53 protein-coding genes (1 of these 53 only partly in view) are annotated in these 57671 nt (G+C 46.9%); 5 read left to right on the top strand and 48 right to left on the bottom strand.

All coding sequences use genetic code 11. The features are described from left to right. From ACWPAB_RS03480 to ACWPAB_RS03395, 18 genes are all read right to left on the bottom strand, one after another. Positions 1-704, bottom strand: the 5' portion of a protein-coding gene (locus ACWPAB_RS03480; protein WP_003579352.1) for a TerC family protein. The gene continues 88 nt to the left of window position 1, outside the view; only the first 704 of its 792 coding nucleotides appear in the window; it begins with the start codon at positions 702-704; its stop codon lies off the left edge, out of view. A 463-nt stretch (positions 705-1167) separates the two neighbouring features. Then, positions 1168-1521: a 30S ribosome-binding factor RbfA gene (gene rbfA / locus ACWPAB_RS03475; RefSeq protein ID WP_003565780.1), complete on the bottom strand. Its 354-nt coding sequence runs from the start codon at positions 1519-1521 to the stop codon at positions 1168-1170. Positions 1522-1581: 60 nt separating this feature from the next. Further along, positions 1582-4413 carry a translation initiation factor IF-2 gene (gene infB, locus ACWPAB_RS03470; protein ID WP_003579355.1) on the bottom strand — a complete coding sequence of 944 codons (2832 nt, stop codon included), beginning with the start codon at positions 4411-4413 and terminating at the stop codon, positions 1582-1584. A 20-nt stretch (positions 4414-4433) separates the two neighbouring features. Further along, complete coding sequence (locus ACWPAB_RS03465; RefSeq protein ID WP_003565784.1) at positions 4434-4733, bottom strand: YlxQ-related RNA-binding protein; 300 nt, start codon at positions 4731-4733, stop codon at positions 4434-4436. A 2-nt stretch (positions 4734-4735) separates the two neighbouring features. After that, positions 4736-5029, bottom strand: a complete 294-nt coding sequence (rnpM, locus tag ACWPAB_RS03460; RefSeq protein WP_003565786.1) for an RNase P modulator RnpM — start codon at positions 5027-5029, stop codon at positions 4736-4738. A gap of 11 nt (positions 5030-5040) precedes the next feature. After that, on the bottom strand, positions 5041-6294 hold the full coding sequence (gene nusA / locus ACWPAB_RS03455) for a transcription termination factor NusA (RefSeq protein ID WP_003584562.1): 1254 nt from the start codon (positions 6292-6294) through the stop codon (positions 5041-5043). 16 nt (positions 6295-6310) lie between these two features. Next, the gene (gene rimP / locus ACWPAB_RS03450) at positions 6311-6790 is read right to left on the bottom strand and encodes a ribosome maturation factor RimP (protein ID WP_003565790.1); all 480 of its coding nucleotides are present in this window, start codon (positions 6788-6790) and stop codon (positions 6311-6313) included. Positions 6791-7044: 254 nt separating this feature from the next. Continuing rightward, complete coding sequence (locus ACWPAB_RS03445; RefSeq protein WP_003584565.1) at positions 7045-11379, bottom strand: PolC-type DNA polymerase III; 4335 nt, start codon at positions 11377-11379, stop codon at positions 7045-7047. Positions 11380-11445: 66 nt separating this feature from the next. After that, entirely contained in the window at positions 11446-13173 is a 1728-nt protein-coding gene (locus ACWPAB_RS03440; RefSeq protein ID WP_003575285.1) for a proline--tRNA ligase, read from the bottom strand. A 24-nt stretch (positions 13174-13197) separates the two neighbouring features. Then, the gene (rseP, locus tag ACWPAB_RS03435; RefSeq protein ID WP_003565798.1) at positions 13198-14439 is read right to left on the bottom strand and encodes an RIP metalloprotease RseP; all 1242 of its coding nucleotides are present in this window, start codon (positions 14437-14439) and stop codon (positions 13198-13200) included. A 16-nt stretch (positions 14440-14455) separates the two neighbouring features. After that, positions 14456-15244, bottom strand: coding sequence for a phosphatidate cytidylyltransferase (locus tag ACWPAB_RS03430; RefSeq protein ID WP_003565800.1), 789 nt, complete (start codon positions 15242-15244; stop codon positions 14456-14458). A 35-nt stretch (positions 15245-15279) separates the two neighbouring features. Beyond that, positions 15280-16032: an isoprenyl transferase gene (locus ACWPAB_RS03425; RefSeq protein ID WP_003588020.1), complete on the bottom strand. Its 753-nt coding sequence runs from the start codon at positions 16030-16032 to the stop codon at positions 15280-15282. 552 nt (positions 16033-16584) lie between these two features. Next, the gene (gene frr / locus ACWPAB_RS03420; RefSeq protein WP_003565804.1) at positions 16585-17142 is read right to left on the bottom strand and encodes a ribosome recycling factor; all 558 of its coding nucleotides are present in this window, start codon (positions 17140-17142) and stop codon (positions 16585-16587) included. Then, entirely contained in the window at positions 17142-17861 is a 720-nt protein-coding gene (gene pyrH / locus ACWPAB_RS03415; RefSeq protein WP_003565806.1) for a UMP kinase, read from the bottom strand. The genes frr and pyrH overlap by 1 nt, the downstream gene beginning before the upstream one ends. A gap of 235 nt (positions 17862-18096) precedes the next feature. Then, positions 18097-18978 carry a translation elongation factor Ts gene (gene tsf, locus ACWPAB_RS03410; protein WP_003565808.1) on the bottom strand — a complete coding sequence of 294 codons (882 nt, stop codon included), beginning with the start codon at positions 18976-18978 and terminating at the stop codon, positions 18097-18099. 84 nt (positions 18979-19062) lie between these two features. Continuing rightward, on the bottom strand, positions 19063-19851 hold the full coding sequence (gene rpsB, locus ACWPAB_RS03405) for a 30S ribosomal protein S2 (RefSeq protein WP_003565810.1): 789 nt from the start codon (positions 19849-19851) through the stop codon (positions 19063-19065). A 528-nt stretch (positions 19852-20379) separates the two neighbouring features. Beyond that, positions 20380-20649, bottom strand: a complete 270-nt coding sequence (locus tag ACWPAB_RS03400) for a GIY-YIG nuclease family protein (protein WP_003575291.1) — start codon at positions 20647-20649, stop codon at positions 20380-20382. Beyond that, the gene (locus tag ACWPAB_RS03395) at positions 20639-21373 is read right to left on the bottom strand and encodes a tRNA1(Val) (adenine(37)-N6)-methyltransferase (RefSeq protein WP_003588024.1); all 735 of its coding nucleotides are present in this window, start codon (positions 21371-21373) and stop codon (positions 20639-20641) included. Before ACWPAB_RS03395 ends, ACWPAB_RS03400 begins: the two co-directional genes overlap by 11 nt. 81 nt (positions 21374-21454) lie before the next feature. On the opposite strand from ACWPAB_RS03395, the gene ACWPAB_RS03390 reads away from it, so the two are divergent. Genes ACWPAB_RS03390 through ACWPAB_RS03380 form a run of 3 tightly spaced genes read left to right on the top strand, consistent with a single transcriptional unit; the run spans position 21455 to position 24378 of the window. After that, on the top strand, positions 21455-22105 hold the full coding sequence (locus tag ACWPAB_RS03390) for a lysophospholipid acyltransferase family protein (RefSeq protein WP_003575293.1): 651 nt from the start codon (positions 21455-21457) through the stop codon (positions 22103-22105). 56 nt (positions 22106-22161) lie between these two features. Next, complete coding sequence (locus ACWPAB_RS03385) at positions 22162-23556, top strand: amino acid permease (protein ID WP_003579435.1); 1395 nt, start codon at positions 22162-22164, stop codon at positions 23554-23556. 30 nt (positions 23557-23586) lie between these two features. Further along, positions 23587-24378: a DUF1003 domain-containing protein gene (locus tag ACWPAB_RS03380; protein WP_003564777.1), complete on the top strand. Its 792-nt coding sequence runs from the start codon at positions 23587-23589 to the stop codon at positions 24376-24378. Between the two features lie 97 nt (positions 24379-24475). Here the strand turns inward: ACWPAB_RS03380 and ACWPAB_RS03375 are convergent, their stop codons facing one another. The 12 genes from ACWPAB_RS03375 to ACWPAB_RS03320 form a co-directional block, all read right to left on the bottom strand. Then, positions 24476-26269 (bottom strand): ABC transporter ATP-binding protein, encoded by a 1794-nt coding sequence (locus ACWPAB_RS03375; RefSeq protein WP_076665376.1) that lies wholly within the window; start codon positions 26267-26269, stop codon positions 24476-24478. After that, a complete protein-coding gene (locus ACWPAB_RS03370; RefSeq protein WP_003575296.1) occupies positions 26259-28016 on the bottom strand; it encodes an ABC transporter ATP-binding protein in 1758 nt (585 codons plus the stop codon). Before ACWPAB_RS03370 ends, ACWPAB_RS03375 begins: the two co-directional genes overlap by 11 nt. Before the next feature lie 141 nt (positions 28017-28157). Continuing rightward, on the bottom strand, positions 28158-28379 hold the full coding sequence (locus ACWPAB_RS03365) for a YneF family protein (protein WP_003564771.1): 222 nt from the start codon (positions 28377-28379) through the stop codon (positions 28158-28160). A 60-nt stretch (positions 28380-28439) separates the two neighbouring features. After that, positions 28440-28685 carry a DUF896 domain-containing protein gene (locus ACWPAB_RS03360; protein WP_003658561.1) on the bottom strand — a complete coding sequence of 82 codons (246 nt, stop codon included), beginning with the start codon at positions 28683-28685 and terminating at the stop codon, positions 28440-28442. A 32-nt stretch (positions 28686-28717) separates the two neighbouring features. Beyond that, the gene (locus ACWPAB_RS03355; RefSeq protein ID WP_003564766.1) at positions 28718-28894 is read right to left on the bottom strand and encodes a hypothetical protein; all 177 of its coding nucleotides are present in this window, start codon (positions 28892-28894) and stop codon (positions 28718-28720) included. Between the two features lie 229 nt (positions 28895-29123). Then, the gene (rplS, locus tag ACWPAB_RS03350; RefSeq protein ID WP_003564764.1) at positions 29124-29471 is read right to left on the bottom strand and encodes a 50S ribosomal protein L19; all 348 of its coding nucleotides are present in this window, start codon (positions 29469-29471) and stop codon (positions 29124-29126) included. Between the two features lie 136 nt (positions 29472-29607). Continuing rightward, the gene (trmD, locus tag ACWPAB_RS03345; protein ID WP_003564762.1) at positions 29608-30375 is read right to left on the bottom strand and encodes a tRNA (guanosine(37)-N1)-methyltransferase TrmD; all 768 of its coding nucleotides are present in this window, start codon (positions 30373-30375) and stop codon (positions 29608-29610) included. Continuing rightward, on the bottom strand, positions 30365-30883 hold the full coding sequence (gene rimM / locus ACWPAB_RS03340; RefSeq protein ID WP_003575298.1) for a ribosome maturation factor RimM: 519 nt from the start codon (positions 30881-30883) through the stop codon (positions 30365-30367). The genes trmD and rimM overlap by 11 nt, the downstream gene beginning before the upstream one ends. Before the next feature lie 147 nt (positions 30884-31030). Further along, complete coding sequence (locus ACWPAB_RS03335; protein WP_003570439.1) at positions 31031-31285, bottom strand: KH domain-containing protein; 255 nt, start codon at positions 31283-31285, stop codon at positions 31031-31033. A 12-nt stretch (positions 31286-31297) separates the two neighbouring features. Further along, on the bottom strand, positions 31298-31573 hold the full coding sequence (gene rpsP / locus ACWPAB_RS03330) for a 30S ribosomal protein S16 (RefSeq protein WP_003564756.1): 276 nt from the start codon (positions 31571-31573) through the stop codon (positions 31298-31300). A gap of 144 nt (positions 31574-31717) precedes the next feature. Further along, positions 31718-33154, bottom strand: coding sequence for a signal recognition particle protein (gene ffh / locus ACWPAB_RS03325; protein ID WP_003564751.1), 1437 nt, complete (start codon positions 33152-33154; stop codon positions 31718-31720). A gap of 12 nt (positions 33155-33166) precedes the next feature. Beyond that, the gene (locus ACWPAB_RS03320; protein ID WP_003564749.1) at positions 33167-33508 is read right to left on the bottom strand and encodes a putative DNA-binding protein; all 342 of its coding nucleotides are present in this window, start codon (positions 33506-33508) and stop codon (positions 33167-33169) included. Between the two features lie 406 nt (positions 33509-33914). Between ACWPAB_RS03320 and ACWPAB_RS03315 the strand changes: the two genes are divergently transcribed. After that, positions 33915-34229, top strand: coding sequence for a hypothetical protein (locus ACWPAB_RS03315; protein ID WP_003564747.1), 315 nt, complete (start codon positions 33915-33917; stop codon positions 34227-34229). Between the two features lie 67 nt (positions 34230-34296). Here ACWPAB_RS03315 and ftsY read toward each other — a convergent pair whose 3' ends face one another. The 13 genes from ftsY to ACWPAB_RS03250 form a co-directional block, all read right to left on the bottom strand. Continuing rightward, positions 34297-35292 (bottom strand): signal recognition particle-docking protein FtsY, encoded by a 996-nt coding sequence (gene ftsY / locus ACWPAB_RS03310; protein ID WP_003579445.1) that lies wholly within the window; start codon positions 35290-35292, stop codon positions 34297-34299. After that, on the bottom strand, positions 35292-38846 hold the full coding sequence (gene smc, locus ACWPAB_RS03305; RefSeq protein WP_003579447.1) for a chromosome segregation protein SMC: 3555 nt from the start codon (positions 38844-38846) through the stop codon (positions 35292-35294). The genes ftsY and smc overlap by 1 nt, the downstream gene beginning before the upstream one ends. A 17-nt stretch (positions 38847-38863) precedes the next feature. Then, positions 38864-39559 carry a ribonuclease III gene (rnc, locus tag ACWPAB_RS03300; RefSeq protein WP_003575305.1) on the bottom strand — a complete coding sequence of 232 codons (696 nt, stop codon included), beginning with the start codon at positions 39557-39559 and terminating at the stop codon, positions 38864-38866. Between the two features lie 219 nt (positions 39560-39778). Then, entirely contained in the window at positions 39779-41572 is a 1794-nt protein-coding gene (locus tag ACWPAB_RS03295) for an oligopeptide ABC transporter substrate-binding protein (RefSeq protein ID WP_003579449.1), read from the bottom strand. A 193-nt stretch (positions 41573-41765) separates the two neighbouring features. After that, complete coding sequence (locus ACWPAB_RS03290; protein ID WP_003579451.1) at positions 41766-42674, bottom strand: ABC transporter permease; 909 nt, start codon at positions 42672-42674, stop codon at positions 41766-41768. Between the two features lie 16 nt (positions 42675-42690). After that, positions 42691-43653, bottom strand: a complete 963-nt coding sequence (gene opp4B / locus ACWPAB_RS03285) for an oligopeptide ABC transporter permease (protein WP_003564732.1) — start codon at positions 43651-43653, stop codon at positions 42691-42693. Next, the gene (locus ACWPAB_RS03280; protein WP_003564730.1) at positions 43653-44606 is read right to left on the bottom strand and encodes an ABC transporter ATP-binding protein; all 954 of its coding nucleotides are present in this window, start codon (positions 44604-44606) and stop codon (positions 43653-43655) included. Before ACWPAB_RS03280 ends, opp4B begins: the two co-directional genes overlap by 1 nt. Positions 44607-44609: 3 nt before the next feature. After that, positions 44610-45632 (bottom strand): ABC transporter ATP-binding protein, encoded by a 1023-nt coding sequence (locus ACWPAB_RS03275; RefSeq protein WP_003564728.1) that lies wholly within the window; start codon positions 45630-45632, stop codon positions 44610-44612. 449 nt (positions 45633-46081) lie between these two features. Then, complete coding sequence (gene acpP, locus ACWPAB_RS03270; protein ID WP_003564726.1) at positions 46082-46324, bottom strand: acyl carrier protein; 243 nt, start codon at positions 46322-46324, stop codon at positions 46082-46084. A gap of 53 nt (positions 46325-46377) precedes the next feature. Then, positions 46378-47403, bottom strand: coding sequence for a phosphate acyltransferase PlsX (gene plsX, locus ACWPAB_RS03265; protein ID WP_003584588.1), 1026 nt, complete (start codon positions 47401-47403; stop codon positions 46378-46380). Positions 47404-47424: 21 nt separating this feature from the next. Next, positions 47425-49464, bottom strand: a complete 2040-nt coding sequence (recG, locus tag ACWPAB_RS03260) for an ATP-dependent DNA helicase RecG (protein WP_003584589.1) — start codon at positions 49462-49464, stop codon at positions 47425-47427. 149 nt (positions 49465-49613) lie between these two features. Beyond that, complete coding sequence (locus tag ACWPAB_RS03255) at positions 49614-51290, bottom strand: DAK2 domain-containing protein (protein ID WP_003579466.1); 1677 nt, start codon at positions 51288-51290, stop codon at positions 49614-49616. Positions 51291-51349: 59 nt separating this feature from the next. Next, complete coding sequence (locus tag ACWPAB_RS03250; protein ID WP_003564719.1) at positions 51350-51712, bottom strand: Asp23/Gls24 family envelope stress response protein; 363 nt, start codon at positions 51710-51712, stop codon at positions 51350-51352. Between the two features lie 416 nt (positions 51713-52128). Between ACWPAB_RS03250 and rpmB the strand changes: the two genes are divergently transcribed. Next, positions 52129-52314: a 50S ribosomal protein L28 gene (gene rpmB, locus ACWPAB_RS03245; protein WP_003564715.1), complete on the top strand. Its 186-nt coding sequence runs from the start codon at positions 52129-52131 to the stop codon at positions 52312-52314. A gap of 320 nt (positions 52315-52634) precedes the next feature. Here rpmB and ACWPAB_RS03240 read toward each other — a convergent pair whose 3' ends face one another. The 5 genes from ACWPAB_RS03240 to ACWPAB_RS03220 all read right to left on the bottom strand — a co-directional run bounded on the left by ACWPAB_RS03240 (position 52635) and on the right by ACWPAB_RS03220 (position 57665). Further along, positions 52635-53303 (bottom strand): thiamine diphosphokinase, encoded by a 669-nt coding sequence (locus tag ACWPAB_RS03240; RefSeq protein ID WP_003584595.1) that lies wholly within the window; start codon positions 53301-53303, stop codon positions 52635-52637. Continuing rightward, positions 53300-53950, bottom strand: a complete 651-nt coding sequence (gene rpe / locus ACWPAB_RS03235; protein ID WP_003564711.1) for a ribulose-phosphate 3-epimerase — start codon at positions 53948-53950, stop codon at positions 53300-53302. Before rpe ends, ACWPAB_RS03240 begins: the two co-directional genes overlap by 4 nt. A 72-nt stretch (positions 53951-54022) precedes the next feature. Beyond that, on the bottom strand, positions 54023-54928 hold the full coding sequence (rsgA, locus tag ACWPAB_RS03230; RefSeq protein ID WP_003575313.1) for a ribosome small subunit-dependent GTPase A: 906 nt from the start codon (positions 54926-54928) through the stop codon (positions 54023-54025). Then, positions 54925-56925, bottom strand: a complete 2001-nt coding sequence (pknB, locus tag ACWPAB_RS03225; RefSeq protein WP_052916026.1) for a Stk1 family PASTA domain-containing Ser/Thr kinase — start codon at positions 56923-56925, stop codon at positions 54925-54927. Before pknB ends, rsgA begins: the two co-directional genes overlap by 4 nt. Continuing rightward, the gene (locus ACWPAB_RS03220) at positions 56922-57665 is read right to left on the bottom strand and encodes a Stp1/IreP family PP2C-type Ser/Thr phosphatase (protein WP_003564704.1); all 744 of its coding nucleotides are present in this window, start codon (positions 57663-57665) and stop codon (positions 56922-56924) included. Before ACWPAB_RS03220 ends, pknB begins: the two co-directional genes overlap by 4 nt. Positions 57666-57671: the final 6 nt, after the last annotated feature.

Raw genomic sequence — 57671 nt, 5'->3', positions numbered from 1 at the left:
AGGACCGAAAAAAGCCAGTCTGGCGTTTTCACATCAATCATTGGCAGACTGAGACCTAACTTAATGGCAATGAGACCTACAAGAATATAAGCTGCGGTTTCAAGTTCCGGAACACGATCAATAAAGGTGGTGATGACCTGCGCCACCAGCCGCATAGCAAAGATACCGAGACAACCGCCAATCAAAACAATCACCGGATTGCTGGACACTGCCAAGGCCGCCAAAATTGAATCAACCGAAAATACGATATCGAGACTCTCAATTTGAATGACTGTCCCCCAAAGCCCGTGAGGTCGTTTCCCATGCGTCCCTCTCTGATTTTTTGGATGGCGCACTTCATAAAAATAACTCGCACTCATCCAGACAAGATACGCCGCACCAATCGCTTTGATCGGCCAGAATTGCAATAAGTAAGTACCTAGTCCGATAGCAATGAAGCGGAATATGTATGCACCACCCATACCGTACATCAGAGCTTTTTTTCGTTCTGATTCGACCTTGAGCTGCTCGGTTTGTGCAGCGAGCACGACAGCGTTGTCGACTGATAGCATGCATTCTAGCAAGATCAAGCTGAAAATGGTCACGAGGCCGCTAACAGAAAATGCCAGTTGCCAATTATGCGCTGAGAAGAATGGTCCGTATAAGGCACCTAGTAACTTGATCGTGATCCTTCCTTTCTCAATGATTATTATTATACCGTGCAAGCTTGAAAACCTAAAGCTGTTGGGCGGTAAAGTCTGAAGGTTTGAATTGATGGTTCTATTACGGTTTAGATTCAAAAGATTGTCTAGGGGATATGAGGTAAGAACCACAAATCTATTTTTGCACCGCGACTTTGGACTGTCTCTGTAAGGCTCCTTGAACACCGCAGCTACGAGCCGGCTCCGCGGCGATTCGGGGTGGCGACCGCGAAGATAGAGTGGTGGGCACGACTTCAAGCCTGCAAAAACCGCGGTCTTGGAACTCGGCCTTGGTCTAAGCGGAGAAAACCACTCCGCTAAGACCAATGTCACCACTGAGCCCATCGCCGCTCCGCCGGCTCTCCGCATTCGATTTCAAAATTCAAACCGGATACACAATCCTCCTATTGCTGACACAGTATCAGTTATCGATTATAAAAAAAGACCTGACCACTAGCAGCAGTCAGATCCTTCTTTTAAGTGGTGCTTATTCAAGATTCTTCCGTCGTACTTCATTGATCAGTTGATCAATGCGTGCGCCGTATTGAACGGATTTGTCTTGGGCAAACTCGATTTCCGGAACTTTAAATAACCGGATACGCTGCCCGACTTCGCGGCGAATGAGTCCACTGGCCTTGTCCAGACCGGTTTGGGCTGCTTCGACTTTGTCAGGCGCATCATCGAGAATGCTGTAGAAAATGGTGGCATGTTGCAGATCACCGGTCAGTTTGACTCCGGTAATCGTCACGCCTTTAACCCGCGGATCGTTGACATCTTTCAACAAGATATCGTCAACTTCACGTTGGATCTGAGTCTCAACTCGACCGATACGATGTTTCATATCTGCCTACCTCCTTCAAAACAGTCGGTATCATTAAATCCTGAGATACGTTTGGGTTAGTTACTTCACTGGAACCTGTTCCATTGTGAAGGCTTCAATTTGATCATCGACTTTAATGTCGTTGTAGTTCTCAATGGTCAGGCCAAGTTCAAAGCCTTGACGGACTTCCTTGACATCGTCTTTAAAGCGACGCAGGGAGCCGAGTTTACCTTCGTACTTGACGATGCCATCGCGAACGAGACGGACACCAGCGTCGCGGGTAATATAGCCGGAATCGACATAACCACCGACAACGGTACCAACCTTAGAAACCGGAATTGTTTCGCGAACAGTCACTGTTCCGATCACCTTTTCTTCATAGGTTGGTTCCAGCATCCCCTTCATCGCAGCTTCGACTTCTTCGATCGCCTTGTAAATGACACTATGCAACCGAATATCAACATCGTCTTGTTCTGCTTGGGCTTTTGCCAGCGCAGTTGGGCGAACGTTAAAGCCAATGATGATCGCGTTACTTGCAGCTGCAAGGGTAACGTCACTTTCGTTAATCGCGCCAACGGCCTGATGAATAATATTCACCCGAACACCCTTAACTTCGATTTTCTCAAGACTGCCAGCCAAGGCTTCAACTGAGCCTTGCACATCGGCCTTGATGATGACGTCAACTTCTTTCAGCTGACCTTCCTTCATTGTTTCAAAAAGATTATCTAACGTGACATGGTTGGTGTTCTTACGTTCTTCTTCCTGTGCCCGCTTGGCTCGTTCTTCACCAGCAGCACGCGCGGTGCGTTCATCGGCAAAGACAACAAACTTGTCAGCCGATTGTGGCACATCGTTGATACCAGTGATTTCAACAGGCATTGATGGCAAAGCATCTTTGACCCGCCGGCCATGATCATTAGTCATGGCACGGACGCGGCCGAAAGTATTCCCGACAACGATTGGATCACCTGTATGCAGCGTACCTTGTTGAACCAGTACGGTAGCAACAGGACCCTTACCCTTATCCAAACGTGCTTCGATCACAGTACCAACCGCTTTTTGATCAGGGTTAGCTTTGAGTTCGAGCACATCGGCTTCAAGTAAAATCATTTCCAACAATTCATCGATGTTCTTGCCAAATTTAGCTGAGATTTTGACGAAAATCGTGTCGCCGCCCCAGTCTTCAGGAATCAACCCATATTCCGTCAATTGTTCCATGACGTGGTCTGGGTTAGCGCCTGGCTTATCGATCTTGTTAACTGCAACGATGATCGGTGCCTTGGCTGCCTGCGCATGATGAATCGCTTCAATCGTCTGCGGCATCACACCATCATCAGCGGCAACCACCAGCACAACAATGTCGGTGATGTCCGCACCACGCGCCCGCATGTTAGTGAAGGCCGCATGCCCAGGTGTATCCAAGAACGTAATTAACCGATCACGCAGTTTAACTTGATAAGCACCGATATGCTGGGTAATCCCACCGGCTTCGCCTTCAGTCACATGTGTGTGACGCAGCTTATCGAGCAAGGTTGTCTTCCCATGATCAACGTGACCCATGATAGTAACAACTGGCGGCCGTGGCTGTAAGTTGTCTTGGTTCTTGTTTTCTTCTTCGAACACTTTGTCCAAGTCGGAAATATCTTCGTGAACCTTTTCTTGGGCGTCAATCCCGTAATCGGTAGCCAACAATTCGATGGTATCTTTGTCAAGGCTTTGGTTTTGGTTAACCATCACACCCAACATGAAGAGCTTCTTAATCAATTCAGCTGGTTCGCGATGCAAAATCTTACCAAGATCCTGCGCATTCATCCCAACTTCATAAATCAGTGTTTCTGGTAATGGCCGCTCTTTACGCTGCGGCATTTCCTTCTTCGGTGCGCTTTGTTGACGGCGCTTGTTCTTCTTGTTGCGCCGGTTGTTGCGGTTAAACCCGTTACGATTCCCATAACTGTTGCTGCGGCCAAAATTACTGTTCCCGCCGCCACGCCGGCTATTGCGATTGTCTTGGCTGCCGGCACTTGCCGGTTTTGGTGCTGCCGCCGCTGGAACTGGAGCCGGTTTCGTAAAGCGTTGATTGGTTGTTGCAGCTGGCTGCTCAGTGCGCGGCCGTTCCGTCCGAGGTTGCTCAGAACGTTTACTCGCTGCATTTGCCGGTTTGACCGCTTCCTGACGTTTTGGCTGCTGACGTTCAGACGCTGGTTTAACAAACTTGCCACCGTTGCCTGCCACAGGACGGGGATTGCCATTAGCTGCCGTGGGACGGCCAGCACGCGGCATTGGCCCTGTGACGCGCTGGTTATCGAACCGACGATTGCGGTCATTACGGTTACGTTCGTTAGACCGATTATTGTTACCGGAACGATTAGCATTGTTCGCAGAACGGTTGTTATTATTATTGTTTGAGCGATTTGAATTCCGGCCATTAGCCGTATTGTTAGCGCTGGCTGTATTGCCGCCACGATTGTGATTCGTGTTGGTATGCGCCGTTTGTGTGCTGCGTGGTCGCAAAATTGTTGACTTGCTCAAGATGATTTTGCCGTCAGAGGTCTTATTTGACCGCGCCGGCTTGTTTTCTTGCTTAGCAACAGGTTTTGCGTTTTTTTGCGAATGCTCAGCAGCATCAGCATGATCGTTTGACTTGGCACTGGCAGCGACTGGCTTCTTAGCAGCCTCTTTGTGTGCCGCTGAACTCGCCTTGGCTGCTTTAGCAGGTGTCTTTGCTGCCTGTGATGACGGTGCTTTGCCAGCTGACTGCTTGCTTAACATACCTTTGATCTTAGCTTCCTGATCTTGATCGATCGAGGACATGTGATTTTTTACTTCGATACCCAAGTTCTTCGCGATATCGATGACGTCTTTATTATCGACGTGCATTTCTTTGGCAAATTCATAAACGCGTTTTTTGCCCATTTCTTCACGCTCCCTGCAATTTAGGTGAGCAGCTGTTGCATCTTCTTAGCGAAGCCCGCATCCACAACGGCAATGATCGAGCGATCACTGCCGATGGCCTGCGATAGTTCCATTTTGGAAAACTCTGTAACCAAAGGAACTTCATAATAGCTGCTTTTATCCGAAAACTTCTTGCGGGTGTTGGCACTAGCATCATTGGCAACATAAACCAATTTAGCTTCACGCGAGCGAATCGCTCCTAAGACCAGATTATCTCCGGTGACTAAGCGACTGGCGCGGCGGGCCAAACCCAATAAATTCAATACGGCTTGTTTTTGCATCGTCACTTGCCGAATAGTTCTTGACGAGCCTTTTGATGATCGACATACGCGAACAGGTCATCATAAAAGGTTGGTTCAATCGTGATTCCAAATGCTGCGTCAATCAGCTTTTTACCCTTTGCTGCTTTCACAGCGGCTGGATCAAGTGCCACATAGGCACCGCGACCAGCAGCTTTGCCGGTAGGATCGATGGCGACAACATTTTCTTTGTTCTTCACGATGCGAACCAGTTCTTTTTTCGGCATCATCTGATTGCTTAGCAAGTCCTTGCGCATTGGAATCTTACGCTTTTTCATGGCTCGCCTCCTTAAGCTTGCGCCGGATGATCGGTTGCACTCGGCGTTACAGGCGCTTGATCAGCTGAATCTGGTGCATCTGCGGCGGTTTTGGCGTCGTCGGCATCATCTGCTGCAGCGGCATCACTGTCAGGCGTTGTCTCAGCGTCAGTTGCTGCATCTGCGTTGTCGTTAGTTTCAGCAGCCGCTTCAGCCTCTGCTTCAGGCAATTCATCATCATCAACGAATTCAACTTCAGATTCAGGCTTGATGTCAATCTTATAGCCGGTCAGCTTGGCAGCAAGTCGCGCATTTTGTCCCTTCTTACCAATTGCCAAGGACAACTGGTAATCCGGCACAATCACAGTAGCGGAACGATCATTGGCCTCATCATTGAATTGAACCGCGATAACCTGAGCCGGATTCAAAGCGTTGGCAATGTAATCCGCTGGGTCTTCCTCCCATTGCACAACATCCATGTTCTCACCTGAAAGCTCGTTAACGACGGCTTGAACGCGCGCACCACGCGGACCAACAGTCGTGCCGACAGCATCAACAGCGTCATTGGTTGATCGCACAGCGATTTTAGTCCGATCGCCTGCTTCACGAGCAATGTTGACAATTTCTACCGTGCCGTCAAAAATTTCTGGCACTTCCTGTTCAAACAACCGCTTAACCAGACCCGGATGTGTTCGACTAACGAAAACTTGCGGACCCTTGCTCGTGTTTTCAACCTTGGTCACATAAACCTTGATGCGATCATGGGCTTCATACTTCTCGTTAGGCATCTGATCTTGACGGCCTAAGACCGCTTCGATTTTACCCAAGTTGACGTAGATGAACCGATTATCTCGGCGTTCAACGACCCCTTGAAGAATCTCATCTTCATACTGTGAATATTCGTCATAAACAATACTGCGCTCAGCTTCACGAACCCGCTGCATAATAACCTGCTTAGCAGTTTGTGCAGCGATGCGCCCGAAGTCTTTTGGTGTGACCTCAAATTTGATTTGGTCACCGATTTCATAAGCCTTGTTAATCGCCAGCGCTTCTTTCAAGCTGACTTCCAGCCGTGAATCGAAAACTTCGTCAGTAACTTCCTTCACCGCATAAATGTGAATGTCACCTTGCTTAGGATCAAATTCGACGTCCACATTTTGCGCTTGGTTGTAATTGCGCTTGTAAGCAGAAACCAAAGCGGCTTCCAAAGCTTCAATCACGACCTCTTTTTTGACACCCTTTTCTTGCTCAAGAGCGTCAAGTGCTTGGATCATTTCCTTTGACATGCTTTTCTTACCTCCACTAGAACTCGATCGCCAACCGCGCTGAAGCGATCAACTGCCGGTCAATGACCTGATCGAACTTGCGGCTCTTATCTTTGACCGTCAATGTCAACTGGTCAGGCAATAGCTCCTTTAAAGTCCCTTCAAAAACCTTCTTGCCGTCCAGTTTCTTGAATAAAGAGACATGGATATAGTCGCCAACTGCTTGTTCATAATCAGTTTCATGTTTCAAGGGCCGTTCTGCACCAGGACTTGAAACCTCAAGGAAATATTGCTGCGGGATTGGATCGGGATCCATGGCATCTAGCTTTTCTGACAAGGCTTCACTGACCATCACACATTCGTCCAGTGTAATGCCGCCTGTCTTGTCAATATACACGCGCAGGTACCACCCGCCGCCTTCCTTCACAAACTCGACATCCGTGAGGTAAAAATGATGGTCGTCCAAAATCGGTTTGACCAAAGCGGTCACGGTTTCAACAACCGATTGCGTACTCAAGCCACCGCCTCCTTTACTTTCTCATTCAAGACTAACACTTCTGACGTCTCCAGATGCGAACATGGTGACGTTCGCCAATAAAAAGAGTGAGCATCGCTGCTCACTCAACGCCAGAACCTTACATTACTATTGATACAATACCATAGATTGTGACTACTTGCAAACTAGCAGACCTTTGTGCTAGTAAGCCTGTAAGCCAATTCATCGCATTTTTTCTAAACATTCATGACAGTTTGCATGAAACCGCATTAAGCCTAGAATAAACCGTCAAATAGCGATAATTGGTTTTCGTCTGGCAAGTCATCCAAGACATGGTTTGTTGTCATATAATCAATCAACGTTTTCGAAACCTTACCACGATTAGCCAGATCTTCCTTGGACAGGAATGGTTTTTCTTCACGAGCGGCCACGATTTGCTTGGCAACGTTATCGCCCAGGCCCGGAACAGCCCGGAATGGTGCCAGAATCGTGTGATCATCCTGAATCAAGAAATTGTGCGAATCCGACTTCGTGACATCAATCATTTTAATCTTAAAGCCGCGTTCGAGACATTCATTGGCGATTTCCAAAACCGTCAACAACTGCTTTTCCTTGGTAGAGGCATCCATGCCCTTATCGGTAATCTCCTTCATGGCCGCTTTGACTGCTTCCTTGCCATGACTCATGGCGGCAAGATCAAAGTCTTCAGCTCGAACCGAGAAATATGCCGTGTAATAGATCAACGGGTAATGGACCTTGAACCAAGCAATTCGTAACGCCATTAAGATATAGGCGGTCGCATGTGCTTTCGGAAACATGTACTTGATCTTTAAGCAGGACTCGATATACCAATCAGGCACGTTCTCGTTTTCACGCATTGCCTTTTGCCAATCATCTGGAATACCGCGACCTTTACGCACATGTTCCATGATGTTAAAGGCCATTGAATCTTCCATGCCCCAGTGAATCAAGTCCATCATAATGTTGTCACGACAACCAATGACTTCTTTAAGCGTGACAATGCCTTGCTTAATCAGTTCTTCAGCGTTACCTAACCAAACATCGGTCCCGTGAGACAAACCGGAAATCTGTAACAGTTCGCTGAAAGTTGTTGGCTTGGTTTCCTCAAGCATTCCGCGAACAAAACGCGTCCCAAATTCCGGAATGCCTAACGTCCCCATTTTCGAGTTAATCTGTTCCGGCGTGACACCCAGACTCTTGGTACCAGAAAAAAGAGCCATGACGCCAGGATCGTCCGTTGGAATTGATTTTGGCTCAACCCCGGACAAATCTTGCAGCATCCGGATCATCGTCGGGTCATCATGCCCCAGCACGTCCATTTTCAAAATATTGTCATGGATGGAATGGAAATCAAAGTGCGTGGTCATCCAGGCAGCATTTTGATCATCAGCTGGGTACTGAATCGGTGTGAAATCATAAATATCCATGTCAGCGGGCACGATCAAAATACCTGCCGGGTGTTGCCCAGTGGTACGTTTAACCCCCGTGTCACCTTGCGCCAGCCGATCAATCTCGGCACCGCGCAGTTGCTGTCCCGTGTCACGTTCATATGCTTTAACATAACCATACGCCGTTTTGTCTGCAACCGTGCCAATGGTCCCAGCACGGAAACTATGATCCTCACCGAACATGACTTTGATATAGTTATGTGCAATTGGCTGATAGTCACCCGAGAAATTCAGATCAATATCCGGCACTTTATCACCGTGGAAGCCTAAGAAAGTTTCAAACGGAATATCGTGGCCATCTTTATGCAAATCAGCGCCGCATTTAGGGCATTGTTTATCTGGCAAATCAAAACCGGACCCGATTTCGCCATGAGTGAAGAATTCGCTGTATTGACAGTTAGGACAACGATAATGCGGCGGCAGAGGATTAACCTCAGTAATGCCGGCCATCGTTGCGGCTAGACTGGACCCAACTGATCCTCGAGAGCCAACCAAGTATCCGTCTTTATTGGACTTCAAAACCAGTCGTTGCGCGATGTTGTAAATAACAGAGAACCCGTTACCGATGATACTTTTTAGTTCTTTATCGAGTCGCTGCGCCACAATGTCTGGTAAAGGATCGCCATACAATTCATGCGCCGTGGTCATCACGTCATGTTTCAGATTTTCTTCCACCCCAGGTACTTCAGGTGTGTAAAGCTTATCCTTCACCGGCGTAATATCATCGTCAACCCAGTTGGCAATCAAGTTAGAATTATCAACTACCAGCTCGTGGGCCTTCTCTTCCCCAAGCCAACTAAAATCGGTCAGCATCTCACTTGTCGAACGAAAATGCACATCTGGCAAACTGTGGCGATTGAGTGGATTGGCTCCGCCTTGACTATGAATCAGAATCTGTCGATAAATCGCGTCATGTTGATCCAAATAGTGGGCGTCGCCTGTCGCTACGACTGGTTTTTCCAGTTCCGATCCGATTTTGATGATTTTTTGAATAATATCTTTTAGATGTGCCTCGCCTTTGATCAAACCAGCCTCGATCAAAGGTTGATAGACAGGTAATGGTTGCACTTCTAGATAATCATAGAATGACGCTTTGGCGCGGGCCTCCGCTTCGCCTTTTTGCATCATTGCTGTGAAAACTTCGCCGCTGGAACAAGCCGAACCAACTAACAAGCCTTCACGCAGTTTTTGCAGCTGACTGCGTGGCACCCGTGGCACCCGATAGAAGTACTTAACATTAGACAACGATACTAATTTGAAAAGGTTTTTCAATCCCGCTTGTGTTTTCGCAAAAACAATCGCGTGACTTGGCCGTGCAGCTTTATAGGCATCCCCCGCCCCAACCCGATCATTCAACTGATTGAGGGTCGTCATGCCATACATCTTGGCCGCTTCTTTTTCCAAAGCATAAAGCAGATAACCAGTTGCCTCGGCATCGGCATTAGCGCGATGATGATGTTCTAGGCTGACTTTGTACTGCTTCGCCAAGGTATCGAGCTTGTGATTCTTCCGTTCTGGATGCAGCATCCGCGACAATTCCAAGGTATCGATGACCGGATTGTCAATATCCGCCAATCCATGCCGCTCATAACCATTATCCAAAAAGCCAACATCGAAAGTCACATTATGACCCACCATAATGGCACCATCGCAAAACTGCTGAAACAATTTGAAAACGTCGACTTCAGACTTCGATCCATGCACCATGTCATCAGTGATATGTGTCAAATTGATCGTCAGTTCAGAAAGTGGGAAACCCGGATCGATCATTTCTTCGAATTGATCAATCACTTTGCCGTCTTTCATTTTGACGGCAGCCAATTCAATCACTTTGTCGTAAACCGCTGATAAGCCAGTGGTTTCAACGTCAAAAACCACATATTCAGCGCTGGCTAAATCACGCGGCTCATCTGCTCGGTAAGCAACCGGCGTGCCATCATCAACTAAGTTTATCTCGACGCCATAGAGCATTTTTAAACCGGCTTTGACAGCGGCTGAATGCGCCTCTGGATAAGCCTGCAAACCTGCATGGTCAGTGACAGCAATCGCCTTATGCCCCCACTCTTTAGCCCGCTTCACATAGTCGCTAATTGGATTCATAGCGTCCATTTGACTCATATTGGTGTGCAGATGTAATTCAACGCGTTTCTCACCTTCAGCATCATCGGTTGGGTCCGGATGGGAGACAGTTTGAATATCCTGTGCATTAATCGTCAGCTCACGGGAATAGTTGTCCTCTTGAACACTGCCTCGCACGCGTAGCCACTGACCTTTTTGAATCCGCGCAAACATGGCTTCATCTTCTGGACCATTGCTGAATTTTTTTGCAATGAAGCTGGAGCTATAGTCAGTCACTTTGAAAATTAGTAACTGCCGCTTAGACCGCAGTTCCCGAACCTCAACATCAAAAACATAGCCTTCAACCGTCACTGAACGTTCCTCTTGCGTGATGGTCACCATTTGTTGCGGGGCATCGGTCATTTTCATCTGCCGCCCCATTTGAACTGGGCCGTCAGTTTGAACTTGTTTTTGTTTAGCCGCTTGCTGCTTCACTACTTCTGCAGCAGCCTTGGCCATTTTAGCGGTTTCTTCAGCTCTTTGAGCCTGAAAAGCCGCCATCGATTGGGCTGCTTGTTCCTCATCAACTTCGGCTTGCATCCGTAAGCCAGAGAAGCCAACCTGACGATAAGTTTCTTCGAGCTTACCGAGCCCTTGCTGAATCAAGTATTGCCGAATTTGCTCATTTTCGGTTTTGATCACAGCACGATCATTCTCAAGTGTTGGCACTTGTTTTTCACATAACTCGCGAACAATTCCTGTCCCAATTTCGGCATGGGTCACGACGTACTGCCAATATTGAGCTAATAACTCGTCAGTAATGGTTGGCTGGGTTACCACCACCGATAAATCAGTCGCAGCAATCTGTTGAAACACTAACGGCAACTTGGTCGCAATTGCATTGAAAATCTGAAATGGCAGGATCGCGTCAAACCCCAAAGTGAAATCATAACGCCGAGATTGTTCATGAATGGTCACGTTTTGTACCGTGCCGCTGGTCAACGAAGGATCTTGTCGGACATCTGCCGCCAAGTCGAGTTGATCCAATAATTTTTCAAACATCTCATGTTGGGATAAAGCCAAATTGTGCACCCCTCTTAGATGGCAGGTAACGACCAAAGCAGCTGCTTCAGTCGTCTCCTCAGTCTATCAATTATCTTGCTCTTGCTTATTCAGCTGACCCATCAGAATCTTGATCGAGCTGATCAATTCTTCTTTTTTAACTTCGATTGTCTCGCCGGTTTTACGCAGTTTCAGTTCAACAATCTCGTCAACCGCTTTTTTACCGACCGTGACACGTAATGGTACACCAATCAAATCAGAATCTGCGAACTTAACCCCTGGGCGTTCGTTACGATCATCAACCAAAACACTGTAACCTGCATCTTCTAGCATTGTTTCAATCGAAGCCGTCAGTGACTTTTGTTCTTCGCGCTTCAGATTAACTGGAATGAGATGAATATCAAACGGGGCAATCGTGGTTGGCCAAACTAGCCCGTGTTCATCTGCTTGCTGTTCCGCAATCGCAGAAAGCAGACGGGAAACGCCAATCCCATATGAACCCATGATGATCGGTTGACTGCGGCCATTCTCGTCAAGAAAATTAGCTCCCATAGTTTCCGTGTATCGGGTTCCTAATTTGAAGATGTGGCCAATTTCAATCCCGCGTGTAAACTTCAGGACACCTTGGCCATCCGGAGAAACTTCACCTTCAGTCACAAATCGAATATCGGCATAGGTTTCCGGGGTAACATCACGATCAAAATTGACGTTAAGCAAATGCGTGTGCGCTTTATTAGCCCCTGCGACAAGATTAGTCAGATCGCTTAGACTATTGTCGGCAATGATCCGCACGTCTTTATCGACATTTACCGGCCCAATATTACCGACTTCTGCGTGCATCACGGTCTGCACTTGTTCAGGTGTCGCCATATCAAGAAAGTCAGCATTCAACAAATTCTTTAACTTAGTCGGATTGACTTCATAGTCACCACGAACCAAGGCCAATACCGGTGCGCCATCAGCCATGAAAAGGACAGCCTTGATCAATTTCTTTTCTGGTACCTTCAAGAATTCAGCGACTTCAGCGATCGTTTTGGCATCCTTAGTATCAACAGGTTCGAGCGCTGCCTGTTCTTCGACCCCTTGTTTTGGCAACGCCATGCTGGTTGCCATTTCAAGGTTCGCTGCATAGTCAGAACTATCTGAATAAACAATCGTATCTTCACCAATATCAGCAATCGCGGAAAATTCTTTTGAATCCTTACCACCCATGGCACCGCCGTCACCGATGATCGACCGATAGCGCAAGCCTAACCGATCAAAGATATTGGTATAAGCATGTTCCATCTGCCGATAAATGGTATCCAAATCCTGGTCATTACTAGTAAAGGAATAAGCATCTTGCATGATGAATTCCCGACCACGTAAAACACCATAACGCGGACGATCTTCATCACGAAACTTATCCTGAATTTGATACAACACCAATGGCATCCGCTTGTAGGATTTTAATTCATTACGGACCAAATCGGTGAAGGTTTCTTCGTGCGTCGGGCCTAAGATCATTTTCCGGTCCTGACGATTCTTCAATTTAAATAAATTAGGACCGTAAGTTTCATAACGTCCGGATTCTTCCCATAATTCAGCTGGCAAGAGGACAGGCATTTTCATTTTAACAGCATCGATTTTGGTCATTTCATCGTCAATAATGGCTTCAATCCGTGCTAAAACGCGTTCCGCAAGTGGTAAATAAGCATAAACGCCTGCTTGAATCTGACGCACAAAGCCAGACCGCAACATCATCTTATGCGACTTGGCCTCCGCTGAGCTCGGTACTTCTTTTTCTGTGGGAATAAACATCCGTGATTGTTTCATGTCAGCCTCCAAAGCTAGAATATTTTAAAAGTAGCGCATGATATCGTTGATTGTGACCGCTAGCATTAATAGAACCATCAGGCCCAAGCCAATCATGGTCACAACGCCTTCCGTTTCCGGTTTTAATGGCTTACGGCGAATAATTTCGATCAGGTTCAAAAGAATTTTACCACCATCAAGCACTGGAATCGGCAACAAATTGGTAATCCCTAAGCCGAGACTCAAGTAACCCATAAAGAAGAGTAATCCTTGAATACCGCCTTTGGCACTTTGACTCGTCATGGTATAAATACCAACCGGGCCAGCCAGTTTATTGAGTGAAAAGCCGCCGGTCACCATGGATTTGAGCACGTCCCAAGTGCGGACAGCCAAATTCCAAGTTTGAGAAAAGCCAAAAGGAATGGCATTTGCTGGGGACTTATCGACGTGTGCTTCAACCCCGATCTTGCCTTCTTTATTCGGCTTGATCACGATGTTCTTGCTTTTACCGTTTTCCTTCACGGTAAATGTCACTGATTTACCGGCATTTTTACTGACGATCTTTGAAAGATCCGTGAATGATGACATTTTTTGACCGTCAATCGTTTGCACCGTCGCATTGGACTTAAGACCAGCTTCTGCGGCTGGATAACCTGGCACAACTGTTCCGATTTGGTTGGTATTGAGCACCTGAACACCAAAAAACAGACCGTAAATAATAAAAGCTAGAATCGCGAGTAAGAAGTTATTCATCGGACCGGCGAAGTTGACCAATAATCGGCGCCAAACCGGGGCGTTTTGAAACTGAACGTCTTCTGGCGCGATCTGAACCTCGGTTCCGTCTTCTTCAATGATCGTCGCATCGTGGTCAACCTGCCAAGTTTGCAAGGCTGTTTCATCCCCGTTTGGATAACCTTCAATCACCAAATCCTTAACTAAATCGACGCGACTCACTTGAACCGGCATTCCGCCGGCCAAAGTCGTTTTGTCACTGGCATTGATCCGGACAACCTTGCCTTGATCGTTAAGAATCAGGCTCAGCATCGTCCCGGGTTTAATCTCGTCCTCCTCATCTTGCCAGCCAGCCATGCGGACGTATCCGCCAAGTGGTAGCAACCGCAGCGTGTAGGTCGTATTGTTCTTGTGCGACGCCCACAGCTTCGGGCCCATACCGATCGAAAATTCCCGGACTAGAATGCCGCTGCGTTTTGCAAAGTAAAAATGGCCAAACTCGTGAACTACCACAAGAATGCAGAAGATAACGATAAAGGCGATGATAGTGGTCATAAAATCTCCTTAATGGTTAGACAATGCCAAACAGATGCAGCATCGGCAAAACCAGCAACAAACTGTCAAAACGGTCGAGAATCCCACCGTGCCCTGGAAGAATCTTGCCGGAATCTTTGACGCCATAGAAGCGTTTCAAAGCAGATTCGATTAGATCCCCAATCTGACCGATAACGGACAAAAATAGGGCGATCCCCATCATCGGCCAGAAGGTATAGTACTGCGGGAAGAACATCAGATAGATGGCGGCGGTGATCAACGCCAGTGCAATCCCGCCAAGACTGCCTTCGATGGTTTTATTAGGACTGATAGCCGGCCACAACTTATGACGGCCCAACTTACGGCCAATCATATAAGCCCCAGTGTCCGTCAGCCACACGATCAGCAAAGCAAACATCAAGGTGTCCAAGCCAGCATCATTACGAACACTAATCAGATAATGAAACCCGGTGCCAATATAAAAGAAGGACAATACTGACACACCAATGTCATCAAAGGTAGTTTTATTCTTGGTCGTGACGGTCAGGAATAGCAACAGCGCTACCGCAATATATATTAAATCGATTCGTCCAAGAAAAGCAGGCAGCCAGCGGAAAAAACTGTTAGGCAGAACAACCACCAGCACACCAAGAGCAGCGATTAGATAATCAGCCGAAACCAGAATTCGTTTCCGCATGATAAACACTTCTGACAAAGCGATCACTGCTAAAACTGCACCGGCAATATCAATCCAACCGCCACCAGCAATCAAAATCGGTATAAAGATAGCCAAGGCAACGACTGCCGTAATGACCCGTTGTTTCATCGTAATAAATCCTCCATTACCAAAAAATAGCTGTTTTATTTTTTTAACCCGCCAAATCGGCGGTCCCGTGCCTGATATTCAGCAATCGCTGCTTCTAGAGCTGCAGGCGAAAAGTCTGGCCAATAATCATCCACGAATACCAACTCACTGTAAGCAATCTGCCAAAGCAAGAAATTTGAAATTCGCAGTTCGCCGCTGGTGCGAATCAATAAGTCCGGATCAGCTAGGTCGCCAAGAAATCCGGTCATCAACGCATTGGCAAAGTGACGGTCATCAATATCATCCGGAAATAACTCGCCTTCCTGAACTTGTTTAGCGAGCTTTTGTGCTGCATGGACAAGCTCGTCACGTCCGCCATAATTCAATGCAAAGTTAAGAATCATGCCGGTATTATTGGCGGTGTCAGCCATGGCTTTTTCACTTGCTTGACGCGTTTGCGGCGGCAAGTCGTCCAGTTCGCCCATCACCTCAACTTTAACATTTTCCTTGATCAAGTCAGGCATGAAGTCATTGAAAAAATCAACCGGCAGGCGCATGAGGTAATTGACCTCTGAACCCGGCCGCTTCCAGTTTTCCGTTGAAAAAGCATACAAGGTCAAAACTTTAACCCCTAAGCGACTGGCAGCTTTGGTGATCGTTTTGACATTTTGCATGCCTTGTTTATGACCGGCAACACGCGGTAAAAAGCGGCGTTTCGCCCACCGGCCATTGCCGTCCATGATGATCGCAATATGAGCGGGAATTCGCGCGGGATCAAGTTTAACTTTAGAAGCCTTGGATGTGGCCAAAATCGGTGCCTCCTCATAACGTCGATGGTGTCCTTGCACCAAATGTCTTTAACGATTGTAGCAGAAAAAGAGGCAGAGCGCGAACTAGCGCGGGTATAAGTGGGGATATTTTATTAGTAACACGGATCTGGACAACAGGTGCCATTAAGGTATAGGAAAAGGGTGAGCCATAATTTCCTCGCAAGACTTGTGACCATTAAATGTCGATTAATCGTCGGAAGGTTCTAGGCATAAAATATGCTTGCCGTGCCAAACTCCGCAATCTCCGGCCAGCTGGGGTGGCGACGCGGAGCTAGAGCGGAGACGGCGCTTCGAGCCCAAAAACCGGTCTCGAAGTCGCCTAACAACATCAGCTCCACAGCCCGTCGCTGTGTTGTTTGCACGGCTGAGCCCCATCTGGCCTACGATTGCTCCGCCTTGGCACTACGGTTTTTAAAATCGCAGTAAATATTTCATGAGAAACCAAAAAGGAACAATTTTTCAAATCGAAAATTGTTCCTTTTTATTGTCTGACTGAGAATTATGTCCCAGCCTTTTTGTTGGCCGCTGAAATTAAACTTCAGTAATTTCTTTTTCTTTAGCCGCAGCGATTTCATCGATGCGCTTGGTAGCGTCATCAGTAGCCTTTTGCATGTCTTTTTCTAAGCGATGCAAGTCGTCTTCGGTGATGTCACCGTCTTTTTCTTGGCGCTTGAGTTTGTCGAGACCTTCACGGCGAATGTTGCGGACCGCGATTTTGGCGCTTTCAGAGTATTTGCCGACTTCTTTGGCAATTTCTTTACGCCGTTCGCCGGTTAATTGTGGAATGACCAAACGAATGACATCGCCATCGTTTGCTGGGTTGATGCCTAGATCACTGGCATTAAGCGCGGTTTCGATGTTCTTTAATGAGGACTTGTCATATGGGCTCACTTGCAGAACACGCGGCTCTGGAATCGTAATGGCCGCCATTTGGTTGAGCGGTGTCGGTGCACCATAATATTCCACCGTAATCTGATTCAACAGACTGGCGTTTGCTCGGCCTGCTCGAATATTGCCAAGTTCGCGTTGCAACGATTCTTCAGTTTTACCCATATTTACTTTTGCTTGATCAATGATTTGATTTGCCATTAGCTTCTCCCTTCGATTGTTGTGCCAATCTTCTGGCCTTCAACCACGCGTTTGATGTTGCCTGGCTCATTGAGGTTAAAGACGACCAAATCGATGTCGTTGTCCATGGACAAGGTGCTGGCTGTTGAGTCCATGACTTTGAGATCCTTATTGATAATGTCCATGTGGGTCAGACTTTCGTACTTCACTGCATGCGTATCCTTATTCGGATCAGCAGAGTAAACCCCATCAACATTGTTTTTCGCCATCAGAATGACATCAGCGCCAATTTCTGCGGCGCGTAAGGCAGCGGTTGTGTCCGTGCTAAAGTACGGATTCCCGGTACCACCAGCAAAAATAACCACGCGACCTTTTTCTAGATGACGGATTGCCTTGCGCCGAATATATGGTTCAGCAATTTGCCGCATTTCAATGGATGTTTGAACGCGAGTCGGAACGCCTTGACTTTCCAAGTTGTCCTGCAATGCTAATGCATTCATGACCGTTGCCAACATGCCCATGTAATCGGCCTGCGCACGTTCCATTCCCATTTCGGCGCCTGTTTCGCCGCGCCAGATGTTGCCGCCGCCACAAACAATGGCAATTTGAACCCCAAGTTCGTGCACTTCTTTAATTTGCTTTGCGATCGTCGCAATGACCGGTGGCTTGATGCCGAAGCCAGCCTCACCTGCCAGCGCTTCACCGCTGATTTTTAATACGATCCGGTTATATTTGACCATGTATCCTATACCTCCGTTGGTTGCTGGCACTATTTTACCATAGTCGCAGGGTTTCTGCGGAAAGAAGCTGATTTGAAATTGAGAATTGCGGACCGTTATTTTCCCTCACCACGGATCAGGGTACCCCAAAAACACGCAGTCACACGGTGTATAGCGCGGAAAAGAACGGACGTTTTTAATTTTTCAAGATAAGTAAAAAGGGACGCTGCCGAGTTGACAGTGTCCCTTCAAGCAATTAACCCTTAATCTGATCCATCACTTCATCAGCAAAGTTTTCTTGTTTCTTTTCAATACCTTCGCCGACTTCATAACGAACGAAGCCCTTCACCTTGCCGCCTTTTGCAGCAACGTACTTAGCAACGGTTTGGTCAGGATCCTTGACGAATTCTTGGTCCACAAGGGAAATTTCGCCGAGCCACTTGTTAACACGGCCTTCAACGATACGTGGCACGATCTTTTCTGGCTTGCCTTCGTTTTTGGTTTCTTCTGTAAAGATATCGGTTTGATGCTTCAATTCTTCTGCCGGTACCTTGGTCCGATCCAAATATTCAGGATTGATGGCAGCAACATGCATCGCGACATCTTTGGCAGTGTCGTCATCTGCGCCTTCGATAACGGTCAAGGCTGCGATTTGGCCACCATTGTGCAGATACTTGCCAAAGTGTTCGTTGTCTGTCTTTTCAACAACTTGGAAGCGACGCAGGCTGATCTTTTCGCCGATAACTGTGGTTAAGGCAATTGCACCTTCGTCAACTGTCTGGCCATCACTCATCTTGGTTGCCTTAGCAGCTTCAAGGTCGGCTGGCTTATTAGCCGCAATCGCTGCAGCAACATTATTAACGTAGTCCTTGAACTGATCATTCGAAGCAACAAAGTCTGTTTCGGAGTTAACTTCGATAATTGCAGCGGTATTACCGTTAACCGCAATTTCGGCTAAACCTTCGGCGGCAATATTGCCGCTCTTTTTAGCAGCCTTGGCCAAGCCCTTTTCACGCAAAACATCAATAGCTTTGTCCATATCGCCATCAGCCGCAACCAGTGCCTTTTTAGCATCCATCATGCCGACTTGTGTCCGATCGCGTAATTCCTTAACTTGTGCAGCAGTAATTTGAGCCATGGATCTGATCCTCCTTGATTTAAAAAAGGCTGCCTGCAGATCTTGCAGTATGCGAAACCCTCAGACAGCCTATTGTTTAATTAATTATTTTGCACTTTTGTTGTCGCCTTCAACGGCTTCCACGATATCTTCCATGGAATCAGCCTTTTTGTCGGCAGCTACTTGTTGTTCCTGAGCGTCGTCTTGATCTTCACCCTGATTGCCTTCAATGATAGCATCTGCCATCTTAGAAGTAATCAGACGAACGGCACGGATAGCATCGTCGTTAGAAGGAATGATCACGTCAATGTCGTCAGGGTCGGTGTTAGTATCAACCATCGCAACGATCGGAATGTTCAGTTTTTGTGCTTCCTGAACAGCAATCTTTTCCTTGCGTGGGTCAACGATGAACAACACGTCTGGAATGCGAGGCATGTCTTCGATACCGCCCAAGAACTTCTCAAGCTTATCTTGTTGCTTCTTAAGAAGAGAAACTTCCTTCTTAGGAAGAACATCAAAGGTGCCATCTGTGGCCATCTTCTTGATATCCTTGAGACGCTTGATCCGAGTCTGGATCGTGTTCCAGTTAGTCAAAGTACCACCCAACCAACGATGGTTGACATAGTATTGACCGGCACGAGTTGCTTCTTCAGCAATTGCGTCTTGGGCCTGTTTCTTGGTCCCAACGAACAAGAAGACACCACCGTTTTGAGCTTCTTCTTTAACAAAATTGTAAGCGTCGTCGATCATCTTAACGGTCTTTTGCAGATCGATGATGTAGATGCCATTACGTTCCGTAAAGATATACGGCTTCATCTTAGGGTTCCAACGACGGGTCTGATGACCAAAATGTACACCAGCTTCAAGAAGCTGTTTCATACTTAATACTGCCATGCGTTTGTTCCTCCATTATGGTTTTATTCCTCTTGACGACGTCTCCTCGCAAGTGGACTTCAATCGAAGCACCCCACTCACGATCAATCATCAATGTGGTTTGTGCATATCGCACTTAGAAGATTATACAGACTTTTCTTGACTTTGACAAGAGCGATCACCACCCCGGTTTCTGGGGTGGTGATCGCGTTTCGGAGCGTGATCAGATTTCTGCGCCTGAGAACGCGTTTTTGAAGCAACTGCAAGAAGGTAATCTTTGCTTCAGTTCTATTCTTGGTGGGTAATCTCCGGTAGTCCGAGCTGGCTCCGCGGCGATTGGGCTGGAACGCACTGGCACGACTTCAAGCCCGCAAAACCCGCGGTCTTGAAGCTCGGCCTTGGTCTAGGTGGAGAAAACCGCTCCACCTAGACCAACGTCAGTGCTGAGCCCATCGCCGCTCCGCCAACTCTCTGCTTTCTATTCTAGAACCTGAGCACCAGTTGACCATTGCATCATTCGTTAAATCATTTAATTGACATCAATCCTGTTTATCGCCAATCAACCTGATGATCTTCCAAAAAGACTTCCTTACGATGCCGGGTCTGATGTTTGAAATGCCATTCTGCCGAGAGCGCATCATGCTTGTCCGCAAAGGCTTCGTGGTACAACAAGCGGACCGGAAGTCGTTGGGCAGTGTATTTAGCGCCTTTCCCGGCATTATGCGTGGCCACACGCGCTTTGACATCATCGGTGAAGCCGCCATAAAAACTGCCATCTGCGCATAACAACACGTAAAAGTAATACGTTTTAGTCGCCATTCAGCAACCTCCTCACCGATGACGAGTATGTGCCATCCGCTTCGTGAACGATCAATGGTGGCATAATTCGAATCCCGTTTGGTCGACCGGCTTTGATGGCTTCGATTAATACCATATTCGCCTCGCGATCTTCCCGCGGATGAATGAACTGCAACCGTTTCGGCGCCAAGCCGACCACCGTCAAAGTCGTCAGTAGTTCGGCCAGTCGTTCAGGTCGATGAACATAAAAGGCTTTACCTTGATATTTCAATAAATCCGCGCTGACGCGTGCTACGGTGGCAAAATCAGTCGTTAATTCGTGCCGAGCCAAGGCTAAATGATCATTTGGATTAGTGATACTTTGCGAACTCACTTTAAAATAAGGTGGATTGCAGGTGACGATGTCGACTGAATCTTTGGCAACCATTTGGGTGGCATCAGCTAAATCACCGACTTGAACAGTCACATTTTGAAGTTGATTCAGCGCCACACTTCGCTTCGCCATATCAGCTAGGCGCGGCTGTAATTCAACCATGGTCACCTGCTGGTCCGTGTCCCTTGCCAAAAAAAGTCCGACAGCACCGTTCCCGGCGGCCAGATCGACCACCCGGCTGTGCCGCTTGACCTCGGCGAAGTTGGCCAAAAGAACCGCATCCAGTGAGAATGAAAAAACGGCTGAACTCTGAATGATTTTAATGTGGCGACTGGCCAGAACATCAACCCGTTCACCTGGTAATAATGACATCACGAACACCTTTTTCCTCCGAAGTGCGCTATACAATGGTATAATTTACCACAAAGTTTATCCATGAAGGAAGAATAAGCCATGTTTTATAGTTTTCTGCGTTATATCATTGCCGGTTTAATCTGGCTCATCAATGGCCACGCCCAAACTCAAAACAAACAGCAGCTACCTGAAGGGCCGTTTGTTTTGGTTGCGCCGCACCGTACGTGGCTCGATCCCGTTTTTCTAGCACTGGCTTCGTGGCCGCATCATTTTTCATTTATGGCCAAAAGTGAATTGTTCAAGAATCCTTTAATGCGCTGGCTGTTAGTCAAAGTGGGCGCCTTTCCAGTTGATCGAGCCCATCCCGGTCCTAGCGCGATTAAAGTACCGGTTCGTGCGTTAAAAGACGAACACAAAGCGCTCATGATTTTCCCAACTGGCTCTCGCTATTCGGCTGATATGAAAGGTGGCGCGATTCTCATTGCAAAGCTAGCCAAAGCCCCCATCGTCCCAGCTGTTTATCAAGGACCTGGTTCTTTTTGGTCATTATTTAAACGTAAGCCTGCGATTGTGCGCTTCGGTGCACCTGTTGAACCGCCTAAAGGTAAGCTGACCGACGAAGCCCTTGCCGCTTTTAGTGACAAGCTGCAGGAAAACTTTAACGCGCTCGATTACGCGATCAATCCAGAGTACAAGTATGTGCCTGACAAGAAGAAATATCTGGAAGAAAAGGAACACGGAGAAGTTTAAGGTTCGCTAGTCGAACCTTTTTCCTTTTTATTCAATACAGAAAGTGAGCTTGATTCATGAATCTTTGGAAACAGATGACCCGAAAACCTGATGTTCAGGCCGCACTCAATGCTGATCATTTACTGACACGCAGTTTAACAACGCGTGACCTGATCGCGTTAGGTATTGGCGCCGTCATAGGTACGGGAATCTTTATTCTTCCCGGAACAGTAGCGGCGACTACCAGCGGACCAGCGATCACGATTGCTTTTATTTTGGCTGCCATCGTCTGCTCGCTAGCGGCTATGTGTTATGCCGAATTTGCATCGGCTCTGCCAGTTGCCGGCTCGGCTTATGCTTACGGCAATCTCGTGTTTGGTCAAGTCTTTGGATGGATTATTGGCTGGGCACTTATTTTGGAATATATGCTGGCAGTTGCCGCGGTTTCAACCAGTTTTTCTGCGTATTTCGCTAGTCTTCTACAAGGCTTTCACATCACTTTGCCAGCAGCCATTGCCGGTCCGTTTTCGCCGATTCACGGCACTTATGTGAATCTGATTGCGGTCATTGTTGTTCTTATCATTGGTGTCATGTTGTCACGCGGTATGCAGTCCTCCATGGCGATTAATCGTTTAATGGTATTAGTGAAGTTACTCATTATTGCCATTTTTATTGTCGTTGGCTTTTTTTACGTTCAGCCAGCTAACTGGCATCCATATTTGCCATTTGGTGCAAAAGGCGTACTTGCCGGTGCTGCGATGGTTTTCTTTGCCTATCTCGGCTTTGACGCCGTGTCTGCTTCAGCACCAGAGGTCAAAAATCCGCAACATACGCTACCACGCGGCATCATCGGCACTTTAGTCATTGCCACCATTTTGTATGTGTTAGTCGCGATTGTTTTGACCGGCATGGTACCATTCACCAAATTAGATGTGGCCGATCCAGTTGCTTTTGCCTTGAGCGCCGTGCATCTGCGTAGCGTTGGCGGTATCATTTCGGTAGGCGCCTTGGCTGGTATGTTCACCATGATGGTCACCATGATCTACAGCTCATCAAGGTTGATTTATGCGATCGGCCGTGACGGACTGTTACCCCGTTGGTTTGGTCACGTTAAAGGCCATCTGCCTAAAAATGCGTTGTGGACTGTGGTTTTGATCATTGCGATCATGGGCGGCCTTGTGCCACTCACGCAACTAGTCAACCTCGTCAATATCGGCACCTTAATTGCTTTTGCCTTCGTCTCAATTGGCATCATCCCCTTGCGCCGACATCAAGCCTTTAACAATGAAGGTTTCAAGGTTCCTGGGTATCCAGTGACGCCGATTATTTCTTTTCTGTTTTGTCTGCTATTGATGACCCAGTTAAGTGTCGAAACTTGGATTATGAGTCTGATCTGGTTTGCCTTCGGACTTGTCATCTACTTCAGCTATGGCATCCGCCATGGTCATGTTGCCGAGAAAAGAATTGAATGAATCTGCTGAATTAAGAAAGGAAAATAAGTCTTGATCAATCCTCAAACTGCAACCTGCTTGGTTGACGGTAAAGTCTATGCGATTAGCGATGGCCTTTTCTTAAGCGACTTGGAGCCTAAGTTGGCCAATATCATCAGAAACGACTATCCGAAGGCGACTAAGAACAGTTTCATCTGCAATCCTCACCTTCTGACTTATCGGCTAGAACGCATGCGGCGCCAACAACGGCAAGATGCGCGTGCGCATGATAAAATCAATCGAAAAATGTCGCAGGCTTTGGTCAAAGACAACTTTCAGCTGACCAATGTTTACGACAACATGGAAGCGACGATTACTTTTGGCGAGCGAATTGCCGATGCCGTTGCTAAATATGCCGGATCTTGGCCATTCATTATCATTTTTTCTGGTTTTATGATTGTGTGGATGATCCTGAATACGGTCGGCATTTTCGGAGCGAAATTCGATCCATTTCCTTTCATTTTGCTTAACTTATTTCTGAGCATGATCGCTGCTTTGCAAGCACCACTCATTATGATGAGCCAAAATCGAGCGGCCGAATATGATCGCTTAGAAGCGAAAAATGATTATCATGTCAATCTAAAATCAGAAGAAGAAATCCGACTGTTACACTCAAAGTTGGATCACATTATTTCAGATGACAACCCCAACTTATTTGAGAGCCAACGACTCACCGTTGAGGTTCTGGGTGAAATGGTCAATCAACTCACTGAAACCCGCCAGCAACTTGAATTGTTAAAGGCAACGCAGGATCAGGCCAATAAGGATATAGCCATTGATCAAAAAAACAAAACCAATGAGTAATCATGTCAATTCGATTTATATTGAAAAAGATCCCCGGTACCGTATGCAAGCGTAATTGCCTGTACATGGTACTGGGGATCTTTTTAATGATTTGCATTTATTCGGCATGATCGCCAATTTGCAGATGATACATTTCATAGTATCGGCCACGCTTGGCTAACAATTCGTCATGCGTGCCGCGTTCAACAATTCGACCTGCATTCAAAACTAAAATCAGGTCGGCATCTTGAATCGTTGATAGCCGATGGGCAATTGCAATTGTCGTTCGCCCTTGCCGAATCCGACGCAAGCCTTCTTGAATAACGGACTCTGTTTCCATATCAATGTTGGCCGTCGCTTCGTCCAGTACGAGAATTTTCGGGTCAGTCACCACTGTGCGGGCAAAGGAAATCAGTTGTCGTTCGCCGCTGGAAAACTCAGTGCCACCTTCAATAACCTTGGCATGATAGGTGCCTGGTAGTTTATCGATAAAGCGATCAGCTTGCACAAACTCAGCCGCCTGTTTCACTTGCTCATCGGTGATACTGTCATTGAACAAGCGAATGTTGCTACTGATATCGCCATAGAACATGAATGAATCCTGCAATACTAATCCTAATTTTTTCCGCAATTCTGGCATGGGATAGTCACGAATGTCCACGTCATCAATTAAAATCTGGCCTTCACCAAACTCGTAGAACCGCATCATAACGTTGATAATCGAGCTTTTTCCGGAACCGGTGTGCCCGACCAAGGCCACGGTTTCTCCCGGATTGGCAACGAAGCTGATATCATGCAAAATATCGTGCTTGCCATCATAAGCAAAACTGACGTGCCGGAATTCGATTTTGCCTTGTTGGATCAGCGCATGAGCATCAGGATGCTGCGCTGGCGCATACTCTTGACTGTCGAGAATCCGAAAAATCCGGCTACCCGCAACAACGCCATCCTGCAAAAACGAAAGGTTATCCATCATATTAACCATCGGATTAAAGAAGTTTGCCGTGTAAGTCGTGAACGCATAGATCAGTCCAGCTTCCACGTAACTATGCATCGAAATCAATCCAAAGGCCCATAAAACCGCAATCAACGCAAAGGAATATAACAAGTTAATCACTGATGACAGCAACAAAGAATTGACGCGAATCATCGCCTTACGTGAGTCCAGATATTCCTCATTCGTCGCTTCGAATTCTTGACTGATGCGATTTTCCTGACGAAACTGCTGAATGATGCCGATGCCTTCAATAGATTCGTTCAGTTGGGTATTCAACTCTGACAGTTTTTCACGCATGTGCCGATAAACCTTGGAACTGTACGTGCTGTAATACCAGACCACTATGAGCAAAATGGGCAGAAAGGCAGCGACCATCAAGGCTATCTTTGGATTGGCCGCAAACATGATGGCAAAACTGCTAATAACTGAGAATAACCCGACGATAACAGCTAAAATGACGTTCCAGAAATCGGAAAATGTCATTGTGTCATTGGTGACACGCGACACAATCGAACCAGCTGGCGTTTGATCAAAATACCGCATACCTAACGTGTGCAGTTTGGCAAACAGCTGACGGCGAGCATCTTCTAAGCCGCGCTCTGCGCCCATGTTGAATAAAAATGTCTGAAAAAATTGGAAAACAGCTTTAACGAGCGTGCCAAATGCATAGAGTACTGCAAACAGCAGCAGAATCTGAACCGTTGCACTTTGATTGGCCAAATAACGATCCATGAACTGTTGGAGAATGAATGGTAGCAAAACGTTCATGCCTGCAAGCAACGCAGCCGCCACAATGGCGCCAACGAACTGTCGCTTATACGGCTTAGTGTACCCCATCAGCCGCTTCATAATTTTGAGTTGTTGTCGAATCGGAATACTTTTCGACCAGGCACTCTCATAACCCTTACTTGCCAAGTGATTCACCTTCTTCCGCTGCTTCCATTTCTTGTTTTGCCCACATTTCGGCATACCAGCCATGCTTGGTAATTAATTGTTCATGAGTCCCGCGCTCAATCACCTGACCATTTTCAAGGACGAGAATCTCATCCGCATGCATCACTGAGCTGAGACGATGAGCAGCAATGATTGTCGTCTTATGGGCACGATCCTGCTTCATGTTGGCTAAAATTTCTTCTTCGGTTTTAGCATCCACTGCAGACAAGGCATCATCGAGAATCAAGAGTTCAGGCGCGTTGATCACTGCTCGTGCGATAGACAGCCGTTGCTTTTGACCGCCTGACAGACTGACTCCTTTTTCACCCACCAGCGTGTCATAGCCAGCCGCAAACTTTTTAATGTCCTCGTGAACAGCACTTTCTTTAGCCGCTTGCTCAACATCCTGTTGTCCCTTTTCGAACGCTGAAAAGCGAATGTTATCGGCAACTGTTGTCGAGAATAAGAAGTTGTCCTGTGGCACATAACCGATCGAATCTAACAAGGCGTCCAGTGAATAATCTTTGATATTATGGCCGCCAAACTCAATCACGCCATCGTAGTTATCAAACTCGCGTAAAAGCAACTTAAAAATAGTGCTCTTCCCGGCGCCGACCTTGCCGACAATCCCTAGCGTGTGACCTTCAGGCAGCGTAAAATGGACACGGCTTAAAGCGACCTGTTGATCATCCGGATAACTAAATTTATTGATTTGATAACGAATATCGCCATGCGCTGGTGTCGTAATCGCGTCTTTGGCTTCAAGGATCGTCGACTTTTCCTGCAACAGTTCATCGACCCGATCATAACTGGCATTCCCACGTTCTAGAATGTTAAACAATCGGCCAATCGCAAACATCGGCCACACTAATGCTGACACATACGTCACAAAGGAAACCAGTTGGCCAATCGTGATTTGTCCATGAACGACCTGCCAGCCGCCATAGATGATCGTGATGACATAGGTTAAGCCCATGATCAGACTTGTCGTTGGATCAAATAAGGCATCGATCATATTCACGCGCCGATTAATTTGCACGGTATGGTCGACAATTTGATTAAAATCTGCCGTATCTTCGGCTTCCTGGCCAAATGTTTTAATGACTTTAATGCCGCTGACACTTTCCTGCGTTTTATCATTCAAACGTGAAAAGGCCGCCTGCGATTCAGAAAAAGCCGCATGCAAGCGGGTGCCTAGTTTTCGTGCCATCACCGCCAACAATGGCATTGGCAAAATGGCAACAATCGTCAACCGCCAGTCAACGACCAACACCATCGCAATGATGGTGGTGCCGCCAGTAATCATGGAGTCGAACAAGGTTAAAATACCGGCCCCGGCAACGTTTTGCACCGCGTTCAGGTCATTGGTCGCATGCGCCATCAAATCCCCAGTACGGTGTTTTTGATAAAACGTGGCGTCCATTTTCATAAAGTGCCAAAATAACCGCGTACGTAACGTTCGTTCAAGCTTCGCAGCGCCACCCCAGATCGCATTACGCCAACCAAACCGGAATAAATACTGGGCGACCCCGGAAAACAGCAATAACCCCAGCATCCACGCCAAGTGACTGCTGGTTAACCGAGATTTGCTCATCGCATCAACGAGATCCCCAATAACTTTTGGCGGAATCAAATTCACCAAGGCTACGAGCAGCAAAAAAGTAACGCCGAGCAAATACCGGCGCCATTCTTGTTTAAAATACCAACCTAATTTTCTAAAGATTCCCACGACACTGCTCCTTAACCCTTTTGCTCATGGTTTCCCCATCAGCATCTCAAAATAATTAACGTTCTCTCATCATAGCACAAACGCACTGGGACACGAAAGCGCGATGACAAAGTGATTCCTGTCATCGCGCTTTCTTAGCAATTACTTAGCGTTACGTTGGGCTTGTTTCATTTGCGCCATCATCTGGTTCAGTTTCTTAGCAGATGGTTTTTGCCCCATCTGCATCATCATCGTGCGCAGCATTTCTTCGTTCACAGGCGGATTATCCTGAAAATACTTCTTCATGTAAGCCCGTGCCCCGAAGAAACCGCCTGCCAAGCCGACCAGTAAGGCAATGATCCCCACAAGTACTGTGATTAACAATGTGCGGCCTCCTTCAAGTTTCATTCTTCATTGTACTAAAGCAGGTTGACGTTGAAAAGACTAATCTTTTCGCCAACCGTGTTCACGTTGAATCTTCTGAACTTTTTTGCTAGTGAGCTCCTTGCCTTTTTTATCAAAGACCTGCGTATGCTCGATTTGATCTCGCAATCCGGCACGAAAGTCCTTTAAATAAGCCTCGCGCAATTGTTGACGCTCGATTTTCTCTTCGGGTGTCAAACCAACACTGCGATCTTTTTTAGCTAATTCATTGATACGATCCAGTCGTTCTTTTGGTTGTTCTGCCATCATGCTACCTCCTACAATTTCAGTGGCGTGCATCAGTTGAGTTGCACTGCGGCGTAACGATAATTCGCCGCCTCATGCTTAGGATAAGGCGCATTCTTTAACATCGCAACATATTCTGCGGCTCGTCGTTCTGACGAGAAGGCTTTCAACAACTCAGTCGGTGCCGACTGATCCGCATAGTAGACGATGTAGACAAGCTGATCATCCATCAGCCTTCACCTCGAGTCTGTGAGTGCTTCTTTTTTGCGTGTACGAGTTTTCCATCCTACTCATGCTTCGCTATAACGCGCTTGCCAGCCCAGAAACCTGCACATAAGGGCCTCAAGCCTAATTTGGCCAAAGCCCAGCCATTTAGGCTTGAGGCCACTTATGCTCCGGTTTCTAAGCGGGCTGGCTCACGCTCAAAAAAAAAGACCGTTTGCCGGCCTTTTTCCAGTATTAACGACGCTTTTCGCGGATACGAGCTGCTTTCCCACGTAATGCGCGCAGGTAGTAGAGCTTTGCCCGACGAACTTGGCCGTGACGGGTAACTTCGATCTTTTCAACACGTGGTGAATGTAACGGGAATGTCCGTTCCACACCAACGCCGTTTGAGATCTTACGTACTGTATAAGTAGCGGAAATGCCAACGCCGTGACGCTTGATAACAACGCCTTCGAAGAGCTGGATACGTTCGCGTTCGCCTTCAACGATCTTGGCATGGACACGGACGTTATCACCAGGACGGAAGTCTGGAATGTCATCGCGTAACTGTTTCTTGGTAATTTCTTGAATCAATGGGTTCATGGGTATTTCTCCTTTGCCGACATTCATAATCATCCCGACCAGCGGAATGTCGTTGATGTGTGACGTATCACAGTCAATAAGTTTACCATGACTGGTTGGACGTGTAAAGGTGAAAATCTTTACGGTATGCTAGCGTTCAGGATTGATTCTTCAATCTTGCTTCTGCCGCCTTAGTAGCTTCTTCTGTTTTAACTTCTCGCAAGAGTTTTTGAGCAGTTTGATCGAGCGTAATGGTTTTCAAGAGATCTGGACGGCGAAGATAGGTGCGACGAAGGCTTTCCTTTTGGCGCCAGCGAGCGATGAGTTGGTGATTGCCATTTTGGAGGACTTCGGGCACTTTCATCCCCCGGTATTCTGGAGGCCGGGTGTATTGCGGATACTCGAGGAGACCGTTCTCGAAGCTATCGGTGTGGGCACTTTCATCATTGCCGAGAACGCCTGGCAGGAGACGGACAATAGCGTCAATCATGACCATAGCAGGGAGTTCACCACCAGTGAGAACGTAATCGCCTAATGAATATTCATCGGTGACAAGCGTGCGGATGCGTTCATCGTAGCCTTCGTAGTGGCCACAGATGAAGACGAGATGATCTTCTTGCGATAACTCTCGAGCGGCTTGATGGTTGAACTTCTTACCAGCCGGATCCATTAAAATGACTCGCTTTGGACCGGGGTGACGCTCGTTGACGCCATCCATCGCCTCAAATAGCGGTTCTGGTTTCAACAACATGCCTGCACCGCCACCATATGGCGTGTCATCAACATGATGATGCTTGTCATGACTATAGCTGCGATAATCCACCACATCAAAATTAAGTAGCTCGCGTTCAATCGCCTTGCCGATCATGCTTTCGCGCAACGGCTCAAACATATTCGGAAAAAGACTTAAAACATCAATCTGCATCGTCAATCAACCCTTCCGGCACGATCACATGCGCCACTTTCTGATCTAAGTCGATGGACTGGACAACGGATTTTAGGAAAGGCAGTAAAATATCGCTTTTACCGCTACGAGGAATAACCCACACGTCATTGGGACCCGGGCTTAAGATTTCATTGACTTTGCCGAGCGTCTGGCCTTGTTCATCAATAACCGTTAAGCCGATAATGTCTTTGTAATAGTAACTTCCCTCGTCCAGCGGTTGTAACGCTGTCTCGGTAACTTGTAGTTTCTTGCCTTTAAATGGCAGGACTTGATTAATATCGGTGTAATCCTTAAAGGTCAGCAAGGTGAGCCCCTTGTGTTCTCGCACGGATTGAATCGTTAAGGCAGTTTTTGGTGATGTTGCCACATAAACAGTGTTACCAACCTTAAAACGATCGGCCGGGAAATCGGTCGTGACAAGGACGCGTACTTCGCCACGAATACCGTGCGTGTTCACAATGGTGCCGATGTCATAATAATCTGGCATGTTCTTCCTCCTCTAAACGCGCTCGCTGGCCCAGAAACCTCCACATAAGGACCTTGAACCTAAATGGCCGCTTATGCTCCGGTTTCTAACCGGGCCAGCGAACGCTCTTTCAAAATAAAAAGACCGACGCGGTATGCGTCAGTCTTTTTATTCTGCATGCGATGCATCCAAAATATTGAGCCGCACCCGCTTGTTGTACGGGCTTTTGACACTATATACAATGGTTCGGATCGCTTGCGCAACCCGACCTTGTTTGCCGATCACGCGGCCGACATCTTCAGGTGCCACAGCCAAATCAAAGGCCATGTAATCACCTGTTTCATGCGCAGTCACCTTGACGGCTTCTGGTTGTGTAACCAACGGGGTGACGATTGCTTGAATCAAGCTGCCGATATCCACCATTGATAACCGCCTTTATTTCTTGGCAAAGCGCGCTTCGTGATACTTCTGCATGATGCCCTTGCTACCAAGCAAGTTACGTACAGTATCTGAAGGTTGTGCGCCTTTTTGAAGCCAGTTCAAAATATCTTCTTCATTTAATTTCAAATCGACTGGATTAGTCAACGGGTTGTAATAGCCCACGGCTTCGATGAAACGACCGTCACGCGGGGAGCGTGAGTCTGCTACAACGATCCGGTAGAAAGGCTTACGCTTTGAACCCATCCGCTTTAAACGAATTTTAACTGCCACTAAGTCCACCTCCTGCTCATTTATCAACCTTGATAGCATAGCAAAAATATTTTAAGCTGTAAAGCCTTTTTTCTTTACACAGGTAAAATGTGTCGTTTGGCAACGGTCCTGTTCCTAATTGGCTGGTCAGGAAAAAATTGATTTTTAGGAATGGAAACGCTTGGCATTTTTCAGCCGACGTTTCTTGTTCTTCTTTTGTTTACGGACCATTGAGTTCATCGCCATTTTGCCAAGTTTGCCAGAAACGCCGCCGCCCATGAGACCGTCGAGGCCCTTCATGTTACCTTTGCTCATCTGGTTCATCATTTGCTTGCTTTGATTAAACTGCTTAATCATCCGATTGACTTCAACCACTGGCCGGCCAGAACCTGCAGCCAACCGCCGCCGTCGACTTGGATTGAGGAGATCTGGATCTTCGCGTTCTTGCGGTGTCATCGAGTAAACTATCGCCTTCATGTGGGCAATGTCTTTCGGATCCATTTTGACATTGGCCAAGGCTTTGTTGTTCGCCATTCCTGGGATCATTTTCATGATATCTTCCAGCGGACCCATTTTGCTAATCTGATCCATTTGATCCAGAAAATCATTGAAGTCAAAAGAATTCTCGCGAATTTTTTCAGCCATTTCCATGGCTTGTTTTTCATCGTAATTCTTCTGTGCCTTGTCAATCAAGGTGAGCATGTCGCCCATGCCCAGAATTCGGTTGGCCATGCGATCAGGATAGAAGACATCCAGCGCATCCATCTTTTCACCTTGACCAATGAACTTGATCGGCTTGCCAGTGACGGCACGAATGGACAGTGCGGCACCGCCACGAGTATCCCCGTCCAGTTTGGTCAGAACAACACCGGTGATATCTAGCTGCTCATTGAAGCCTTTAGCAACATCAACCGCGGCTTGCCCAGTCATGGCATCAACGACAAGCAAAATGTCGTTAGGATGGGCTAGTTCCTTGATGTTTTTCAGCTCGTTCATGAGCTTTTCGTCAATCTGCAATCGGCCGGCGGTATCGATCAGTACATAATCATTCTTATTTTCTTTGGCAGTTGCCAACCCTTGGCGAACAATTTCGACCGGATCAACGTCGGTTCCCATTTCGAAAACTGGCACGTTGAGCTGTTTGCCGATAGTCTGCAACTGATCAATCGCTGCTGGCCGGTAAACGTCAGCAGCGATCAATAATGGCCGCGCACTGTCATTGTCCATCAGATACTTGGACAACTTACCGACAGTTGTGGTTTTCCCGGCCCCTTGCAAACCAGCCATCATGATGACAGTCGGAATATGTGGTGCCTTGTTCAGTGGCACTGCCGCCTCGCCCATCGTCTTGACCAACTCGTCATTGACGATTTTAATGATCTGCTGTGATGGGGTTAAACTTTCAAGCACTTCAGCGCCAAGCGCCTTGGTGCGGACGTTTTTAATAAATGTTTTGACAACATCAAAATTGACGTCGGCTTCCAACAAAGCTAAACGAATTTCGCGCATTGCATCGCGAATATCGCTTTCACTGACCTTACCCTTACGCCGCAGTCCGCTGAAAGCCTTCTGCAGTCGTTCTGATAATCCTTCAAATGCCATAATTTCCCCCTGCTATTTCGCGGTTTGATCCGCGACTCGTTCTAATAAGGTACTTAATGCCTTGTCGTCTGGATAATGTGTACGTGCATAACTCACTAACGTATCTACAGCTTCATTTTGCGCTTGATAGTTGGCGAAAAGATGCAACTTCTTTTCATACTCTTCCAAGCTAGCCTCGGTGCGTCGAATGTTGTCATACACGGCCTGACGCGAGACGTTAAACTCGGTTGCAATCTCGCCGAGTGAGTAATCATCACCGTAATATAATGCCAGATAGGCATGCTGCTTGTCCGTCAATAACGGCCCGTAAAACTCAAACAGCGAGTTCATGCGATAATTTTTTTCGATTTCCATCATGTCATTCCTTTAATCCCATGATTGCCGGCAACTCAGTTTCCCCGGCCGCTTGAACATGGTCCTTGTATAAGGATACCGGTATCGCTGAAAATGGTCAATTACTTAAAAAATTAGGTTGATGGCCACGGAGCTAAATGCTAGCGTAGAAAGCCAGCTTCGACTATCGGTGGATAACAGCCAAGAAATAGGGTCGAAGAAAAGATTGCTTTCTTGCAATTGCTTCAAAAACACATTTGCATCCGCAGAAACCTGCACATAAGGACCTTGAAGCTAAATGGCCAAAACCCAGCCATTTAGCTTCAAGACCACTTATGCTCCGGTTTCTAACCGCGCCTGTTCGCGCTCTTCCAGTTTCCCCTAGTTTCGTGGTACACTGAACATGTGAAAAATTGGAGGGAAGAATATGGTCTCAACCTTTATTTACTGGGCCGTGTTTGCCGCTCTCGCTGCTTGGGGACTGTGGAGTTTGGTCTTCTCATGTGTTTACCTGAGCAACCATGAAAACGGCAATTTGTGGTTCTTTGCTATCATTAATGCGATTCTTGGCCTTCTAGGCTGGTTATTCGCTTGGATCATGAGTAATACGGCATGGCAACAATACTGGTTTGCAAGTAAGGTGCAGCCATCTGCATGGTTCACCTACCTGCTCATCGGTTACCTTGTCTTGATTGTCCTACAGGTCATCCTTGGCCGGGAGAAGAAAGTGCAAGCAGCTTAATGTCATAAAAAAAGCGTCGTACTGGTTTTTCGCCAGCACGGCGCTTTTTCGTTATTCCTCATTTTAATTAAGCTTCGACCTTAATCAAACCCTTAAATAGTCCGGCCACAAATTTAGTTGGATCAAAAGCTTTTAAGTCGTCCATCTTTTCACCAAGGCCGACAAGTTTGACCGGTACATGCAGTTCATTGCGGATTGCCAACACAATTCCGCCCTTCCCTGAACCGTCAAGTTTTGTCAAAACAATTCCAGTGATTTTAGTTGTTTGATTAAACTCCTTAGCCTGATTAAGTGCATTTTGACCGGTTGTCGCATCCAAAACCAGCAAGACTTCCTGTGGTGCATCCGGCAATTCGCGGACAATGACCCGCTTGATTTTGTTAAGCTCATTCATCAAGTTGACCTTGTTTTGCAATCGGCCAGCTGTATCAACGAGCACAACATCAAATTGCTCATCCTTGGCGCGTTTGACGCCATCAAAAACCACCGCGGCCGGATCGCCGCCTTCTTTCGTGGCAACGACAGGTACATCAACCCGGCGACCCCATTCCTGCAATTGCTGGATGGCACCAGCACGGAATGTATCGGCAGCAACTAGCAGTACCCGCTTGCCTTCTTCCTTTAGCTGGTGGGCAAGCTTGCCGACCGTTGTTGTCTTACCAGCACCGTTGACGCCGACAAACAGGAACACACTTGGCCCTGATTCAGCAAAATGTAGGGCATTGTCTTCATCCTTACCAGCATCGCCATACATATCCACCAGCTTCTCCACAATCACACGGGAAACGGCCTTAGGGTCTTTGGCATTTTTAAGCTTAACTTCTTCACGCAGGTCGTCACTAAGCTTAACTGCCGTTTCAAAGCCGACATCAGACTCAATCAGCATCTCTTCAAGATTGTCAAAAAAGTCTTCGTCGACACTACGAAAATTAGCAAACAGTGCATTGAGCTTTTCACCAAAACTGCTGCGGCTTTTTTCTAGGCCCTCATCATATTTATTTTCTTCAGGCGTTTCCGGTTCATCACCGGTAAACGCCTTTTTGATCGCATCAAAAAGTCCCATTAATTGATCGCTTCTTTCTGTGATTGATCCAGACTAACAGCCATAATTCGGCTAACACCTGATTCTTGCATCGTGACACCATACAATACATTCGCTGCAACCATCGTGCCATGCCGGTGAGTGATGACAATAAATTGTGTGGCGCTAGCATAATGCCGTAAGAATTCACCAAATCGATTGACATTAACATCATCTAACGAAGCTTCAACTTCATCGAGGATGGAGAATGGTACCGGACGCACTTTTAAAATTGCAAATAACAGAACAATCGCCGTTAGCGCCCGTTCGCCACCGGATAGAAGGGAAAGCCGAGTCAGTTTTTTGCCAGGCGGCTGAGCGGAAATCTCGATCCCTGTTGCGAGCAAATCATCCGGATTCGTAAGGCTCAAATGTGCATGACCGCCACCAAACATTTGCGGGAAAATTGCTTCAAAAGCACTATTGGTCTGATCAAACATATCCTTAAATCTTGTTTTGACCGTTTCATCCAATTCGTGCATCGTTTCTTCTAACTGCTGCTTAGCCTCTAGAAGATCATCTTGCTGCTTGGTGAGAAATTCGTAGCGTTCATTGACTTCCTTAAACTGATCAATTGCGTTGAGGTTCACCGGTCCCAACTCATCAATGCCACGCTTTAAAAGCTTGAGTTTACTTTTCAATTCAGGAATTGGCGCGTGATCGGCTGTCACTGCTTCCTTAGCGGCCTCGTAAGTCAACTGATAATCCTCGGCTAAAGTATTCAACCGAGCATCCAAACCTAGTTTAACTCGATTCAAAGCAACCGCTTGCTGCTCAGAAGTTGCCATAGCTTGGTGTTGCTGCTCATAAGTGGTCGTAATACGCGCCGATATTTGACTCAGCTTACCACGATTTTCCGCCTTTTGTTGTGTTAATTTGGTTTGATCCGCCTTGAGCTGCTTTAATTCAGTTTGCAAATTCGCGATCGTAGCGGTACGACTGGCCTTTTCTGCAGCAGTTTCTTCGGCCGTCGCAGTAATGTGCTCAATTCGTTGTTGCAAATCGGTCGCTTGGGCTTGCGCATCCCGTGCTTGCGTCTGCCATTGCCGTTGCTGGTCATTCAAGGTCTGTAAATCATTGGTTGTGACTGCTAGCTTGGTCTTCAACGCATTAACCGTTGCTGCATGCTGGGTGCTGGATGCCGTTGCCGCCGCAACAGCCGCCTTAGCATTTTCAATAGTTGCTTGTGCTTCAGCAATATCTTGAACCAATTTTTTACCTTGGTGCTGCAACTCAGTTAATTTGGCACTAAGATCTGCCTGCGCCGTATCTGCTTGTTGTGCCGCTGCCAGCTGACGTTGCGCCTGACGCAAGGTTTCCGCTTGGGCTGTGTGCTGACTCGTAATTGTTGTCAACTTTGCGGTTAATGCCTGTGCCTGTTGGGAAGCCGTTTGCCAAGCTGCCTGGGCCACGTTTTCTTTTTTCGTCAAAGCAGTCAGATCAGCTTGCTTTGCCTTTAATGTTTCAACAAGCGTTTGCAGTTGGACCTTTAAATGCCGGGCCTCTTGACTGCGAGCAAGCGGCGATGCTTGGCGTCCCTGCTTGACTTGGCCCCCAGTCAACGAACCCCCCGGATTTAAAATGTCGCCAGCTGTTGTGACAATTCGATAACGATGGTGGGTGGTATTGGCAATCGCGATGGCATGTGGCAAGGTATCCACCATCAAAACGCTGCCGAGTAAGTTCGCCATGACGTGTGCCAAATCTGCAGGATATTGGGCTAATTGCAACCCAGTGCCTAAAAAGCCTTCAGCACCTTCAACCAACTGTAGAACCGCACTGGGCAGCTCTCTCGGCCGCATAACGGCAGCCGGCAGGAAAGTCGCCCTACCTGCTCGTTGTTGCTTGAGCAGGCTAATGGCGCGTTGTGCAGCCGCTTCGTCACGGGTCACAATGGCCTGTAAGTTGCTACCCAAGGCTAAGTCAAACGCCTGTTGATAGGCAGTTGGAACCTCAAGTAATTCTGCGACCGCACCAATCACTCCGGGAAGTTGATCCTTATGCTTTAAAACCACCCGAACCCCATTGTAAAAGCCAGCATAATCATCATTCAGTTCGGATAACGTTTCATATCGCGCCCGACTGCGCTGATAAGTGGCCAGCTCGTCTTGATAAGCTTGCTGTTGGGCCGCCCGTTGTTGCTGCAATAGATCACGATCAGTTTTGGCCTGCTCAACGGCTGTTTGCTGTTCATCAACCTCTGCTTGCAACTGTTGCTGTTGCGTCAATAATGCAGTGACCTTGGCTTCCTGATCCTGTGCATGTTTACTTAGTTCGTAAATCCGACGATCATGCGCTGCATTTTGGCTGGCGGCTAACTGTTGATCTTTTTGTAAAGCAGCCTGAGCATTTTTGTTATCGGCCTGTGATTTTAACAGATCAATATAATGATTCTGGGCTACTTCCACTTGTTGATTCAGTTTGGCTGGATCCTGGTTTGCCTGCTTTTGCTGGGCCAATTCTTGCTTAATTGCTTGCTCTTTTTCGGCGGCAGCAGTTGTTTTTGTCTTAAGTTCCTTCAGTCGCTGATTTGCTTCCGTTAACGCTTGTTGAGCACGCGCCAGTCGTTCCTTTAAATCGGCCAACGTGGTTTCAGCATTAGCAGAACGTTCACTAGATAGGTTGGCTTCTCCGCTAAGATTCTCAAGCTTCATCGACCGGCTCAAGACCTGGTCATTCAACTGATTAAGCTGGTTCTCAAACTGTCGATCTACGGCACTTAACCGCTCCGACTGATCTTCCAAATCTTTAACCTTCGCCGTCAAAGCGGCGATGGTTTCCTTGGTGACCTTAGCCTCACCTTGGGTTTTCTCCTGTTCGGTCGCTAGTTGTTCGATCTCTAAGGCTAATAAAGTTTGATGAATCTGATGATACTCGCCGGATTGTTGTTGATAGTCCTTAGCCAACGAAGCCTGCTCACGTAATGGTTCCACCTGATGCTTCAATTCCACGATAATATCGTTGATCCGCGCCAGATTATCATCGTTATTGGCGAGTTCTCGTTCTGCTTTGGTTTTCTGTTGCTTATATTTATAAACGCCAGCGGCTTCTTCAATAATGCCCCGGCGTTCTTCTGGTTTACTATTAAATATGGCTTCAACCCGACCTTGGGAAATGAACGAAAAGCTTTCACGCCCTAAGCCGGAATCCATGAACAAATCCACGATATCTTTCAGCCGAACATCTTGACCATTTAATAAAAATTCAGATGTCCCATCTCGATAAAGTCGCCGAGTGACAGAAACTTCATCAGGTTGATTTTTCAGATAACCATCATGATTATCAAAAGTCATCGTGACAGATGCACGATTAAGCGCTGGTCGCGTATCAGTGCCTGCAAAAATCACATCGCCCATCCGTTCGCCGCGCAAGCTTTTAGCACTTTGTTCGCCTAAGGCCCAGCGGATGGCCTCAGTGATATTACTTTTGCCACTGCCATTAGGTCCGACAATCCCAGTTAAACCCGACACAAAATCAATCTCAGTTTTGTCTGCAAATGATTTGAAGCCATTAATGATTAAACGCTTTAATTGCATGATGACCCCAATTCTACTTACCGTTTCAAGCTGGCTAATGCAGCTTTTGCAGCAGCTTGCTCAGCCGCTTTCTTATTCTTGCCAAAACCGGTACCCAAAACCCGGCCATCGACTTCGACATCAACGTGGAACTGCCGCTCATGGGCTGGTCCCTGCTCATCTAATAAGTGATAAACAATCGCCACATCACCATTTTGCTGCAAAACTTCCTGTAAAGCCGTTTTGTGGTCTTGATCGGCTGAAAACTCTCCCGCATCAATTTTCGGGAAAATAATCTGCTGAGCAAACCGAATGTTGGCATCGCGTCCTTGATCAAGGTATAAGGCGCCATTGAAGGCCTCAAATAAATCTTCTAACAACGTTAAGCGTTTCCGCGCCCCAGCCTTTTCCTCACCTTTACCAAGTTTAATATACCGGTCGAAATGCGCTTCTTTTGAAAAAGCCGAGAAGGCCGCTGTCTGAACAGCCGCTGCCCGAATTCGGGTGAGATCGCCTTCGGGTTTGTCGGGAAACTTGCGATACAAATAATCTGAAACTGTCAATTCCAAGACAGCATCGCCTAAAAATTCCAATCGTTCATTGTCTTTTAAACCTAATTCTTTATGTTCATTCACATATGAGGAATGCGTAAACGCCTCATCCAAAAGACTGAGATCATGAAACTCGATCCCATAACGTTGACGCAATTCACTCACAAACTCTGAGGCAACCATTAAAAATCCTCCTCGAAAATGCATGCATGAGCTCGTGAACGGCTTGGGTCATAAGTTTAGAAGTACCTATCAGGCGCTGGCTATCACTTCTAAGCAGCTGACACGCCGTTGCTAAACCGGACGCATTCACGCGCTCTTTTTTTATTACCTTCTAATTATACAAGAGCGCACAAAAAAAGACACCTGCGATTGCAGGTGTCCTTTAGGATCTAGCGTTTATTACTTAGAAGCTCGGTTGTTGCTGGTAACAGCAATCTTACCCCAGTTCAAATAATTTGCAGTTGCATAGTCAACACTCGCGTTCTTTACACGTTTGTTTACTGGGAAAATCTCTTGGCGATAAAGCGTTGGGATTGCGAAAGCTTCGTCATTAGCATATTTCTGCCAAGCTTTCAAAGCTTTGGCACGATATGCAGGATTCATCGCCTTTTGGCCATCAATATCATCCAACAACTCCGTATTCTTAGAAGAAACAAAACGGGTATAGTTAAATGGCGCCTTAATTGAGAATAGATCCATTGGTGAAGGGTCAGAAGAAAGACTCCAAGCTGCTGCATAAACATCAACACCCTTGTCATCCTTTTGAATCTTGTCGTAGAACGAATTAAATTCAATTGGACGCCCGGTTGTCAGCTTAACGCGCAAACCAATCTTTTTCCACTGTTGAATGTAATTTTGCGCCAAAGGTTGTGCGGTCGACCCACCAGCCATTGTTGCAAAGTTGATTGTCAACTTCTTGCCATCAGGATCGGTCCGATAACCATCTTTGCCCTTCTTATAACCGGCCTTGTCAAGCAAGCTGTTTGCCTTCTTGATGTTCAAGTTATAACCGTCAATGTCAGCATGGACATCTTTACCAAAGACTGGCGGAATCAGGGTTGTTGCACGGGAACGAGTGCCATTGTAAAACTTAGAAGCAACCTGATCGTTGTTCATCGCATAACCCATTGCTTGACGCAAACTCTTGTTAGCCATCTTTGCCTTAGGATTATATACGTTTTCACCTTTACTGTCGTCCCACTTACCTAACTTAAAACCAATGTAATTATAGGCAAGACTTTGATGTCCCAAGTTATCATAACCACCAATACTCTTCCAATCGTTGTAAGTATCAGGTGGCATGTTGTAAACGACATCATACTTATGATTCTTCAGCGCAGATGTGATGGAAGCTGTCGAGACATTTTCAAAGGTAATCTTGTTCAAACCTGGCTTGCCCTTCCAATAATATTGGTTAGGAGTATATTCAATGCTTTGGCCGGCAACAATCTTACTCATCTTGTATGGTCCGAAGAACAGTGGTTGCTTACGCACTTTGTCACTAGATTCAAGTTTGTCAAACGCTACATCATGTAAATAGTGATACGGTGCCGCATTTTCGAGGAAGTAACCGTTTCCTGAGGTGTTAAAGGATGGTTTCATTTCTTTAAAATGAATAACCATTGTGTTACCATTGTCGCCCTTAGGCATGGTCAAACCTGAAATTGAATCAGCTTTTCCATCGTGATATTCGGTCAAGCCTTCAATATTCTGCAAAGACTCAGTGTAGCGTTGACTCTTGGTTGCTTTATTAGCCATGATCTCGTAGGCATAAACTAAATCTCGCGCAACGACGGGCTGACCATCAGACCACTTAACATTAGGTTTAATGGTAACCGTCAACGTCTTCGCACTATTGTTCTGCTTTAGGCTTGCAGCCCCATTATTGTTAAACTTAAAGGTGCTGTTATAAGCAAATAATGATTCTGCAGCAGGTTGCATATATTGATAATCGTAGTTATCAGTATAAAGCTCTTCGTTGAAAACCCCCTTAAATGGTGAGTCATCAACCACCGCCACATTGACATTGCCGCCCTTGATCGCCTTGGCGGAGTTGTTATAAGAAACTGGGAACTTCACAGCTTTATTAGTTGTACTTGAGCTGGAGTTCGAGCTCTTACTACCACAGGCTACCAAGGTAATTGATAAAGCGGTAGCGAGCGTGATCATTCCGAGCACAGAACGCTTTTTCATACTTCTTCCCCCTTCCGCGTCGTCATCGCACTATGTAAACGAAGCAACGCTTCATGTGAGTTAAATGATAGCATAATTAGAACAAAAAAACCAATATTTGGGCACAATTTTTACTTTTTTTCTTCAAAAAAAGAGAGACACTTCGATTTCTCTAAGTGTCTCTCCAGCAATTTTCAGAAAATAGAACTTAAACTCACCCACGACGCTGTCTTGAATCCGCCGCACGCCGTAATGCCTGGCCCACAAAATTGATCGATAGAGATAATGTCAACAACACCAATACAGCTGGAAACCAAACCCACCAACGATTAAAAATCAAATCTGGGTTGGATGCATATCCTATGAGCGTGCCTAAACTTGGCGTCTCCATCGGTAAGCCAAAGCCCAAGAATGACAGTGCTGTTTCAATCCCAATAGAGCTCGCGATGGTCAAGGTCAAATCAGTAATGATCAATGAGCTGATATTTGGCAAGACGCCGGCGAACATGATCTTGAAATTAGACGTCCCCGATGTTTTCGAGGCCATGACATACTCACTACGCGCTTCAGAGAGAACTAGTGATCGCATCAGTCGGGTGGTCGTCATCCAGTAGAATGCCGCCATAATCAAAATAATGGTGATGACGTTGTACTGCGGAATAATCGTGACCAGGACAATGATAACCAGCAATGATGGAATGATCATCCAAAAATCGACCAATCGCATGATCACAGCGTCAATCCAACCGCCAAAGTAGCCTGAGATTGTGCCTAGCACGACACCTACAAATTCAATGATCAAGGCAACGGAAATCCCAATGGTGATCGAGTTTCGCGCTGCAAAGAACAGATATTTGAACATGTCACGGCCGCCTTCATCAGTACCAAGGATATAGCCGCCTGTTCCAGGCGCCATGTAGCGATCCAAAATATTAACCTCTGTTGCACCACCGACATTGAACATCATTGAGCCAATGAATGCAGCGAGGATGATGAACACTGCTAGGATTAACGAAACGACAGCAACTTTATCTTTGCGAAATTCATTCAAAATCACCTTGAAGTTAGAAGGTGATTGTTCAACTTTGGTGGTTGCTGCCACCTCATTTGCATTATTTTGCATAAGTTTTCCCCACCTTCTACTCGATCCGGATCCGCGGATCCACGATACTCATGATGATATCTGACAGCAAATTCCCTAACAACGTCAGGAAACCAAATAGCAACACCAGAGAGATGACAACTGGATAGTCACGACTGGTCATAGAAGAAACAAACAGTTGGCCCATTCCGGGATAACTGAACACTGTTTCCAGAATAACCGATCCACCCAGTAACATGGTAATTTGGTTCCCCATAAACGCCGCAATCGGCAATAAGGAGTTACGCAAAATATGTTTGTTGAAGATGACGCGATCCGGAACCCCTTTTGAACGGGCAGTCCGGACAAAATCTTGTCTCGTATTATCAATAACACCAGTTCGCAAATACTGAATCGTGCTTGGTGTGGTGATAATCCCAGCAACCAAGGCTGGCAGAATCATGTGATAAATACGGTCCCAGACATACCCTAACGTGCCCGGATTATAAGTGGATGACACACTACCACCGGTTGGGAACCACTGCAGGAAGAACCCGAAGAAAATTAAACCCAATAGATAAAAGACGAATGGCGGTACCGCCATCAAAATGAAAGAGCCAACAGAGATAGCTGAATCCCGCTTGGTGCCTTCGTAACGGCCGGCAATAACCCCGGCTGGAATAGCGATAACGTACAGAATAACCGTTGACATTAAGGCCAACCAGAAAGTGTTCACGGCGCGTTCGCCAATCAGACCGGTAACAGAACGTTTATAAACAAAGCTCTGGCCCAAATCACCGTGGAACATATTGCCAACCCATTTGAAGTACTGAATATACCAAGGATCATTCAAACCATATTGCTGGCGTAATGCTGCCATCTGCGCAGCACTTTGACCTTGCGAGAAATTACCAGTCAATGGATCCCCGGGCATCATCTTTGATAGCATGAAAACCAGGACGCTTAACAAGATCAATTGCGGGATCATGATTAAGACCCGTCGCAGAATTGTTTTCCACATTAATCATGCACTCCCTTCATCGTTGAATCTGGCAGCGCAACAAAATGTGTGTCGGAAATCTTCTGGAGATCCAAAACGCGGCCTTCTTTAGAATAATATTTTGATTCTTCTTCTTTAAAAACACGTTCGACTTCACGACGATGCTCTTTATTCTTCTTCCGATCATCAGGGTTGATGTCAGGAATCGCAGAAAGCAGTCGCTGTGTGTAGATGTGCTGTGGATGGTTATAGATATCTTCACGTGAGCCGATTTCAACAAAGCGGCCGCGATGCATGATCGCCATGTTCTTACACATGTGCTTCACAACACCTAAGTCATGGGAAATAAACAGATAAGAAATATTGTATTCCTCTTGAATCCGCTTCATGAAGTTCAGCACCTGCGCCTGAACCGACAAGTCCAACGCAGAGACTGGTTCATCAGCGATAATGAGCTTCGGGTTTGTTGCCATAGCACGAGCAACCCCGATTCGCTGACGTTGGCCGCCGGAAAACTCATGCGGATACTTGTACAAAGCATCGCTTGGCATGCCAACAATATCGAGCAGTTCTTGGACGCGCCGACGTTCTTCATCCCCAGTAAGATTCTGAAAATTGCGAATTGGTTCAGCAATAATATCCTCAATTCGCTTTCGTGGATTCAAACTAGATAAAGAGTCCTGAAAAATCATTTGAACGTCTTTGTTGTACTGCATATGTTTCCGCACACTGCGTTTGGTAATATCCTGCCCTTGATACATAATCGAGCCGGACGTGACCGGTTCCAAACCCACGATTGCTTTGCCTGTGGTGGATTTCCCTGAACCGGATTCGCCAATTAACCCATATGTTTCACCTTGTTCAATATCAAAGTCGATCCCATCGACTGCCAAAACATGGTCCGTCACTCGATTAAAAAACCCTGAGCGAATCGGATAATGAATTTTTAGATTTCTAACCTCAATCATTGCCATAATTTACTCACCTTTTTCAGCTGCTTGTTCGTCATCCGGGAAATAGAAGTCCTTGTAGCAGGTACACTGAACAAAGTGATCAGGGCCAACTTCGTGCATGATCGGATGCTCTTCATGGGCTGATGCAGGAATCCAAGGAATCCGAGCCGCAAACCGACAACCTTCTATCTGCATATTCTTCAATGATGGCACAACGCCTTGAATGACATGTAATTCGTCGTCATCTGAATCTGTCTGTGGCATGGAGCGAAGTAAACTGCGCGTGTATGGGTGCGTTGGATGCTTGAAAACATCCATTACCGAACCACTTTCAACAATTTGGCCCGCATACATAACTGCCACACGATCGGCCGTTTCAGCAACAACGCCAAGATCATGCGTAATTAAAATAATGCCAGAATGCATTTCCCGTTGGATGTCTTCCAACAGATCCAGAATTTGGGCCTGAATCGTCACATCCAAAGCAGTTGTTGGTTCGTCAGCGATGATAATCGGTGGTTTGCAGGCAATCGCAATGGCAATCACAATCCGCTGCCGCATACCGCCTGACAATTCGTGCGGATATGAACGTGCCGTTCGCTCAGGGTTGGGAATACCAACTTGGTTCAGTAATTCCAAGACGCGACTTTCACGCTCTTCTTTGTTCATCTTAGTGTGATAGACCAGTGTTTCTTCAATCTGCTCACCAATCCGCATCAATGGGTTCAAAGCAGCCAATGGATCTTGAAAGATCATGCCAATATCTTTACCACGAATTCGGTCAAAAAGGGCCTCATTCAAGCCAACAAGATTAAGATTGTTGTACAAAATATCGCCAGTGACCTTCGTATTGCGCGGATCATGAAGGCCGATAATACTGGTTGCCAAAGTACTTTTACCAGAACCCGATTCGCCAACAATAGCTAAGATCTCATCTTTTCGTAACGTGATGCTGACATCATCGACCGCATCATAATAGTCGTCTCCGAGTCTGAATCCCGTGTGCAGATGTTGCACATCCAGCAGCAAATCTTCAGGTTTATCCAAGCGAACTCCTCCTTTGCGTCCTCGACGCAAGATTAAAACAAGATGAGATTTTTGAAATAATTGTCTCTAAGTATAAAGAAATTATAGCGGTTATGCAAGCGAAAAATGCGTTCTAAAGCTGTTTTGCCATGTCAAAAGCGAAAATTTGATGGCATCATTTTGGGCCCTGGTCGCCGAAATTTAGCGAACTGTGGGCGCTCAATGAGTTCGTAGCAGCGAATATTTCGAAAAGAATAATCTTTTGATGTGTCGACCGTTGCAACTTCTTATCTGTGGCCAACATCTTCGGTTCGCTGAAAGACAAACGCCATCCCCAAGACCTTATCCGTCAGCGTCTCAGGGACAGTGCCCAGGTGCGCTCATCACGCTCCAGATCAAGGTCTATTACACGATGGTTTCTAGCCAAGCAAACTCTTAAAAAAAGCCGTCCATCTCTGGTCGGCTTTTTGTCACTTCTGATGGGCGTTGATGTAATCAACGGCATCTTGAACTGTTTTGATGTTTTCGGCGTCGTCATCGGGGATTTCTGCTCCGAAGGCATCTTCTAACTCTAAAACAAATTCAACGATGTCAATTGAATCCGCATCAAGATCCTTTTGAAAGTTGAGTGTCGGGCTGATTTTATCGGGACTTAGTTGAAAATGGTCCTGAATTAGGCCGGCAATTTTTTGATAAATTTCGTCTTCACTCATGTTGCTCCTCCATTCATCTGCCAATTTAGTGTACTTGTTTGCCACTGGAATGTCTACGCTTTCTCAGCGGTTTTCGCTTCGGCAACTTCTGGATGGGCATCAAAATAATCGGCAACTTTCGCAACGGTGCCATTTTGAACCATTTTGGCGGTTTGCAGCAAAGTATAATAAACGGTCTCTGCATCTGCCGCACCATGAGCCTTGATTAAAGGTGCCTTGAGCCCCAGCAAGACCGCGCCGCCGTATGACGAAATATCAAAGGTTGAGGCCATCGCCTTGAGATTACCCTTCAGGAACAAACCGCCTAATTTGCCGGAAAGGCCACCTTCATAGATGGCCCCCTTCAGCATGTGCATGACCGTCCGCACAGTGCCTTCAATTGCCTTAAGCGTTGCGTTACCGGTGAAACCGTCCGTCACCACAACATCGGCAGGGCCGTTTAGGATATCACTAGACTCAACGTTACCAACAAAATTAATCCCCGGAGCCGCAGCTAATAAATCATGAGCCTCTTGATGCATTTTGTCGCCTTTGTTGGCTTCAGTGCCATTGTTCAGCAAACCAACTCGTGGATTTTCAACGCCGCGAACATCTTTAGCATAGTAACTGCCCATGATGGCATATTGTAACAGATGATACGGTCGATTTTCAGCGTTGGCACCGACGTCCAGCATCACAAAGCCTTTGCCGTCAACTGTCGGCAAGGTTGGTAACAAACCAGGGCGTTCAATGGCACGAATGCGGCCGATAATAAACAAGCCTGCCGCCAACAAAGCTCCAGTTGAGCCGAGTGAAACCATCGCGTCTGCCTCGCCTTGTTTAACGGCTTGAGCGGCTAAGACCATGGAAGCCTGTTTTTTGCGGCGGATAGCACGAACGGGTTCATCGTCGCTGTTAATTTTTTCCGGAGTATGAATGATTGTTAACCGTTCATCATGATGAATAAGCGGTTTAATTTTTGCTTCATCCCCGTACAAAAGAAATGTCAATTCTTTGTTGGCATCTCTAGCTTTTTCGACCCCGGCAATGACAACTTCTGGGGCGTTGTCGCCACCCATGGCATCAATCGCAATTTTCATTCAATTCGTTCCTTTCAAGTTTTAATCCAAACTACCGAGCATCTGCCGGCTTTCCGCCAAGTAAGCGGCAAGCGGCTGATGGTCAGACTGCAGCAAATGTGGATCGGTTTTAAAAATCTGGGCCACAATCTTTTGCGCAGCTTCTAGGGTTGGAAAATCGCCAACTGGATCAGCGACTTTGAACTCTGGTAAACCAGATTGCTTATCTCCAAAAATATCACCTGAACCGCGCATTTCCAAATCTTTTTGGGCAAGTAAGAACCCGTCGTTGGTCTTGGTCATAATTTCCATGCGGGCAATTCCTTGCTCATTTTTGGGATCAGCGATAAGCAGACACTGTGCTGCTTTTTGCCCACGTCCGACACGCCCGCGCAACTGATGCAGTTGAGAAAGTCCAAAGCGATCAGCATCAAAAATTGCCATGACAGTGGCATTAGGCACGTCCACACCAACTTCAACGACGGTGGTCGAAACCAGAACCGCGATCTTCCCATCGCTAAAAGCACGCATAATCTGATCCTTCTCATCCGGCTTCATCTGTCCATGCAATAACGCAACAGGGCCAAGATTGCCGACCGCTTTTTGCATATCAACAAAAAGCTGCTCGGCATTTTGCAAATCAATTTTTTCGGATTCGGCAATCAAAGGGGTGATCGCAAACACCTGACTGCCTGACTGCACCTGTTCACGAATGATTCGATAAACTTGGTCAATCTGATTTTTGCGCAGCCACGTGGTCGCGATCGGCTTGCGACCCGCAGGTAATTCATCAATCGTGGAGACATCCATTTCCCCATAGGCTGTAATGGCCAGTGTTCGGGGAATAGGCGTCGCTGTCATTGACAACAAATCCGGCTTTTGTCCTTTTTCTTGAAGGATCTTGCGCTGATTAACCCCAAATCGATGCTGTTCATCAATAACAACCAGACCGAGCGCATGAAAGTCGACCCCTTTTTGAATCAACGCGTGCGTGCCGATGATGAGATTCAGGCGGCCATCACGCAACTCACTTAGGAGCTCGCGCCGCTTTTTGGTTGACGTCGAGCCAGTCAACAAACCTAATTTGACTGGAAAATCTTTGAATAACTTTGTCAATTTGGCAAAATGCTGCTCAGCTAACACTTCAGTCGGCACCATTAAAGCCGCCTGAAAACCAGCGGTCACCGCCGCATACAAAACAATGGCGGCAACAACCGTTTTACCGCTCCCAACATCGCCTTGTAGCAGTCGATTCATATGATTTGGCCGCCGCATATCGGCACAAATTTCGTTTACCACGCGTTTTTGAGCATTCGTGAGCGCAAACGGCAATGTCGCTATTAACGCGCGCAAGGCCTGATTGTCATAAGGAATCGCCAACCCGTTGCTGCTGTTGGCATTCAGTTGTTTTAACGCCTGAATTTGCAATTGGAAAAGGAAAAACTCCCGGAAAACCCCAGTACGGCGAGCCGCCTTTGCTTCTGCCGGCGTATCAGGAAAATGCATGCCATGAACCAACTGAGCATCACTCATTAAGCGATAATGCTCGCGAATGCTGGCAGGTACCAAATCGTTGATATTTTGCTGATCGCGTTCCCAGGCAGTTTTGATCAAGTCGAGTAACGTCCCCATGCGGACATTTTTGTTGACGGTGTAAATCGCCGCCATCGACGGTTGATCCTGCGACTGTGTCGCGAGAATTTTCATGCCGGTCAGACTACGACGCTTGGCATCCCATTTTCCAAAGATTGCTGCTTCATCACCCATCTGAAAACGATCTTTTAACCATGGTTGATTAAAAAACGTCACCAGAATCACGCTACGTTCAATTTGGAGCTTCACGTTAACGCGACTACGATGCGGCCCAAATCGACTAATAACCGGATCAGTCACAACGATCCCCTTGACCGTCAATTTTTCCTGATCGGCTGCCTCGGCAAGATCCTTCACCTTCAAATCATCGTAGCGGTAAGGAAAATAAAATAGGAGATCTCTAATGGTGTGAATACCAAGGCTTGCCAGCCCAGCTTCACGTTTCGGACCAACACCAGGTAGAACAGTAACGGGATCAGTCAAAGCCATCAAGGCACCTCCTTTTTCAGAATATAGCAAACCACTAATGAGTGTGTTACTGACCATCTGGCCTAATGACGCCAATCGCACGCTTTTATATAAATTTCGCAAAAAGGTGCCCCGCATGCGGGACACCTGTACGCGATAGCTGTTTAAGCCTACTCAACTGAGACGAAATAAGGATAAACCGGTTGATCACCTTGATGGATTTCAAATTCCAAATCCGGATATTGCTTACCGACAGCATCGGCAATCGCCTTTGCTTCCGTTTGATTAGCATCCGCACCCACGATGATGGTCACAATTTCACTATCGTCATTGATCATTTTACCAATCATCGCAATCCCTGCTGCTTCGCGATCCTTATCAGTCACTGTGATCGTACCGTCGATAATCCCCATCCAGTCGTGATCTTTGATCGCCAAACCGTTGATCGTCGTATCACGGATGGCTCGGGTGATTGACCCGCTGATCACATTCGGTAGTTGGGCAGTCATTTCACTTTGATTAGTGGCTAGATCTGCATCAGGACTGTACCCTAGCATCGCGGTCATTCCTTGGTTGATCGTCTTACTTTTGACCACTGCAACTTCAACGTCAGTCGCCGCTTTTGCCGCTGCTTCCGCGGCCATGAAGATATTGCCATTGTTAGGCAAGACGATCACGTGCTTGGCATGCGCTGCTTTAACCGCATCCAAAATATCGTTTGTGCTTGGATTCATAGTCTGACCGCCATTGAGCACATGCGTCACGCCAAGACTCTTGAATAGTTCTCCGAGTCCTTGACCAGCCGCAATCGCAACGACACCCATTTCAGCTAACGGCTTTTGGGCCACTTGTTGATCCAATGCGCCTTCACGTTCAATAATGCTTTCCTGTTGCAAGCGCATGTTATCAACTTTGATTTTCATCAATGAACCAAATTGCTGACCATAACGGAAAACAGTCCCCGGATGCTCAGTATGAACGTGCACCTTGACCACTTCTTCATCAGAAATAACCAAGGTCGAGTCACCGAGTGTATTCAAATAGTTACGGAACGGTTCGTAGTCAAAATGTTTGAGGTTTTGGCCATCACCAAGTTCGACCATCATTTCGGTACAGTAGCCGTATACGATATCGGCTGGATCAAGCTGTACTTGAGCACTTTGATGATGCACAGCATTAATCATTTCGTTCATTTCTTCGTCAGTGACGTCATGAACATCTGAACTAATTTTACCGGACAAGCCTTCTTGGAAACCCTCGTAAATAAAAACAAGTCCTTGTCCACCAGAATCAACCACGCCGACTTCTTTCAAGACGGCCAAAAGATCAGGCGTTTTGGCTAAGGCACGTTTAGCACCTTTCACAACTGCCTGCATAACAACTAAAGCATCATCAGAGCCATTAGCCGCTTTTAAGCCAGCTTTAGCCGCTTCACGGGCGACTGTCAGGATCGTGCCTTCAACCGGCTTCATGACGGCTTTATAGGCCGTCTCGACGCCATGTGCAAACGCATCGGCTAGGTCCTGAGCCGTCAGACTTTTCTTATGCGCCACGCTTTTTGCAAAGCCACGGAAAAGTTGCGAGCTAATGACGCCAGAATTGCCTCGCGCGCCCATCAGCAAACCTTTGCCAAGATGCTTGGCTAAGTCACCAACTGACTCATCATTAGACTCCAACACCGCTTTTGCGCCAGTTTGAAAAGTCAGGTTCATATTAGTGCCAGTATCACCATCCGGAACTGGAAAAACGTTTAATGAATTCACAAAATCAGCATTTTTATTGATGCGATGTGCGGCTACCCGGATCATATCCTGGAATTTAGTCGCGGTAATTTCGGTTACTGCCACGGAACATCCTCCTCGAAGAACTTCAATATGTCACACCGTTAACAACCGGTGCGTGTACGTCAGTCGCCTAATACCTTGACGCCTTGGACGATGACGGTCACTTCATCAGTCGTGACCCCCAACATCGTTTCGAGGTTGTATTTTACTTTGTCTTGGACATTTCGGCAAACTTCTGAAATTTTAGTGCCATAACTGACGATAATGTTGACTTCGATTTTCACGCCATTATCTGTCTGACGAACGACAACACCGCGCGAATAATTTTCGCGTTTCAAAATGTCATTGAGATTATCGCGAATCTGATTACGGCTAGCCATGCCGACGATACCATAGATGGATGTCGCCGCACCGCCAACCACCGTCGCAATGACACTGTTGGAAATGTCGATGATTCCGTATTTGGTTTTGATTTTGACCGCCATGCTGTTTCCTCCTAAGCCATTCGCGATGATTTTCACATCGCGTACAATTCTACCAGCTAGTTTAGCATAGCTAAGCGATGACTGCGAGCAGAGCGTGAATCAGCCCGATTAGAAACCGGAGTGTAAGCGGCCTTGGGTGTGATGGCCGGTTTTTGGCCATTGCGCCCAAGACCGCTTACACGTCAGTTTCTGGTCTTGTCGCTACCTTTATGAGACAATCGTTAACAGTAACATTTTCCAAAGAATATCGGACTATTTGTACTTACCCACCCAATTTTCTTAGACTCTGATCACGCGTTTATTTTGACCTGTCAAGTAATTTTACTTTGCAAAAATTCTTGCATTAACCGCGGGCCTATGATAAGTTAGTTGAGTGAAAAATTCGAGGGTGACCTTGAAAAAAAGGAGGTCATATTGTGGCTAAAGATATTATTACTGGTCGTCATACCACGTTTGGCAACAAGCGTTCTCACGCTTTGAATTCAAGCCGGCGCCAATGGAAAGCCAACCTGCACAAGGTTCGTATCCTTGTCGATGGTAAACCAAAGCGGGTATGGGTTTCTGCACGTGCCCTTAAATCAGGTAAACTGACCCGGGTTTGATCCCATAACATTTAAAAAGGTCCTGACAATGAATGTGATGCATCCTTCATTGTCAGGACCTTTTTTTTGTTGAGCGCGAGCAGGAGCGATTAGAAACCGGAGCGTACCCGGATTTTAAGCGGTTGACCTAATATCCCTCATACAATCGGTGATTCGTTGGACGCCAACTAATTTGGGAAAGCCTTGGGCTAAAATTTCCTTGCCATGCCAAACGCCGCAATCTCCGGCCAGTTGGGACTGGTACGCACTTTTTCAGGATCTTGATATGCTGACTTCTCAGATCGTTAGTTCATTAAAGCAAATCAGGAAGAAAACAATGCCTAATTATCCAATTTTTGCCCGCGCCGATCACGACTATAAATAATTGCCACCTGACCAGTCGTCCAACTCACGGTGAATGGCTGCTTGCCAAGAAACTCATTGGAAGCCCACGCATAAGGATAGCCCGCTCGCCATGGTTTTAATGGATATTTCGCTCCGACAATGGTCAAATCGGCAACTGGGGTGAGATTGACAACTGCAACGTAACGATAACCTGGCAGCGGTTTAATTTCATGCTCACCAGGGCTGTAATAATCAACCCAATTTTGCACATCAAACAAATGAAGGCGCTCAATATCTGCTAAAAAGCGCGGTTGAAGCGGTAAGAAAAGATTAGACAAAAAATGATCTAGTCGTCCACCAGTCCCGCCAACCAAGGTGACGTCGCCGGATGAAGATGCCTGAAGTGCCGCTTTAACAGCCAACTCTGTATCCGTGTCATCTTTTTCAGAAGGCACCTGTTGTAGCTTCTGGACATGTCCACGAACTAGCCGCAATTCTTCAAGCGTTAAGGAATCAAAGTCGCCAATTGCCAGTTCAGGATGAATCCCTGCACGTACAAGTCGCAATGTGCCGCGATCAACGCCGATCCATACACCGGGCAATTGTTCCCAAGCGGCTGGCAAGCATGCCTGTGGACCGCCTGCCATGATGTTGACGTGCGTCATTTAACAGCCTCACGCAAGCTATTCATCGCGTCACCGACATTTTTGGACCCAAAAACATACGAACCTGCAACAAAAATATCTGTCCCGGCATCAGCTGCCGCCTTCACGGTTTGATTGTTGATACCGCCATCGACTTCAATGTCAAAATGCAGTTTCCGAGCTTTACGCAGCTGATATAATCGATCAACCTTGTCCACCATCGGCGTCAAAAATTTTTGACCACCAAAACCGGGATTAACCGTCATAACCAGCACTTGATCAACCAGCGGGAGAACTTCTTCAAGACTGCTCAATGGTGTGCCCGGATTGATCACAACCCCAGCGCGAACACCTTTTTCGATCACATGCTGCAAAACGCCATAAAGATGATCCGTGGCTTCTTCGTGAACCAAAATCGTATCCGCCCCAGCTTCAGCAAAATCTGCCACCCAAGCCGCTGGGTCACTGACCATCAAGTGAACCTCCAATGGCAGACTGGTAACCGGACGTAACGCTTGGACGACCAGCGGACCGAAAGTCAGATTTGATACAAAATGACCGTCCATAACATCAACATGCAGTAAATCAGCACCGGCTTTTTCAACTTTTTCGACATCCCGCGCAAGATGAGCAAAATCAGCACTTAAAATCGATGGGGCAATTTTCATAACGATCTCCTCCATATATTGCGTTCATCCGGCCATTAATCAGCTTGACGTCCGCATTTTGTCTAATCTAAGTTACTTCTTCTTGTAAACTGGGCGCTTGCCGCTTAACTCTTCACGAAACTGTAAGTAGTTATCATAACGGCTTTGCATGATATCACCAGCCGCCAGTGCCGCCTTAACGGCACAATGTGGCTCGCTAACGTGCTGACAGCCGCGGAATTTGCAATTGGGTGCTAACGCCACAAACTCAGGAAAACGGTCACGCAAATCATCTAAGGTGACGTCCAGTAAACCAAGCGATGAAAAACCAGGTGTATCAGCAACTAAGCCACCGTGAATCGGATAAAGATCAGTGGTGCGGGTCGTGTGCCGGCCACGATTTAACGCATGACTAATGGCCGCTGTTGCCAAGTCCAATCCTGGCACAAGATGATTCAACAAAGTAGACTTACCAGCACCGGTTTGTCCAGTGAAAATGGTCAATTTATCGGCAAAGCTCGCTTGTACTTGCGCGAGGATTGTCGGATCAAAGGGCTTGTCAGGTGCAAAAACCGGATAGCCTATTTTTGTATAGCCGGCTAAGTCTTGACGAATCTTCGTTAATCGCTGAGGCTTTGTTAAATCGGTCTTGGTCAGATAAATCTCCGCGTGAATATCGTGACCCTCAAGATAAACCAGAAAACGATCCAATAGGTTCTTAGAAAAGTCCGGCTCCACGGCGGAAGTGATCAAAACGGCTTGATCAACGTTGGCAACCGGTGGGCGCACCAACGCATTATGACGCGGTAATACCTTCAGCAAATAGCCTTCATCATCCCCTTCTCCCGGTTGAAAAGCAGCAAAGTCGCCCACCAGCGGCGTAATTTTGTCGTTGCGCAAACTGCCGCGCCCGCGAGTTCGGTAAGTTGTCCCATTCACAGCGATGTCGTAATACCCGCTGATCTGTTTAATAATTCTTCCAGTTAAGTTTTCACTCATTGCGTAATATTATCTCCCTGTGAAATAACAGTGCCGTCCCGAACAATCCGGTAGCTACCTGGGTATTTCGCGCTAACTTGCAATGTGATGGTGACTTGATCGTCTGCCGTGATATTAAAGGAACTATACACAGTATTAATGTTATGTGTCTTATCTGCGATGAAGACTTGAATACCGTTGGGTGCGGGCGCAGCACTACTACTGCTACTAGTGCTGCCACTGCTATTGCTGGCACTTGCGGTACTCGAACTGGCCGGTGCTTGATAGGGAATTGAAATTGTTTTCGACCAGGTTTTGGTCTCTTCAGGATCTTGGCCTTGAGAGACCGAAACATTGACTGTGTCGCCTGGTTTAACCTGTGTCCCAGCAGCTGGCGTTTGACTGATTACCATGCCTGTATCGACGGTATCAGAGTGCGCTTGAGAAATCACAATCTTAAGTCCGACTTCATTGGCGTAATCTCGCAAACTTTTTTCGGTATAACCCGTCAAATCACGAAGCGCAAAAGTATTTGGCTTGATCGCAACGGAAACACCAAATGTGATCGTCGTTTTGTCCGCAATGACCTTTTTGCCTGCTTTAATGCTTTGTGACACGATCTTGCCTGACGGTTCGTCATTGGTGCTGACCTGTTTTTCTTTGACGGTTACGCCGCGTTTTTGCAAGTCTGACTTCACGTCTGTGTAATCTTGCCCAACATAATTCTCTAGCGTAAATTGCGGCTGACCGCGGCTTAAAATCAGCTTGACCGTCGAGCCTTCCTTAACACTCACCTGCCGTTTTGGATCTGAATCGATCACCAAATCCTTGCTAACTTTCGTGGAATAAGTGTACTTGTATGACCCAACTTTTAAGCCTGCGCTGGTCAAGGCAGTTTTTGCCTGGGTTGTGGTCATGCCCCGTAGATCGGGGACGTCCACATCCCTTTTCTGATTGGCAAAAACTGCGCCGATACCAATCATCAGCAGCATGGCGACAAGTATCCCGATGCCAATAATCCACCAACGGCGACTTTTTTTCTTAGGTCGTGCTTTCGGACTTGGCTGACTCGCTGGACTGTCAGCATCTCCTCCTTCGTCATGCGGCGGTTTGGGACCGTTGGGGATGACTGGCATGATTCGTGTCTCATCCAGATCATCTTTAGGAACCACATACTTTGCTTCATGTGCTCGTGCCGGACTCAACGCTGTCTTGAGGTCGCTAGCCATGGCATCCGCACTGGTATAGCGATTAGCCGGATTTTTGGCTGTAGCCTTAAAAACAACATTCTCCAGTGCCTGCGGGATATGCGGATCAAACGCGCGCACCGACGGAATTTCTTCTTGAAAATGCTTTAACGCAATCGTAACTGCCGAATCACCTTCGAAAGGTACAGAACCAGTCAGCATTTCAAAAAGAATAATGCCTAACGCATAAATATCACTTTGACGGGTTGGCATACTGCCGCGCGCCTGTTCCGGTGATAGATAGTGCACCGACCCCAATAATGAGTTGGTCATCGTCATCGAATTCTCCGATAACGCGACTGCAATCCCAAAATCGGTGATCTTAGCATTGCCATCCGGATCAATCAAAATATTCTGCGGTTTCAAATCACGGTGAATGATATTGTGATCATGCGCCGTCTGAACGGCAGAAAGGATCTGTTCCATCATGTCGACCACGCGCTGATATGGAATGGGGAAATGCTCGACAATGTAGTGCTTTAAATCAGAGCCTTTGACATACTCCATGACCAGAAATTGCTGACCTTGACTTTCACCAACGTCATAAATCGACACAATATTTGGATGAACCAGCTCACTGGTCGCCATGGCTTCTCGTTGAAAGCGGCGAACTGTATCGGGGTCATTTTGCAAATCAAGCCGGAGAACCTTAACCGCCACATCGCGATCAAGAATCAGGTCGCGTGCCAAATAGACGTTGGCCATACCGCCTTCGCCTAATGTTTTGATAAGCTTGTAGCGCTCATTTAAAATCGTCCCCGGCTCAATCATTGCGGCTCCCTCCGATCCTGATGAATGATCAAGGCACTGATGTTGTCAGGTCCGCCAGCAGCATTTGCTTTGAGGATCAATTCTTGAGCCTTGCTGCCAATCGGCATGTCCTGACGCAACACTGCCGCGATATCTTCATTGTCAACCATGTTGGTGAGGCCATCAGAACACAACAACAAATAGTCGTCATATTCCATATCGTAAATCGTCACATCAGCATCAACATCACTGCTGACACCAAGCGAACGCGTGATCACGTTACGCTGCGGAAAGCGTTTGGCTTCCTCAGGGGTTAGTTCCCCATGTTTGACCAACTCATTGACCAAACTATGATCCTCAGTAATTTGAACTAAATGGCCATTGCGATAGAGGTAGCCACGTGAATCACCAATATTTGCCACCACGAATCGTGTACCGCTGATAATCACAGCCACAACCGTTGTGCCCATCCCAGAAAGATCTGTATATTGTTTCGCTTTTTGCAAAATCACATCATTTTCCTGCTGCAACTCAAAAATGAGCCAACGGACGATGGACTCGATCTCGGCAGTATCTGTTTTCTCGAAAGCATAGCCTAAATGCGATACTGCCATTTCACTGGCAACATCACCACCTCGATGGCCACCCATGCCATCCGCCACCAAGGCCAAAGTCGCTTCGGATTGATTTTTAAAAATACCGACATAGTCTTGATTATTTGGTCGCCGACGACCAATATCAGTGCGATAAGCGAACTCCATACATAC

The sequence above is a fragment of the Lacticaseibacillus sp. 30 genome (assembly GCF_053819265.1).
Note: the sequence above shows the minus strand (reverse complement) of the source record. Positions and strands in the feature narration are given on the sequence as shown.

What these genes read in the sequence shown, in the direction of transcription:
- ACWPAB_RS03315 (WP_003564747.1), top strand. Translation starts at nt 33,915, where the DNA reads ATGGTCTCAACCTTTATTTACTGGGCCGTGTTTGCCGCTCTCGCTGCT.
- rnpM (WP_003565786.1), bottom strand. Translation starts at nt 5,029, where the DNA reads ATGAAAAAGCGTAAGATTCCAATGCGCAAGGACTTGCTAAGCAATCAG.
- ACWPAB_RS03385 (WP_003579435.1), top strand. Translation starts at nt 22,162, where the DNA reads ATGAATCTTTGGAAACAGATGACCCGAAAACCTGATGTTCAGGCCGCA.
- rpe (WP_003564711.1), bottom strand. Translation starts at nt 53,950, where the DNA reads ATGAAAATTGCCCCATCGATTTTAAGTGCTGATTTTGCTCATCTTGCG.
- nusA (WP_003584562.1), bottom strand. Translation starts at nt 6,294, where the DNA reads ATGTCAAAGGAAATGATCCAAGCACTTGACGCTCTTGAGCAAGAAAAG.
- smc (WP_003579447.1), bottom strand. Translation starts at nt 38,846, where the DNA reads ATGCAATTAAAGCGTTTAATCATTAATGGCTTCAAATCATTTGCAGAC.
- ACWPAB_RS03465 (WP_003565784.1), bottom strand. Translation starts at nt 4,733, where the DNA reads ATGCAAAAACAAGCCGTATTGAATTTATTGGGTTTGGCCCGCCGCGCC.
- ACWPAB_RS03295 (WP_003579449.1), bottom strand. Translation starts at nt 41,572, where the DNA reads ATGAAAAAGCGTTCTGTGCTCGGAATGATCACGCTCGCTACCGCTTTA.
- pknB (WP_052916026.1), bottom strand. Translation starts at nt 56,925, where the DNA reads ATGATTGAGCCGGGGACGATTTTAAATGAGCGCTACAAGCTTATCAAA.
- ACWPAB_RS03395 (WP_003588024.1), bottom strand. Translation starts at nt 21,373, where the DNA reads ATGTCATTATTACCAGGTGAACGGGTTGATGTTCTGGCCAGTCGCCAC.
- trmD (WP_003564762.1), bottom strand. Translation starts at nt 30,375, where the DNA reads ATGCAGATTGATGTTTTAAGTCTTTTTCCGAATATGTTTGAGCCGTTG.
- ffh (WP_003564751.1), bottom strand. Translation starts at nt 33,154, where the DNA reads ATGGCATTTGAAGGATTATCAGAACGACTGCAGAAGGCTTTCAGCGGA.
- rimM (WP_003575298.1), bottom strand. Translation starts at nt 30,883, where the DNA reads ATGCCAGATTATTATGACATCGGCACCATTGTGAACACGCACGGTATT.
- pyrH (WP_003565806.1), bottom strand. Translation starts at nt 17,861, where the DNA reads ATGGTCAAATATAACCGGATCGTATTAAAAATCAGCGGTGAAGCGCTG.
- rplS (WP_003564764.1), bottom strand. Translation starts at nt 29,471, where the DNA reads ATGAACCCATTGATTCAAGAAATTACCAAGAAACAGTTACGCGATGAC.
- frr (WP_003565804.1), bottom strand. Translation starts at nt 17,142, where the DNA reads ATGGCAAATCAAATCATTGATCAAGCAAAAGTAAATATGGGTAAAACT.
- plsX (WP_003584588.1), bottom strand. Translation starts at nt 47,403, where the DNA reads ATGAAAATTGCGATTGATGCCATGGGTGGCGACAACGCCCCAGAAGTT.
- opp4B (WP_003564732.1), bottom strand. Translation starts at nt 43,653, where the DNA reads ATGTGGAAAACAATTCTGCGACGGGTCTTAATCATGATCCCGCAATTG.
- ACWPAB_RS03390 (WP_003575293.1), top strand. Translation starts at nt 21,455, where the DNA reads ATGTTTTATAGTTTTCTGCGTTATATCATTGCCGGTTTAATCTGGCTC.
- ACWPAB_RS03440 (WP_003575285.1), bottom strand. Translation starts at nt 13,173, where the DNA reads ATGAAACAATCACGGATGTTTATTCCCACAGAAAAAGAAGTACCGAGC.
- rpsB (WP_003565810.1), bottom strand. Translation starts at nt 19,851, where the DNA reads ATGGCAGTATTAAGTATGAAACAGCTTCTTGAAGCTGGTGTACATTTT.
- ACWPAB_RS03400 (WP_003575291.1), bottom strand. Translation starts at nt 20,649, where the DNA reads ATGGCGACTAAAACGTATTACTTTTACGTGTTGTTATGCGCAGATGGC.
- ACWPAB_RS03240 (WP_003584595.1), bottom strand. Translation starts at nt 53,303, where the DNA reads ATGACGCACGTCAACATCATGGCAGGCGGTCCACAGGCATGCTTGCCA.
- ACWPAB_RS03320 (WP_003564749.1), bottom strand. Translation starts at nt 33,508, where the DNA reads ATGGAAATCGAAAAAAATTATCGCATGAACTCGCTGTTTGAGTTTTAC.
- ACWPAB_RS03430 (WP_003565800.1), bottom strand. Translation starts at nt 15,244, where the DNA reads ATGAAACAACGGGTCATTACGGCAGTCGTTGCCTTGGCTATCTTTATA.
- tsf (WP_003565808.1), bottom strand. Translation starts at nt 18,978, where the DNA reads ATGGCTCAAATTACTGCTGCACAAGTTAAGGAATTACGCGATCGGACA.
- rseP (WP_003565798.1), bottom strand. Translation starts at nt 14,439, where the DNA reads ATGACCACTATCATCGCCTTTATCGTTATCTTCTGCATTCTTGTGGTA.
- rsgA (WP_003575313.1), bottom strand. Translation starts at nt 54,928, where the DNA reads ATGAGTGAAAACTTAACTGGAAGAATTATTAAACAGATCAGCGGGTAT.
- ACWPAB_RS03290 (WP_003579451.1), bottom strand. Translation starts at nt 42,674, where the DNA reads ATGCAAAATAATGCAAATGAGGTGGCAGCAACCACCAAAGTTGAACAA.
- recG (WP_003584589.1), bottom strand. Translation starts at nt 49,464, where the DNA reads ATGGCTTTGACTGATCCCGTTACTGTTCTACCTGGTGTTGGTCCGAAA.
- ACWPAB_RS03250 (WP_003564719.1), bottom strand. Translation starts at nt 51,712, where the DNA reads ATGGCGGTCAAAATCAAAACCAAATACGGAATCATCGACATTTCCAAC.
- ACWPAB_RS03280 (WP_003564730.1), bottom strand. Translation starts at nt 44,606, where the DNA reads ATGGCAATGATTGAGGTTAGAAATCTAAAAATTCATTATCCGATTCGC.
- ftsY (WP_003579445.1), bottom strand. Translation starts at nt 35,292, where the DNA reads ATGGGACTTTTTGATGCGATCAAAAAGGCGTTTACCGGTGATGAACCG.
- ACWPAB_RS03360 (WP_003658561.1), bottom strand. Translation starts at nt 28,685, where the DNA reads ATGGCAGAACAACCAAAAGAACGACTGGATCGTATCAATGAATTAGCT.
- ACWPAB_RS03355 (WP_003564766.1), bottom strand. Translation starts at nt 28,894, where the DNA reads ATGGATGATCAGCTTGTCTACATCGTCTACTATGCGGATCAGTCGGCA.
- ACWPAB_RS03220 (WP_003564704.1), bottom strand. Translation starts at nt 57,665, where the DNA reads ATGGAGTTCGCTTATCGCACTGATATTGGTCGTCGGCGACCAAATAAT.
- rnc (WP_003575305.1), bottom strand. Translation starts at nt 39,559, where the DNA reads ATGGTTGCCTCAGAGTTTGTGAGTGAATTGCGTCAACGTTATGGGATC.
- infB (WP_003579355.1), bottom strand. Translation starts at nt 4,413, where the DNA reads ATGGGCAAAAAACGCGTTTATGAATTTGCCAAAGAAATGCACGTCGAT.
- rbfA (WP_003565780.1), bottom strand. Translation starts at nt 1,521, where the DNA reads ATGAAACATCGTATCGGTCGAGTTGAGACTCAGATCCAACGTGAAGTT.
- ACWPAB_RS03335 (WP_003570439.1), bottom strand. Translation starts at nt 31,285, where the DNA reads ATGGTGGATATCGGCAGCTTGATTCAAGCAATCGTCACCCCGTTGGTT.
- acpP (WP_003564726.1), bottom strand. Translation starts at nt 46,324, where the DNA reads ATGAGTGAAGACGAAATTTATCAAAAAATTGCCGGCCTAATTCAGGAC.